This window comes from Streptomyces sp. NPDC007896 (assembly GCF_042959425.1).
In the GTDB taxonomy this organism is placed as follows: Bacteria; Actinomycetota; Actinomycetes; order Streptomycetales; family Streptomycetaceae; genus Streptomyces.
On the sequence record NZ_JBIBKX010000015.1, the window covers coordinates 239,603 to 296,043 of the forward strand.

Sequence of the window (56,441 nt, forward strand, 5' to 3'; positions counted from 1 at the left end):
GTGCGGGGGGGGGGGGGGGGGGGGGGGGGGGGGGGGGGGGGGGGGGGGGGGGGGGGGGGTCGGGGGGGGGGGGGGGGGGGGGGGGGGGGGGGCGCGCCCCCCGGGCCCCCCCCCCCCACGCCGGGAGCGGGGCACCGCGATGTCCTCGATCAGCGGACGGCCGAGGCGCTCCAGCGCGGGCAGCGCGAGACGGCGGGCGGCGAGCAGGACTTGCGCCTCCGCCGGGTCCGCCGTCGTCTCGACCGTCGTGGCCGGCGGGGCGAGCAGCCGGCAGACGGCCTCCGCCTCGATCGCCGCGCCCGCGCCGTCGCACTGCACCAGCAGCAGGGCCGCGCCGCGCTCCCGCAGCACCGGGTCGACGGCGCCCAGACCGGCTGCCCCCGGTCACCCCCATCCCCATGAGCGCGCCGGCCCGCCCAGGCGCCGACCCGGCGACCGTCACCGCCGCCTTCGACGCCGTACGGGATCTGTTGCGCTGAAGACGTCCGTGCCGGGCGTGAGAATGACCGCATGAAATGGATCTCGGGCGTGGCCGGCGGCCTGCTCCTGGTGCTGGTGTTCGCCAGCATCCTGCGCACCCTCGTCGTGCCCCGCGGGCTGTACTCCTCGATGGTGATCCGCTGGTGGCGCTCCCTGCGCTTCCTGCTGCGCCTCGCCGCCCCCGGCGGCGGCTACCGTGCCATCGACCGCGCGCAGACCTGGCTCGCCCCGCTCATGCTGATGGGCATGCTCGTGAGCTGGCTCGGCGGCGTCCTGATCGGCTTCGGACTGCTGCTGCACGCCATCTCCTCGCTGACCTGGACCCAGTCGATCCGGGAGGCGGGTTCCAGCCTGTTCACGCTCGGCTTCGCCAGCGGCGACCGGCTGCACCTGTCCGTGGTGGACTTCATCGCGGCCGCCACCGGACCGGTCGTGATCGCCCTCCAGATCGCGTACCTGCCCACCCTGTACGCCGCCTACAGCCGCCGCGAGCTGGAGGTGACCCTGCTCCAGTCGCGCGCGGGCGAACCCGCCTGGGGACCGGAGATCCTCGCCCGGCAGTGGCTGGTCGACACCGAGACCGCGCTGCCCGAGCTGTACCGCTCCTGGGAACGGCTCGCCTCCGACATCGGCGAGAGCCACTCCACGTACCCCGTCCTGCTCGCGTTCCGCTCACCGCGGCCCTACCGCAGCTGGATCGTCGCCCTCGTCGCCGTCATGGACGCGGCCGCCATGCAGCTCGCCCTCACCCCGAGCAGCGCCCCGCCCGAGGCCCGCCTGATGCTGCGCGCCGGATTCACCGCGCTGCGCGACATCGCCCGCTCCCTGCGTTTCCCGTACGACACCGACCCCGCACCCGACACCCCGATCCAGCTCACCCACCTGGAGTTCGACGCCGCCGTCGCGATGGTGGAGGCGGCCGGATTCCCCGCCGAGCGGACGGCCGAACAGGCGTGGCCGCACTTCCGCGGCTGGCGGGTCAACTACGAGACGATCGCCCATGAGTTGTGCCGCCGCGGCGACGCGGTCCCGGCGCTGTGGACCGGGCCGCGGGACTTCCCCTCGACACCGATCCCGCCCGCGCGCCCCGCGGACCGGCGCCCGGGCGAAGATCGTCCCGAACTGCCCCCGGCTGCCGCGTAGTTCTGGCCGCCGAGTGGGGAAGATCCCCCGGGTACGGTTCGATGCGCAGGGATGGGGGTTCCCTTGAAAGTCGTCCTGCTGGGTACGGCCGCCGGTGGCGGCTTCCCACAGTGGAACTGCGCGTGCGCGCTCTGCGCGTCCGCCCGCGACGGAAAGCTGCCCGCGCGGACCCAGGAGTCCGTCGCCCTGAGCGGCAACTCCCGCGACTGGTGGCTGCTCAACGCCTCGCCCGACATCCGTACGCAGCTGACCACCACCCCCGCGCTCGCACCCGGACCGGGGCCACGGGACACACCCGTACGGGGCGTGCTCCTGACCGACGCGGAGGCCGACCATGTCGCCGGGCTGACCGTGCTGCGCGGCGGCGCCGGACTCAAGGTCTACGCCGCACCGCCCGTCCTCGCCACCCTGGCCCCACTGCGTGACCTGCTCGACCGCTACGCCCCCTGGGAGTGGGCGGACAGCCTGACCGAGGGCGGGTTCGTGCTGTCCGGCGGTCTGGTCGTCACCGCGCACCCTGTCGGTCCCAAGGCCCCGAAGTACGTCGCCGGCCCCGCCGTGGACGACCGCTGGGTGACCGCGTACCGGATCGAGGACCTGGCGGGCGGCGGAGTGCTTCTGTACGCGCCCTGTCTGGGCGCCTGGACCCCGGAGCTGGACGACCTGCTCGCCTCGGCGGACTGCGCACTGCTCGACGGCACGTTCTACGCGGCCGACGAGATGGGCACGGCCGTGCGCTCGCGGGGCGGGCGGCAGGCCGCGATGGGGCACCTTCCGGTGGCGGGCGCGCGCGGCAGCCTCGCGGCCCTCGCCCACCACCCCGGCCCCCGGCGGATCTACACCCACCTCAACAACACGAACCCGCTGCTCGACCCGGACTCGGACGCCCGTGCGCGGGTGAGCGCGGCGGGGGTCGAAGTGCTGCCGGACGGGGCGGAGCTCGTGGTGTAGAGCGTTCGTGGTGTGGAGGACCCGGGGTGTGGAGGGGCGTGGTGTGGAGGGGCGACGCTAGGCGTTCAGCATGCGCGCCAGTACGGCGCGTTGCAGGGGGCGTACCTCGGTGTGCAGGTCGCGTCCCTTGCGGGTGAGCGCGACCCACACGCCGCGCCGGTCCTCCAGACAGACGGTGCGTTCCACCAGGCCGTCCTTCTCCAGCCGCCCGATCAGGCGGGACAGGGCGCTCTGGCTCAGATGGACACGATCGGCGATGTTCTGCACCCGGCAGTGCTCGCCCTCGTGCGCGAGCTCGCTCGAGACGAGGATGTCCAGCACCTCGAAGTCGCTGGCCCCGAGACCGTGCGGGTGCAGCGCACGGTCGATCTCGCACATCGTGCGCGCGTGCACCGACAGGATGTCCCGCCACCGGTCCTCGAGCGGGGCCTCGCTCGCCGTGTTCACTGCCATATGTGCACGGTAACAGAGGTCCGGGGTTTTATTGAGTGTGCAACTAGTGCGGTTGCAACAACCCGGCGGGGCTACTCGCCGGAGCCGTCCTGGAGGAGCCCCACGAGGTTCCCGTCCGTGTCCTTGACCGAGGCGATCAGCCTGCCGCCGCCCACGTCCTGGACGTCCTGGAGCGTCTCGGCCCCGGCTTCCAGCAGGCGGGCCAGCGTCGCCCGGATGTCGTCGACGTGCCAGTACGGGACCGGTCCGGTCATGCCCTTGGCGTGACCGTTGGGGTCGAGGCCGACGTCCTGCCCGGAGTCCTTGAATCCGACGTAGTACGCGGTGTCCGCATAGGGCTCCGTTCCGAGCAGCGCGCCGAACAGGGCCTTCGCCCGCGCGAGGTCCTTGACGGGATAGATGATGGTCTTCAGCCCTGCGGTCATGGTGACTCCTCCGTGGTGTGTTCCGGTGCTTTCACGGTAGGGCGGGGGAGTGCCTGGAGGCTTCTCGAATCCTGACCGGTCCCGGCCCCTAGGGCCTGTCCGGCGGATCATGCCGCAGACGCGGGGTCCGGCACGCCCCTCTGCACGGGTGCGGCTCAGGTCGAGTCGCGTCGTACCAGTTCCGTCGGCAGGATCACCGCCGCCGGGTCGTCGCCCCCTATCTGCGCGAGCAGCACCCGCACCATCTCGTTGCTGATGCGGTCCCAGGGCTGGCGGATGGTGGTGAGGGCGGGGGTGACCGCGGTGGCGGCGGGGGAGTCGTCGAAGCCGCCGACGGCGACGTCCTCGGGGACCCGGCGGCCGGCCTTGTGCAGCGCGGCCAGCACACCCTGGGCCATCAGGTCGGAGGCGACGAACACCGCGTCCATGTCCGGAGCGCGGTCGAGGAGCTGCTCGGCGCCCGCCTCACCGCTGGCCCGGCTGTAGTCGCCGGAGGCGACGAGGCGGTCGTCGGCCTCGATGCCCGCCTCGGCGAGCACCTCCCGGTAGCCCGCGAGCCGCTCGACACCGCCGGGGGTGTCGAGCGGACCCGTGACCATGCCGATGCGGCGACGGCCCAGGGAGACCAGGTGCTTGACCATGTCCCGGGCGCCGTCGCGGTCGTCCGCGGCGACGTAACTCACCTTGGAGCCGAGTCCGATGGGCTTGCCGCAGGCGACCAGCGGCACGCCCGCCTCACGCAGCTGCTCGGCGACCGGGTCGCCCGAGTGGCTGGAGACCAGCAGCACTCCGTCGACGTGGCCCGCGGTGATGTACCGCGTGATGCGCCGCCGTTCGTCCTCGGTGCCCGCGAGCATCAGCAGGAGGGGAATGTCGTGCCCGGCCAGCGCCTGGGTGCAGCCACGCAGCAGGACGTTGAAGTTCGGGTCCTCGAAGAACCTCTCCTGAGGTTCGGTGAGCAGGAAGCCGATGGAGTCGGAGCGGCCGGTGATCAGCGAGCGGGCGTGCCGGTTCACGACGTAGCCCGTTCTGCGGATGGCGGCGTTGACCGCCTCCTGTGCCGCCGGGCTCACGTAGTGCCCACCGTTGAGCACCCGCGATACCGTGCCCCGGGACACGCCGGCCTCGCGCGCGACGTCATGGATCGTCGGCGGTCTGCGCCTGCCCCCCGCGTTGGTCATGGTCACGACTTTACGGCTCCCGAGAGCAGATCGAGGCTCCAGAATCGCTGGATGACCAGGAAGAGAGCGATGAGCGGAATGATCGCGAGCAGTGCGCCGGTGATCACCAGCGTGTACAGCGCCGGGGTGTTGGAGCCCTGTTCGAGCAGCGTGAAGAGCCCCAGCGTGATCGGGAACTTCTCGTCGTCGCTGAGCATGATGTACGGCAGCAGGAAGTTGTTCCACACGGCGACGAACTGGAAGAGGAACACCGTCACCAGTCCGGGCACCATCATCGGCAGCGCGATCCGGGTGAAGATCCGCCACTCGCTGGCCCCGTCCATCCGTCCGGCCTCGACCACGTCACCGGGCACGGCCGCGGAGGAGTAGATCCGGGCGAGGTAGACGCCGTACGGGGAGAGGACGAGGGGCAGCAGCACGGACGCGTACGAGTCCGTGAGGTCCGCCTTGGCCAGCAGCAGGTACTGCGGGATCGCCAGGATCACCGGCGGCATGAGCACGCCCGCCAGCAGGACGCTGAAGACGGTCTCGCGGCCCCGGAAGCGGTAGATCGCGAGCGCGTAGCCGCTGAGCGCCGAGACGGCCGTCGACAGGAGGGCGCCGAGGCCCGCGTAGAGGGCGGAGTTGCCCATCCACTTCCAGTAGATCCCGTCGCGGTAGGCGTTGAGGTCCTTGACGTTCTGTGTGAAGCCGGAGCCCGGCAGGAACGTGAAGGTCGAGAACAGCTCACGGCCCGACTTGGTGGCCGCGATCAACACCCACGCGACGGGCAGCAGACAGTAGAGCGCGCCGAGCAGCAGCGTCAGGGTGGGGACGAAGGCGATACGACGGCGCAGCGGCGGGCCCTGGGCGGTGCCGGGGGTGGTACCCGCGGCCGGTGCGGCCTTGCGTACGGCAAGAGAACTCATCGTGCTTCCTCCTGCTTGTTACGGGAGTTCGCGGCCCGCAGGAAGCCGAAGGACAGGACGAGGGTGACGACGGCGATGATGGCCGCCTCCGCGGCGGCCGAGTAGATGTCGCCCTTGCCGAAGGCGTCCTGGTACACCTTCATGAGCGGACTCCAGGTCGTGGAGACGGAGTTGGTGAGGGGTTTGAGGGTGGTCGGCTCGCTGAACACCTGGAGTGTGGCGATGATCGAGAAGAAGAAGGTGAGCACCAGCGAGGGCGCCACCATCGGGATCTTGATCTTCAGCGCGATCTGCAGGGGCGTGGCGCCGTCCAGCTTCGCCGCCTCGTACACCTCGGCCGGGATGGCCTGCAGCGAGGTGTAGATGACGATCATGTTGAAGCCGGTGCCGCCCCAGACCGCGATGTTGGACAGCGCGAGATACAGCGGGCCGCCGTCCAGCAGGTTCGGCTGCGGCATCCCCAGTTTGTCGAGGACGAAGTAGAAGGGGCTGACGTCCGGGAGGTACAGGAAGCCCCACAGCAGCGCGGCGACGACGCCGGGAATGGCGTACGGCAGGAAGATCGCGAGCCGGGTGAAGGGGGCCAGGCGCACCTTGTCCGTGTCGAGCATCAGCGCGAACAGCAGCGCGAGGCCGAGCATCACCGGGATCACGATGGCGCCGTAGCCCACCACGCGCACCGCGCCGCTCAGCAGCTCGGAGTCGGAGAGGGCGTCCTTGTAGTTCTCCAGCCCCGCCCAGACTTCCTTGCGGGCGCCCGAGCCCAGGCCCAGGCCCTTGACCTGCACCTTGTGCAGGCTCAGCCAGAGCGCGTAGCCGATGGGCAGCGCGAAGAAGAGGGCGAAGAGGATCGTCGCGGGGAGGAGGAAAGCGTACGGGGCCCCCTTGACCCCGTACGACTTCCGACGTGCCGTCGTCACTGAGCGACCCCGAAGCCCTGCTTCTTGAGGTCGGCGACCGTGTCGTCCTGCATCTTCTTCAGAGCGGCGGTGAAGTCCGACTTGTCCTTGGCGGCGGCGCCGAACGCGTCCTTGAAGGTCGTGTAGGCGACGTTCACGTTCGGGCCCCAGGCGGAGGGCGCGGTGGTCTTGGCGATCTCCGCGGCCTTCGTGTAGAAGTCCGGCTGGTTGGAGAAGAACGCCGGCGGCTGGGAGAAGGCGTCACTGGTCTGCGCGGTGGTGGCGGCCGGGTAGATGCCACCCTCCTTCGCCAGCGCGGCCACCGCCTGCGGGTCCGTGTTCAGCCAGGTGGCGAACTTCGCGGCGGCCGCCTTGTGCTGCGAGTCCGTGGTGACGGCTGTCGAGGAGCCGCCCCAGCTGCCGGTGACGTCCGTGCTGTTGTCCCACTGCGGCAGCGGGGCCATCGCCCACTTGCCCTTGGTGTCGGGGGCCGCGGTGGTGAGGGTGCCCGGCGCCCAGACCGCGCTGACCCAGGCGATCTGCTTGCCGGTGTCCAGCGCCTTGTTCCAGGACGGCGTGTACATCGGCTGGTTGTCGATCGCGCCCTCCTTGACGAGACCGCCCCAGAAGTTGGCGACCTTCTCCGACGCCGAGTCGTCGATGCCGACCTTCCACTTGTCGCCCGAGGCGGTCCACCACTTGGCGCCCGCCTGCTGGGCGAGACCGGCGAAGAGGCCGGAGTCGTTGGCGGAGAAGGTGGTCAGGTCCTTGTCCGGGGCCTTCTTCTTCAGCGCGCGGGCGGTCTCGGCGAACTGCGCCCAGGTCGTGGGAACCGTCAGGCCGTACTTCTTGAAGAGGTCCTGGCGGTAGTAGAACATCATCGGGCCGATGTCCTGCGGGATCGCGTACACCGAGTCCGAGCCCAGCGTCGTCTGCTGCCAGACCCCGTCGGCGAACTTGCTCTTCGCGTCCTTCGACTCGCCCGCTATGTCGGCGAGCGCGTCATTGCTGACCAGGGTCGGCAGCGCCTGGTACTCGGCCTGGACCAGGTCCGGGGCCTTCTTCGCCTTGTGCGCGGTGAGGATCTTGGTGACCAGCGTGTCGCCCGACGCCTGCTTCTTCACCGTGACCGTGATCTTCTGCTGCTTGCCCGGCCCCTTGTTCCAGAGGTCGGCCACCTTGTCCATGCCCGGAGTCCAGGACCAGTACGTCAGGGACGCCGGACCCGATTCGGACGAGCTCTTGTCGTCCGACGAGCCGCAGGCGGCGAGTGCGGTGCCGCCGAGCGTGACGGCGATGGAGGTGGCCACGAGGCGACGCAGCTTCGTGTTTGGCATGGATCTTTCTCCCCTGACCTGGGCCCCCGCCTGCTGCGGCGACCGTGCCATGCTTCTGTGAGCGTTCACAGTAGAGAAACATCCTGGACACTTGTCAATGGTTGTTGCTGTGCGGTTATGTTGGGCTCGCGCCGCTGATCGAGTGTGTGCACGTTCCCAAATGATCGATTAAACGGGAGAAGATCCATGCCGGAGACCACACCCAAGGGCCTCACCAGGCTCGCCTTCGGTGGGGACTACAACCCCGAGCAGTGGCCGGAAAGCGTCTGGCGCGAGGACGTCCGGCTGATGCGCGAGGCGGGTGTCACGATGGTGAGCGTCGGGATCTTCTCCTGGGCGCTGCTCGAACCCACCCGGGGGACTCACGACTTCGGCTGGCTGGACCGACTGCTCGACCTGCTGCACGAGAACGGCATCCGCGCCGACCTCGGCACCCCGACCGTCGCGCCGCCCGCCTGGTTCTACCGCGAGCACCCCGAGGCGCTGCCGGTGGCCGCCGACGGAACCCGCTACGAGTTCGGCTCGCGCGGCGCCATCTGCCACAGCAACAGCGACTACCGCGCCGTCGCGGCGAGCATCACCACCGCGCTCGCCACCCGGTACGCCGGCCACCCCGCACTCGCCCTGTGGCACGTCCACAACGAGTACGGCGTCCCCGTCTCCGCCTGCTACTGCGCGTCCTGCGCCGCCCACTTCCGGCGCTGGCTGGCCCGCACGTACGGGAGCGTGAACGCGGTCAACGAGGCCTGGGGCACCGCCTTCTGGGGCCAGCGCTACGCGGACTTCGAGCAGATCAACCCGCCGCGCGTGACCCCCACGGTCGGCAACCCGGCCCAGGCCCTGGACTACAAGCGTTTCGCCGACGAGACCATGCGCGAGAACTTCGTCGCCGAGCGGGACATCCTGCACCGCCTCGCCCCCGGCATCCCGGTCACCACGAACTTCATGACCGCCCTCAGCCAGTGCGACTCCGTCGACTACTGGGCCTGGGGCCGCGAGGTCGACCTCGTCACCAACGACCACTACCTGATCACCGACGGCCGCCGCACCCACGTCAACCTCGCGATGGCCGCCGACCTCACCCGCTCCGTCGCGGGCGGCGCGCCCTGGCTGCTGCTCGAACACTCCACGTCCGGCGTCAACTGGCAGCCCCGCAACCCCGCGAAGTCCCCGGGCCAGATGGCCCGCAACTCCCTCGCGCACGTGGCGCGCGGCTCCGAGGGCGCCATGTTCTTCCAGTGGCGGCAGTCCCGGCGCGGCGCCGAGAAGTTCCACTCGGCGATGCTGCCGCACGCCGGCACCGACTCCCGGGTCTGGCGCGAGGTCGTCGAACTCGGCGCGTCCATCGAGTCGCTGACCTCGGTCAAGGGCAGCCGCACCGTCGCCGACGCCGCCGTGCTGTGGGACTGGCACTCCTGGTGGGCGCAGACCCTCGACTGGCGCCCCAGCGAGGACCACGACCCGCGCGAGCGCGCCGACGCGTTCTACGAGGCGCTCTACGACCGTCACCTCACGGTCGACTTCGCCCACCCGGAAGCCGATTTGTCGGCCTATCCCCTTGTCGTCGTCCCCGCCCTCTACCTGATGACCGAGGCCGCCGGGAACAACCTCAGGGAGTACGTCGGACACGGCGGCACCCTCGTCGTCTCGTACTTCTCCGGCATCGTCGACGAGCACGACGCCGTGCACGAGGGCGCCTACCCCGGTGCGCTGCGGGACGTGCTCGGCCTGACCGTCGAGGAGTTCTCGCCGCTCCTGAAGGACGACCGGGTCCGGATCACTGGCCCCGACGGCTCCGAGCTCACCGGCGACGTCTGGACCGAGTTCGTGGTGCCGCGCGGCGCCGAGACCGTGTGGACGTACGCCGACGGACTCACCGCGGGTCACCCGGCCGTCACCCGCCACCGCCTCGGCGCGGGCTCCGCCTGGTACGTCTCCACCCGCCTCGGCGCGCAGGGCCTGGACGCCCTCATCGGCTGGGCGTCCGACGACGCGCGGATCGCGCCGCGCGCCGACCTGCCCCGCGACGTCGAAGTGGTGCGCCGCAGCGGTGAGTCGGGCACCTTCCTGTTCGCGATCAACCACACCTCGTCGGATGCCAAGGTGCCCCTGGACGCGGCCGGCACCGAGCTGCTGACGGGCGAACGCGCCGCGGGCCGCCTCGCGCTGCCCGCGGGGGCCGTCCGGGTCGTACGACTCGACGGCTGAGCCGACGGCCGTCCGGGCCTCAGGACCCGGCGGCCGAGCCGAACTCCCCTCCGCCCGTGAGTGCCACGAGAGCCGCGGGCGGAGGGGTCGCCCCCCAGAGCCACTCCGGGGGCACCCCCATTCCCATCACGTCGAAGGGACGACGGACGAAGATGTTCCATCCCAGACGCACACTCAGGACCCTGCTGCTGCCGCTCGCGGCCGGGCTGGCCCTCACCGCCCTGCCCGCGCAGACGGCACGGGCGGCGAGCACCCTCACCAACGCCGGATTCGAGGCCGACGGCGCCGGCACGGCCACGCCCGCCGGCTGGTCGGAGTACGGCGACACCGGCGCCTCCTACGTGGAGGCCGGGGGCCACAGCGGTGGTTACCGCCTCACGCAGTACTCCTCCGCCGCCTACAAGGTGGAGACGTACCAGTACCTCTCCGGACTGACCAACGGGAACTACCGGCTCACCGCCTGGGTGCGCTCGGGCGGCGGCCAGAACTCCGCCTACCTCGCGCTGAAGAACTGCGGCGGCACCGAGCAGCGCACCGACCTGCCGGTCTCCAGCAGCGGATGGATACACCTCGTCGTCCCCGTCGCGGTGACCGGCAACCAGTGCACGATCAGCATCAACTCCGATGCCAACGCGGGCAACTGGATCAACGTCGACGACCTGACGTTCACCTCCGGCAGCGCCACCGGGCTGTCCGTCAAGGGCTCCGACATCTCCTCCCTCGCCAAGAGCGAGGCCCTCGGCGGCGTCTACAGGACCAGCTCCGGCACCACCGGTGACGCGCTCGCCATCCTGAAGTCCGCCGGTATGAACTACGCGCGCCTGAAGGTCTGGGTGAACCCCGCCGACGGCTACAACAACAAGACGCGCGTCCTGGCGATGGCCAAGCGCATCAAGGCGCAGGGCATGAAGCTCCTGGTCGACTTCCACTACTCGGACACCTGGGCCGACCCCGGCGCCCAGACCAAGCCGGCCGCCTGGGCGGGTCACTCCTACAGCCAGTTGAAGACGGACGTCTACAACCACACGTACGACGTCCTCAACGCGCTGAAGGCACAGGGCACCACCGCCGACATGGTCCAGGTCGGCAACGAGATCAACGGCGGCATGCTGTGGTCCGAGGGTTCCACCGACAACTGGTCGCAGCTCGCCGGGCTCCTCAACTCCGGCTACGACGCCGTCAAGGCCGTCAGCTCGTCGACGACCGTCGCGCTGCACCTCGCCAAGGGCGGCGACCTGTCCGGCACCCGCTGGTGGTTCGACAACGCGGTCTCCAACGGCGTGAAGTTCGACGCCATCGGCCTGTCCTACTACGGCTACTGGCACGGCCCGCTCTCCGACTTCCAGACGACCCTGGACGACGCGGCCGCGCGCTACGGCAAGCCGGTGTTCCTGGCCGAGACGGCCTACCCCTTCCGTCTCGACAGCGACGACTCGCTCGTCAACCAGATCGACACGACCGGTGAGCTGGTCTCCGGCTACCCGGCCACCACCGCCGGACAGTCCGCGTGGCTACGGGACGTGATGAACGTCGTGGAGGCCGTCCCGAACGGCCGCGGCCTCGGTGTCTTCTACTGGGAGGCCACCTGGACCGCCGTCACGGGCAACGGCTGGGACCCGACCGACGCCACGTCCGGCAACGGGTGGGAGAACCAGGCGCTGTTCGGCTTCGACGACAAGGCGCTGCCCGCCATGTCGCAGTTCGGCCACCGCTGATCAGCCACCGCCGATGACATGAGGGCCCGGCCGCCGAGGCAGCCGGGCCCTTGTGGTGTGCCTGGGACTTCCGGGCCGCGCGAAGGCCCCGAAGTCCCGTGCGAGCCACCCGGGCCGCGGGACAGTGGTGACACAGCGCCACCATCACGAAGGCAGGGGGGACGAGATGCTGAGGGTTCCCGCCGGCGGTCGGGGGAGGGGAAGCGCGGGAGGGGTGGCGGGGGGCCGCGCGACCCGGTCGGGTGTGCGAGGGCGGTGGGGTCGGCGTTACCCTGTTCAGCGGCCGCGATCATGTGTCGCGGCGCGGCGGTGGGGCCCGCCGTACCCGAACCGCGGCGCTGATGCCGCCAACGGTCCCTACTTGCGATGAGGTGTGCCCGGGGGCCCGGGCCCGGCGAGTAGGAGAAGTGCCTCATGACAGTCCCGCATCCCGAGCGCGTCGACGCGCCGACAGCCGCCGCACGGCCGGCCCCGCGCCCCGCGTCCCCCTGGCACGGCCAGGCCCCGGTCGTGGCGATGGTCTCGCTCGGCGGAGCCATCGGCGCCACCGCCCGGTACGGGGCCGCGCGGCTGTGGCCCGTGGAGACGGGCGGGTTCCCCTGGACCACGTTCTGGGTCAACGTCATCGGCTGCGCGGTGATCGGCGTCTTCATGGTCGTCATCACGGACGTGTGGGCGGCCCACCGACTCGTGCGGCCCTTCTTCGGCACCGGTGTGCTGGGCGGGTTCACCACCTTTTCGACGTACGCCGTGGACATCCAGAAACTGGTCGACTCGGGCCACCCCGGAACCGGCCTCGCCTATCTCGTCGCGACTGTGTGCGCGGCGCTCACGGCGGTGTGGCTCGCGGTGACCGCGACCCGCCGCGCCCTGGTACGGAGGCAGCGATGACACGGCTGACGGGCAGCGCCCTACGGGTGACGATCTTCATCGGCGAGAACGACGTCTGGCACCACAAGCCGCTGTACACGGAGATCGTGCACCGCGCCCACGCGGCGGGCCTGGCCGGCGCGAGCGTCTTCCGCGGTGTCGAGGGCTTCGGCGCCTCCTCACTGATCCACACCTCACGGCTGTTGTCACTGAGCGAGGACCTGCCGGTGGCGATCGTCATCGTGGACACTGAGGACCGCCTCCGTGCCTTCCTGCCCCAGCTCGACGAACTCGTCGGGGAGGGGCTGGTGATCCTCGACGACTGCGAGGTCATCAGGTACGCGGGCCGAGACGCCGAATCCGGCAAAACGGGCAAGAAAGGTAAGAGGTAGTTGTGAACTGGCTGCTGGTGATCGTCGGCGGAATGGTCGGTGCGCCCCTGCGCCATCTGACCGACCGTGCGGTGCAGACCAGGCATGACACCGTCTTCCCCTGGGGCACCTTCGCGGTCAATGTCGTCGGCTGTCTGATCCTCGGCCTGCTGACCGGCGCGGTCGCCGCGGGGGCCGCGGGTTCCCGCCTTCAGCTGTTCCTCGGGACCGGCCTGTGCGGGGCGCTGACCACGTACTCGACGTTCTCGTACGAGACACTACGGCTGACCGAGACCGGCGCGGGGTTCTACGCTGCGGCCAACGTGCTCGTGAGCGTCACGGCCGGGCTCGGCGCGGCGTTCGCGGGTGTCTCGTTCGCCCAGGCGTTGTGGGCGTAGGCACCGGACGTCACTCGCGCATAGTAAGACTGTCTACAGCACTGTCGACCAACCCTCCTCACCACCAGCCCCTCTGACCCAGAACTGGATCCCATGAGCGTCATCAACGTCGGTCAGGCCGTCGTCCTCGGAGTCGTCGAGGGAGTGACCGAGTTCCTCCCCGTCTCCTCCACCGGCCACCTCAAGATCACCGAGGGGCTGATGAACATCCCGGTCGACGACAAGGCCGTCGTCGGGTTCTCAGCGGTCATCCAGGTCGGCGCGATCGCCGCCGTACTGGTGTACTTCTTCAAGGACATCGTGCGGATCGTCTCGGCGTGGGGCCGGGGGCTGCGCAATCCCGAGGAGCGGCAGCACCACGACTACAAGTTCGCGTGGTGGGTCATCTACGCCACCATCCCGATCGTGATCGTGGGCCTCGCCGCCAAGCCGCTCATCGACGGGGCGCTCGGCTCCCTGTGGGTGGTCGCGGGCTCGCTGATCGTCGGCAGCGGTGTGATGTGGGCGGCGGACCAGATGGGCCGGCACAAGCGCGGTGAGGACGACACGTCCTTCAAGGACGCGATGCTGGTCGGCTGTTCGCAGATCCTCGCACTGCTCTTCCCGGGCTTCTCGCGCTCCGGCGCCACGATGTCCACCGCGCTCATCCTCGACCTGGACCGGGTCGCCGCCACCCGGCTCTCCTTCTTCCTCGGCATCCCCGCCCTCACCGGCGCCGGTCTGTACGAGCTGAAGGACGCCCTGGGTACGGGGGTGGGCGCCGCGCCGCTCGCGGTCGGCACGATCGTCTCCTTCGTCGTCGCCTACGGGTCGATCGCCTGGCTGCTGAAGTTCGTCGCCAAGCACTCCTTCAACGCCTTCGTGATCTACCGGATCGTGATCGGCCTGGCGCTGTTCGGGCTGCTGGCGAGCGGGACCCTCGCCGGCTGATCGCGGAAACAGCAGCTCACAGGGGGTGCGAAGCCGGTTTACAGGCTTCGCACCCCCTGAATTTTTCTTTTCACTCCCCTTGACAGCTCCCTCTTGTCACCCGCAGGATCACCCCCGTGAACCTGTCAGACAGCCAGACAGGTGGATCGGTGCCGCGGCGCGTCAGCGCCATGGAAGCGGTGCTCACCCACCTTCGCAGCGCCATCGAGCGCGGCGAATACGCCATCGGTGACAAACTCCCCTCCGAGGCCGAGCTGTGCCGCCGCCTGGAGGTCAGCCGGCCGGTGCTCCGCGAGGCGCTGCGGGCCCTGCAGGTGATGGGCCTGACCGTGTCCCGTACGGGCAAGGGCACCTTCGTGGTCGCCAACACGGTCGAGGACCCCACCTTCGGCGACTACGCGGCGAGCGACCTGCTCGAGGTGCGCCGCCACGTCGAGATCCCGGTCGCCGGTTACGCGGCGGTGCGCCGCACCCCGGAGAACCTCGACCACCTGGCCCATCTGCTGGACCGGATGGAGCGGGAGACCGACACCACGGCATGGGTCGCGATGGACACGATCTTCCACATCGCGGTCGCCGAGGCCTCCCAGAACCCGGTCTTCCGCAGGGTGATCGAAGAGATCCGGGACGCGCTGGCCCGCCAGTCCGCCTTCCTCAACGAGCTCGGCGGGCGGCGCGAACAGTCCAACCGCGAGCACCGGGCGATCGTCGAAGCGCTGATCGACGGCAGTGAACACGACGCGGTGGAGGCGATGTCCCATCACCTCGACCGCGTGGAGACCACCCTCACCGACATCGTGCGCCCCGCGCGCATGGACATCCCCACGGAAGGCGGACCCGAGGCGTGAGCGAGCAGTCCCTCAAAGGCGAGGCCACATCGGCCGGCAAACCGGCCGCGCACGTCGACGCCGGAGACGCGGGTTACAGCAAGTCGCTGAAGTCCCGGCATGTCAACATGATCGCCATCGGCGGTGCCATCGGCACCGGTCTCTTCCTCGGCGCGGGCGGCCGGCTCGCCGACGCCGGCCCCTCCCTCTTCGTCGCGTACGCGGTGTGCGGCGTCTTCGCCTTCCTCGTCGTGCGCGCGCTCGGCGAACTCGTGCTGTACCGGCCGTCCTCCGGCGCCTTCGTGTCGTACGCCCGGGAGTTCCTGGGGGAGAAGGGCGCGTACGTCGCCGGCTGGATGTACTTCCTGAACTGGGCCACCACCGGGATCGCCGACATCACCGCCGTGGCCGTCTACACCCACTACTGGGGCATGTTCTCCGACATCCCCCAGTGGGTGATCGCGCTCATCGCGCTCGCCGTCGTCCTCACGGTGAACTTGATATCCGTACGCATGTTCGGCGAACTGGAGTTCTGGTTCGCGATCATCAAGGTGAGCGCGCTCGTCGTCTTCATGCTCATCGGCATCTTCCTGCTGGTCACCCAGCACCCGGTCGACGGCACCACCCCCGGCCCGTCCCTGATCACCGACAACGGCGGAATCTTCCCCAACGGCCTGCTGCCGATGCTGCTGATCATCCAGGGCGTCGTGTTCGCCTACGCCTCCGTCGAGCTGGTCGGTGTCGCGGCGGGCGAGACGGAGAACCCCGAGAAGATCATGCCGAAGGCGATCAACTCGATCATGTGGCGTGTCGGCCTGTTCTACGTCGGCTCGGTCGTCCTGCTCTCGATGCTGCTGCCCTGGAACAAGTACAGCGCGGGCCAGAGCCCCTTCGTGACCGTCCTGTCGAACATCGGCATCCCGGCGGCGGGCGGCGTGATGAACCTGGTCGTGCTCACCGCGGCCATGTCGTCCCTGAACTCCGGCCTCTACTCCACCGGCCGCATCCTGCGCTCCATGGCGATGTCGGGCTCCGCGCCCAGGTTCACCGGCGTGATGAGCCGCAGCCAGGTCCCGTACGGCGGTATCCTGCTCACCAGCGGGATTTGCGTCCTCGGTGTCGGCCTCAACTTCGTGGTCCCCGCCGACGCCTTCGAGATCGTCCTGAACTTCGCCGCCATCGGCATCCTCGCCACCTGGGGCATGATCATGCTCTGTCATGTGCTGTTCTGGCGGAAGACCCAGCGCGGCGAACTGACCAGGCCGAGCTACCGCCTGCCCGGCTCCCCGTGGACCGAGATCGTGACGATCGGCTTCCTCGTCTCCGTCCTCGTCCTGATGTACGCCGACGGGGGAGCGGGGCGCACCACCGTGCTGTGTCTGCCGCTGATCGCCGTGGCGCTCGTCGCCGGGTGGTACGGGGTGCGCCGCCGGGTCTCCGGCATCCGTGACGGAGTGGACGCGTGAGCACGACCATGACGTACGCCGCTTCGATCGCCGCCGCCCCGGTGATCCGCGAACCCCTGCACGCTCCCGTCGCCCAGCTCGTCCGCGGCGGAGTCGTCGAAGGCGTCCACTACGGCTCGGTGGTCGTGCTGGCCGCCGATGGCAGTGTGGACCTCCAGATCGGGGACATCGAGGCCGCGTTCTACCCGCGCTCGGCGCTCAAGCCCGTCCAGGCGGTGGCGATGCTGCGGGCGGGACTGCCGCTGGACGGCGAGCTGCTCTCGCTGGCCGCGGCCAGTCACTCCGGCGAGGAACGGCACCTCGCCGGGACTCGGCGGATCCTGGAACTGGCCGGCGTCACCGAGGACGACCTGCGCAACGTGCCCGATGTGCCGTACGACCCGGTCGTGCGGGACGCCTGGATCCGCGAGGGGCGGCTGCCGTCCCGGCTCGCGCAGAACTGCTCCGGCAAGCACGCCGCCATGCTGATGACCGCCCGGCTCAACGGCTGGTCCCTCGACGACTACCTCGACCCGGGCCACCCCCTCCAGCAGGCCATCGCGGAGATCGTCGAGGACCTCACCGGGCAGGCGATCGCCCAGGTCACCGTCGACGGTTGCGGCGCGCCCCTCTTCTCCGTCTCGCTGCACGGGCTCGCCCGCGCCGCCGCCCGGATCACCACCGCACCGGCCGGCACCCCCGAGGCGCGGGTCGCCGACGCGATGCGTGAGCACGCCGAGATGGCGTCCGGCTCCGGCCGCGATGTCGCGGCGCTGATGCGGGCCGTGCCGGGGCTGCTCACGAAGGACGGCTTCGAAGGCGTCCAGATGGCCGCGCTGCCGGACGGCCGGGCCGTCGCCGTGAAGATCGCCGACGGTGCGAACCGGGCGCGGGGGCCGGTGGCCGCGGCGGCGCTGGCGCGCGCGGGGGTCGCCCCGGCGTTGCTTGCGGAGTTCGGCTCCGTGCCGGTGCTCGGGGGCGGTGCCGTTGTGGGCGGGCTTCGCCCCGCCCGGGTGCTTGATCCGCTCTCGGGCTGAGCGGCGTGTGACCTGGTCGTGGGGGTGCATCGCCGGGTGCGGGTTCGTCGTGGCTGGTCGCGCAGTTCCTCGCGCCCCTTGGGTTCGTGCGCCTCAGGCCCGGATCAGGGGCTGGCCTCCGCTGTCCGGCCGGGCGTGTCCCCGAAGTCTCTGTCTCCTGCCCCGCCCCTACGCCTCACCCAACCCACCCTCACCCCTCCGAAAGAGGACCGCTCAGTCATGACCGTCGCCGCAGCGCACCGCAGTGAACACGATCTGCTCGGGGACCGTGACGTCCCGGCCGAGGCGTACTGGGGCATCCACTCCCTGCGCGCCACCGAGAACTTCCCCATCACGGGAACGTCGATCTCCGCCTACCCGCATCTGATCGAGGCCCTGGCCGCCGTCAAGGAGGCCGCCGCCCGTGCCAACGAGGAACTCGGCCTGCTCGAACCGGAGAAGGCCATGGCCATCGTCGCGGCCTGCCGGGAGATCCGCGCCGGCAAGCTGCACGACCAGTTCGTGGTCGACGTCATCCAGGGCGGCGCCGGCACCTCGACGAACATGAACGCCAACGAGGTCGTCGCCAACCGGGCGTTGGAGCTCCTCGGCCGCGCCAAGGGCGAGTATCAGTACCTGCACCCCAACGAGGACGTCAACCTCGGCCAGTCGACCAACGACGTCTACCCCACCGCCGTCAAGGTCGCCACCGTCTTCGCGGTGCGCGAGCTGCTCAAGGCGATGGCCGTGCTCCAGGACGCGTTCGCCGCCAAGGCATTCGAGTTCCGTGACGTACTGAAGATGGGGCGCACCCAGCTCCAGGACGCGGTGCCGATGACCCTCGGGCAGGAGTTCTCGGCGTACGCGGTGATGCTCGACGAGGACCGCAGCCGTCTCGCCGAGGCCGTCGAGCTGATCCACGAGATCAATCTCGGCGCCACGGCCATCGGCACCGGCCTCAACGCGCCCGCCGGATACGCCGAGTCCGCCCGCCGCCACCTCTCCGAGATCACCGGGCTGCCCCTGGTCACCGCCGCCAACCTGGTCGAGGCCACCCAGGACTGCGGCGCCTTCGTCCAGATGTCCGGCGTGCTCAAGCGGATCGCCGTGAAGCTCTCGAAGAGCTGCAACGACCTGCGGCTGCTGTCCTCCGGGCCGCGCGCGGGCCTCAACGAGATCAACCTGCCGCCGGTGCAGGCCGGTTCGAGCATCATGCCCGGCAAGGTCAACCCGGTGATCCCCGAGGTCGTCAACCAGGTCGCCTTCGAGGTGATCGGCAACGACGTCACCATCACGATGGCCGCGGAAGCGGGGCAGCTCCAGCTCAACGCCTTCGAGCCGATCATCCTGCACTCCCTGTCCGAGAGCATCACCCATCTGCGCACCGCCTGCCTGACCCTCGCCGAGCGCTGCGTCATGGGGATCACCGCCAACACGGAGGTGCTGCGCGCCGCGGTCGAGAACTCCATCGGCCTGGTGACCGCCCTGAACCCGCACATCGGGTACACGGCCGCCACCGACATCGCCAAGGAGGCCCTCGCCACCGGGCGCGGCGTCGCCGAACTCGTCCTGGAGAAGGGCCTGTTGCCCGCCGAGCGGCTGGCGGCGCTGCTGCGGCCCGAGGTGATCGCGGGCAGCGGCACCCCGCAGGCGGTGTGACCCGATGCGCACCCGGACCGGCCCGGCGGCACAATGGTGATCATGGCTGCTTCGTCGTATCCGTCGTCCCCGACCTTCCAGCCGGTCCTGGAGCGCATCGCGACCGAGATCGGGCAGACGCCCGGCCGCGGGCGGCCCGCCGACTACATCCCGGCGCTGGCCGCCTGCGACCCCCGGCGCTTCGGCATGGCCGTGGCCGAGCTCGACGGCACGGTGTACGGCGTGGGGGACTGGCGGCAGCCGTTCTCCACGCAGTCCATCACCAAGGTCTTCACGCTCGCCCTCGACCTCGCCCGTGAGGGCGACGAACTGTGGGAACACGTCGGCCATGAGCCCTCCGGCAACCCCTTCAACTCGCTGGTGCAGCTGGAGTACGAGAACGGCATCCCGCGCAATCCCTTCATCAACGCGGGTGCCCTGGTCGTCACCGACCGGCTCCAGACCCGTACCGGCGACGCGGCCGGCACCCTGCTGGCCTTCCTGCGTGCGGAGAGCGGCAACGCCGGCCTCACCTTCGACAAGGAGGTGGCCGCCTCCGAGGCCACCCGCGGCGACCGCAACGCGGCCCTCGCCCACTTCATGGCCTCGTACGGCAATATCGACAACCCGGTGCCGGTCCTCCTCGACCAGTACTTCCGCCAGTGCTCGATCGAGGCGTCCTGCGCCGACCTCGCCCTCGCCACGAGCTTCCTGGCCCGGCACGGCATCCGCGCCGACGGCTCCCGACTGCTCACCCAGAGCCAGGCCAAGCAGGTCAATGCGGTCATGCTGACGTGCGGCACGTACGACGCGGCGGGCGACTTCGCCTACCGCGTCGGCCTCCCCGGCAAGAGCGGCGTCGGCGGCGGCATCATCGCGGTGGTCCCCGGCCGCTGCACCCTGTGCGTGTGGAGCCCAGGTCTGGACGAGCGGGGCAACTCGGTGGCGGGCGTGGCGGCTCTGGACCGCTTCACGACACTGACGGGCGTGTCGGTGTTCTGAGTCCGTACGGGCGGGGTTCACCCCATCCCGGCTCGGTAGAGCGCCCCGTCAGGGGCGCGGGGCTGTGACAATATGCGGCTCCGCCGCGTGGGCGCGACAAGCCACAATGCACCCGCACCCGACGCAGCACCACGCGGAGGTAACTCTACGGACCCCGCCGGGAAGGCACGGCGTCGCCTTCCGGCCACCCGCCCTTGACACGCTTGCCAAGTGTTGGCCAAGGCTCCCCTCGATCTCCACCGCTGTCAGGCCCTGGGCCTGACCGGTACCGCCTTCCTCGCGCTCGGCGGTGAGACGGCCGGCGCCCTGCCCACGCGGGACTTCCTCGACCCCGGCTCCGCGCGTGCCGTACTCGGCGTGGTCGGGGTCTACTTCGGCGTCGTCCTGCTGATCGCCGCGTGGGTGCTGCTCGGCAAGGTCGTCCGCGGTCCCGAGCCGCCGACGCCGCGCGCACTGCTGCTGGTGCTCGCCGCGTGGGCGGCGCCGCTGCTGCTCGCGCCGCCGCTGTTCAGCAGGGACGTGTACAGCTACCTCGCGCAGGGCGCCATGGTCGACGCGCACATCGACGTGTACGCCAACGGGCCCGCGCAGCTCGGCGGGCCGCTCGCCGACGAGGTGGCACCGGTGTGGCAGCAGACCGCGACACCGTACGGCCCGGTCTTCCTCGCCGTCGCCTCCGCGCTGTCCGGCCTCACCCGCGGCGAGATACCGGCGGGGCTCCTCGGCATGCGGCTGGTCGCGCTGCTCGGCGTCGGCCTGATGGCGGCGGCGCTGCCCCGCCTCGCCCGGCACAGCGGTGCCGATCCGGCCGCCGCGCTGTGGCTCGGCGCGCTCAACCCGCTCGTGCTGCTGCACCTGGTGGCCGGTGCGCACAACGACGCCATCATGCTGGGACTGCTCGGCGTCGGCCTGGTCGCCGCGCGCGGCCGATGGCACCTGCTGGGCGTCGTCCTCATCACCCTCGCCGCACTGGTCAAGGCGCCGGCCGTGCTCGGCCTGCTGGCGGTGGTGGCGCTGCGCGGTCGTCGCGGAGTACTGCGCACGGTCCTGACCACGTCCGGGGTCGCGCTCGCCACCACGGCCGTGGTGACCGCCGTGGCGGGCACGGGGTACGGCTGGATCGCGGCCCTGAAGACCCCCGTCTCCCCGCACAACTGGTCGCCCACCAGCGTGCTCGGCGGCGCCACCGGCGCCCTGCTGAAGGATCTCGGCAGCGGCCTCGCCCCGCTGGCGATGCCCGTCTGGCACGCGACCGGGCTGGTGGTGACCGTCCTGGTCGTCCTGTTCATATGGCTGCGCCTGCGGCCGGGCCCCATCTACGCGCTGGGCCTGAGCCTGGGCGCGGTCGCCGTGTTCGGCCCCGCGATCCGGCCCTGGTACGCGCTGTGGGGCCTGTTCCTCATCGCCGCCGCGGCGCCCAACGGCTCGGTGCGGCACCGGGTCGCGGCGGCCAGTGCGGTACTCGCGCTCGCCGTACTGCCGAGCGGCGGCCCGCCGGACGTCGATCAGGTGGTGCTGGCCGTCTCCGGCGGTGCGCTCGCTCTCGTCGTGCTCTGGCAGGCCCATCAGGCCGCCCGGGCCGAGGAGTCGGCGCGGCCGCCGGTGCTGGGGCGCACGGCATGAGACATCTGGACACCGACGGCCGACGGCTGCTCGGCCTGCTCTCACTCGTTCTCGCGGTGGGCGTGTTCACCGCGACCGTGCCCCTGCTGCGCGACTGGTTCGATCTGCGCGTCTACTACGGCACCGTCGACGCCTGGGTCCACCACGACGGCCGGATCTACGACTACTGGGTGCCGGGAACCACGTACGGATTCACCTATCCGCCGTTCGCTGCCCTGACCATGCTGCCGATGGCGCTGATCGGGCTGCGCACGGCGATCGCCGTCTCCGTGGTGCTCAATCTCGCGGCGCTGGCGGTCGTGGTGTGGATCCTGGTCGGGCCCGCGCTGCGCCGCTACGGCTGGTACGGCTGCGCCCTCGCGGCCTGTCTGCTGGCCCTGCTCGAACCGGTCCGCGACACCTTCAGCTTCGGGCAGGTCAACCTCCTGCTGCTGGCCCTCGTCCTGAGCGACGCCTGGCTGCTGTCCAGCGGCCGGGGACGCCGGGCGGGCGTCGGCATCGGGCTGGCCGCCGCGATCAAGCTCACCCCCGCGCTCTTCATCGGCCTGCTGCTGCTCGGCCGCCGCTGGCGCGCCGCCGGGGTCGCGACAGCCGTCGCCGCGGCGGCCACCGGTCTTGCGGCCTGGGCGGCGCCGGACGCCTCGCGTTTCTACTGGTCCGAGGCGCTGTGGGACACCAACCGCATCGGACGTCTCGCCTATGTCTCCAACCAGTCGTTGCAGGGCGTCCTGGCCCGGCTCGCCGCACCGGGCGAACCGAGTCGGGCCGTGTGGGCGGCGGCCGCCCTGCTGATCCTGTGCGTGTGGGCGTGGCGGACCTCGTGGGCGCTGGCCGACGAGGACTGGACGGCCGCGTTCGCCCTCACCGGTCTCGCCGCCTGCCTCCTCAGCCCGATCACCTGGGTGCACCACCTCGTCTGGCTGCTGCCGTCCTTCGCCGTACTGCTGCACCGCCACCGTGCTCGGGCCGCGGCGGCCCTGTACGCGGTGCTGTGCAGCAGTGTGGTGTGGCTCTGGTTCGACGACTCCTCAGGCCTCGACGGATTCCTCGGCAGCAACACGTACACGTGGATCACGCTGGGGCTGCTGCTGTGGCTGCCGGCCGGTCAGTCGCGGGTGGCCCGCACGCCCTTGAGTCGCAGGGCGAGGGCCACGCCGCCCGCGCCCAGACCCGCGGCGCCCAGGATTCCGGCCGTCTCCGGCCAGCCGCCGTCGGGGCCGTCCGCGGACCCGGTCCTCGCCTGTACGGGCGAGGCGCCCGCCGCCGGGACGGACCGGGTGTCGGGGAGCGATCCGACGGGTTCGACGTGTCCGGCGGCCGCGAAGCCCCAGTCGAGCAGCGAGCGGGCCTCCTCGTACACCGTGGTGCCGCCGCCCGTCTGAGGGTTCATCACCGTGACGACGAGGGTGCGTCCGCCCCGGTGCGCGGCGGCGACGAGCGTGTTGCCCGCTTTGGTGGTGTAGCCGTTCTTGACGCCGATCAGGCCCGGATAGGGCGCCACCCCGTCGGCGCCGGTCAGCAGCCGGTTGGTGTTCTGGATCTGGTACGGGTAGCCGTCGCCGGGGAAGGTGGCCTCGGCGGTGGAGCAGTAGCGCGCGAACTCCGGGTTGCGCAGGCCGGCCCGTCCGAAGACCGCGAGGTCGTACGCCGACGAGACCTGGCCGGGGGTGTCGTAGCCGTCGGGCGACTCGACGTGGGTGTCGAGGGCGCCCAGCGAGCGGGCCTTGGCCTGCATCCGGACCGCCGTCCGGTGCCAGCCGCCGTTCATCGCGGCCAGTACGTGCACGGCGTCGTTGCCGGAGTTGAGGAAGACGCCGCGCCACAGGTCGGACACGCGGTAGGTGTGCCCCGCGGCCACGCCCACCAGGCTGCTGCCGTCGCCGATGCCCTCCAGTTCCTCCTCCTTGACGGTGTGCTGGATGCCGGCGGGCAGCGACGGGAGCACGGTGAGCGCGAAGAGGGTCTTGAGGGTGCTGGCGGGCGGCAGCTTGAGGTGCGCGTCGTGCGCGGCGAGCACCTCGCCGGTGCCCGAGTCGGCCACCACCCACGACAGCGCCGAGACGTCCGGCAGCGCGGGGGCGTCGGACCGTGTGCGTACCTGTGTCCCGGCCCGCTGGAGGTAGGGCGTCTGGGCGGCCATGGGTCTCGGCAGGCCCGTACCGAGGCGGGCGAGGGCCGGACCCGGCGCGAGGGCCAGTGCTCCGGCCACACAGAGGGCGGAGCAGGAGAAGGCGGTCAACGAGACGACCATCCGGGATGGGAATCCGATTGTCATACCGTCAACGTAGGAACGGAGTCGCCGTGCGCCGGGGTGCCAGGCCCGAGCGAGGGGATGCAGTACCCGGATGCCACACGCGGGAGAGGTTCGGGAGGTCCGGCGCGGCGGATTCGCGGTGGGGTCAGGCGGTGGGCAGGGTCGGCTGGACCTGACGCAGGAAGGTCGCGTTGTCCGGCGTGGCGCGCAGCCGCTCCAGCAGGGTTTCCAGCGCGGCCTGGGCGTCCCGGGTCTGCAGGGCGCGCCGCAGGCCGCGTACGGCTGTCAACTCGGCCCCGGGCAGGAGCAGTTCCTCGCGGCGGGTGCCGGAAGGGATGACGTCCACGGCCGGGAACACACGCCGTGAGGCGAGGGTCCGGTCGAGGCGGAGCTCCATGTTGCCGGTGCTCTTGAGCTCCTCGAAGAAGTAGTCGTCGGCGCGGGAGCCGGTCTCCACCAGGGCGGTGGCGAGGATGGTGAGCGAGCCGCCCTCCTCGGCGAGGCGCGCGGCGCCGAAGAACCGCTTGGGACCGTGCACCGCGGCGGCGTCGACGCCGCCGCTGAGGGTGCGGCCACCGGAGGCGGCCGCGTTGTTGTGCGCGCGGCACAGCCGGGTGAGCGAGTCCATCAGGATGACGACGTCCTCGCCCTGTTCGACGAGCCGCTTGGCGCGCTCGACGACGAGCTCGGCCAGGGCGATGTGCTGCTTCGGCGTCTTGTCGAAGGTCGAGGCGTAGACCTCGCCGCGGACGGAGCGCCGCATGTCGGTGACCTCTTCGGGCCGCTCGTCGAGGAGCAGCACGATCAGATGGCATTCGGGGTGGTTGCCCGCGACGGCGGCGGCGAGCTGCTGGAGCAGTACCGTCTTGCCGGTCTTGGGCGGGGCGACGATCAGACCGCGCTGGCCCTTTCCGACGGGGGAGACCAGATCGACGACGCGTCCGGCCATGCCGCTCGCAGGGTGCTCCAGGCGGAGCCGGTCGCGTGGGTGCAGCGGGGTGAGGTCGCCGAAGTGCGGGCGGCGCCGCAGCTCTTCGGGGGTGCGGCCGTTGATCCGCTCGACCTCGGCGAGGGCGCGGGGTCCGCTGCGTACGCCTTCGACGGTGTCGCCCTTGCGCAGGCCGTGACGGCGGATCAGCGCGGCGGAGACCTGGACGTCGGTCGGCGTGGGCAGGCAGCTCTCGGCGGCGCGCAGGTACCCCTGCCCGTTGTGCGCGATGTCGAGGACACCGGTGGCGTGGGCCGGGAGCTGCTTCTGTACGGGAGGGTGTTCGAGTGTGGTGGTCATGAGAGGGGGTCCTTTCGAGGACGGATTCATGAGGTCATGAAGAAGGGAGGGGATGTGCCGGAGGAGGCGGCGTGCTCACGCCTCGGTGCGGCGGGGAAGATCACCTGAAGGAGCTACGGGTGACCGTGCTCGGAAGGTGATGCGAAGAAGCTGGTCGCCCGGTCCGAAAAGCTACGGGCGTGTCAGCGAAAGAAGGAGACTCGGCACCGGCGCCCGAGACGGGGCGTACACAAGTGCTCACCGCAGACTACCACGGCTTGTGTCGAAGTGGCTGTGATCCGTCTCTCAGCGGCTCGCCAGGAGGCCGTACAGCAGCGGAATGCGCGGCTCGTCCTCCGGCAGGCGCCACCAGCCGGACGGTGTACGCACCATCTGCGGCCAGCGCGGCCAGGGAAGCTCCTCGCTCTCCCGGAGCCGGCGGATACCCAGTCCCGCTCCTGTCAACGCGTTGACGACCTCGTCCATTCCGTGCATCCACTCGTAACTGTCGGTCGCGCCCTCGACGGCCGGTCCGTCGGTGTACGTGTAGGTCGCGTTCCTGTGCACGGCGTCCCGGCCGCCCAGGTAGTCGTGGCGCAGCAGCAGTTCGGTGCCCTCGCCCTCGGCGGGCTTGGGGCCCAGCGCGTTGAGCAGCGGATGGAACTCGGCGATGTACAACCGCCCTCCCGGGCGCAGCAGTTGCGCGATGACGGTGGCCCAGCGGTCCAGGTCGGGCAGATAGCACAGGGCGCCCTTGCCGGTGTAGATCACGTCGAACCGCCGCCCGTCCAGGGCTTCGACGGCGTCGTACACATTGGCTCGTACGTACGTCACGTCGGCGCCCGCCCGTGCCGCGATGTCGGTCGCGGCCGTCACGGACGCCTCGGAGATGTCCAGGCCGACGGTCCGCGCGCCGCGCTCGGCGAAGGCGATCGTCTCGGTGCCGAGGTGGCACTGGAGATGCAGCACGTCGAGGCCGGCCAGGTCCCCGAGGTCCTCCCACTCGAAGGCGGCGAACCAGCGCGCCGGGTCGAGTTTCTCGCCCAGCCCGTAGAACCGGCTGGCGAGATGGACGGGGGTCCGCGCGTCCCAGTTGGCCTGGTTGGCCCGCATCATCCGCTCGTGCTCGTCGGTCATGGAACCATCCAACCGCGGACGGAGGTGGATCCGGGGCAGGAACCGCGGATCGGCGCGTACGCCATCGCTGTCGGTCACGCGGTCGAGCAGGCAGAATCCTTTGTCGTAACGGCTCACGGCGCCTGCGCCGAACTCCCCACCCCCACAAGGAGACCTCCGGTGGACACCTCTCCCGGCACGCCGCACCGCATGGACCCGGCCGGCGGCTGCCCGCACGCCGACAACGCGCGGCTGCTGGAGCGCGGCGCCGTCGCGGCGGTGGTGCTGCCCGGCGAGGTGGAGGGGACGGCGGTGCTCGGGCACGAGGCGTTGAAGGAGTTCCTCGCGCATCCCGAAGTCGCCAAGGGCGCCCAGCACTTCACCGAGCTGCGGGAGGGGCGGATAGCGCCGGGGTGGCCGCTCGCGACCTTCGCGACCGTACGCGGGATGACGACGGCGGACGGTGAGGACCACCGTCGGCTGCGGTCGCTGGTGAGCAAGGCGTTCACCGCACGCCGGGTCGAGGAACTGCGGCCCCGGATCGAGGAGTTGACGGCGGGACTGCTCGACGACCTCCGGGCCGCGGCCGAGCGGGACGGCGGAGTCGCCGATCTGCGGCGGCACTTCGCGATGCCGCTGCCCATGGGGGTCATCGGGGAACTGCTCGGAGTGGACGCGGAGCACCGCGACCGGCTGCACCACCTGTCGAACCAGGTGGTCGCCACCGACATCGGCCCCGAGAAGGCCCTGGCGGCCAACCGTGAACTCGTCGCCGTGCTCGCCGCCGTGGCCGTCGCGCGGGGCGAGCGGCCGGGCGACGACCTCACCAGCGCGCTGATCGCCGCACGGGACGAGGAGGGCGACCGGCTCAGCCAGGAGGAGCTCATCGGCACCCTGGTACTGATGATCATCGCGGGGCACGAGACCACGCTCAACCTCCTCACCAACGCCGTACGGGCGCTCTGCGGCCATCGGGACCAGCTGGAGCTGGTCATGAAGGGCGAGGGCGGGGTGGGCTGGGCGGACGTGGTCGAGGAGACCCTGCGCTGGGACGCGCCCGTCAGCTACTTCCCCTTCCGCTATCCGGTGCGGGACCTGACCGTCGACGGCACGGTGATCCCCAAGGGGACACCCGTGCTGGCCGGTTACTCGGCGGCGGGGCGCGACCCGGCCGTGCACGGTCCGGACGCCGACCGCTTCGACGTCACCCGGCCCGGCAGGCCCGGCGCCGCCCGCCACCTCTCCCTCGGCCACGGCGCCCACTACTGCCTCGGTGCCCCGCTGGCGCGCATGGAGGCGACCATCGCCCTGGAGCGGCTGTTCACCCGCTTCCCCGACCTCGACCTCGCCGTGACGGAGGCGGAACTCTCCCGGCACTCCAGTTTTGTCGGCAACAGCGTGCGGGCACTTCCGGTACGGCTCGGCACCTCCCACGGCTGACCGCGCGCATACCGCCGTACGACACCGCGCCGCATACCAGCCATACGACACCGCGATGCCCCTGCGCCGACCCTTTTCTTGTTCTGGGCAATGGCCGTCCCTACGCTGCCAGCACCGCACACCGGCGGTACTGGACAAGGGACATGGCAATCATGGGTCGACTGGCCGGAAAAATCGCTTTCATCAGCGGAACGGGGGCCGGAATAGGGCGGGCCGCGGCCCAGGTATTCGCCGCGGAAGGCGCCATCGTATTCGGCTGCGACCTCGATGCCGACGCCGCCGCGGAAACGGTGGAACTCGTCGAGAAGGCCGGCGGCGTCATGCGGTCCCTCGCCCCGGTGGACCTCTCCACCGAGGCGGGCGCCCGCGAGTGGATCGACGCGGGGATCGAGGCCCTCGGCGGGATCGACATCCTCTACAACAACGCCTCCGCACTGCGGAACGGGCCGTTCGCGACCATGCCGGCCGAGGACTGGTACTTCACCATCAAGAACGAGCTCGACGTCCCCTACTTCTGCACGCAGGCGGCCTGGCCGCACCTGATCGCCCGCGGTGGCGGAGCCGTCCTCAACGTCGCCTCGGTGGCCGCCGTCCGGGGCGCCCCCTTCATGCCGATGGTCCCGCACGGCGCCGCCAAGGGCGGGGTGCTGGCGATGAGCAAGCACCTGTGCGCGGCCGGCGCCCCGCACCACATCCGGGTCAACACCATCGCCCCCGGCATGACCCGCACGTCCGCGACCGCGCCCTTCCTCGACGACCCCGACGGACCGAAGGCGCAGCTGGAGGCGCGGATCCCGGTGGGCCGGGTGGGCGAGCCCGAGGACATCGCGCGCGCCGCCGCCTTCCTCTGCTCCGACGAGGCGGCGTTCGTCAACGGCGCCAACCTGATGGTCGACGGTGGCGACAGCGCGATGGCGGGCTGAGCGCCGGTGACCGTCCGACTCGACCACGTGGGCGTCAACGTACGCGATCTGCCCGCCCAAACCATCTGGTACCAGGGGGCGTTCGGGCTCAGGACCGTCTTCGAGTTCACCCTCGAAGGACCCCATCTGAGCGCCGTCGTCCTGGAGCATCCGCACGGCTGGCGCGTCGAACTCCTCGCCAGGCCCGGATCCGCGCCGGGGCTGCGGGCCCCGGACCCGCTGACCGCCGCCCTCACCGAGGGATACGGACACTTCGCGGTCACCACCCCCGAACTCGACCCCCTCTACGCGGCTTTGGTGGCGCACGGAGCGGGCGAGGCCATGAAACCGGGTCCTTCCCCCGAACCCGGTATTCGCATGGCCTGGGTCACCGACCCCGAGGGAAATCTCATCGAACTCATAGAGAAAAACGCAGAGTGAGGGCACGCACGATGACGGATTCGATCTCCACGAGCTCTTTGAAGAAACTGGACCTCGGAACACTCATAGCCTGCTGTCTCGCAGTAGCCGCCGCGCAACTGTGCATTACCGTTCCGTCCCCCATCAATGGCGAAATCCAGGCCGCCTTCGGGGCGTCCGGTTCCCAGGTCGCCTGGGTCACGTCCGCCTTCATTCTCCCCACCGCCATTCTTGAACTGAATTTCGGTGTGGTCGGAGACCTCTTCGGCCGCAAGCGCCTGCTGGTGCTCGGCGGGCTCGTCCTGGCGCTCGGCGAACTCCTCAACGCCACCTCCCAGAACATCACCATGATGTGGACCGGGCAGGCGCTGGCCGGTATCGGCGCCGCGGCGCTCTTCCCCAGTTCCCTCGCGGTCATCGCGGCCGCGACTCCGGACGGGAAGGACCGTGCCAAGGCGGTCTCCACCTGGGCGCTCAGCATCTCCCTCGCCTCCGCTGTGGGACCGCTGTCCTCCGGTGTGCTCGCCACCGTCGCCGACTTCCGCTGGGCGTTCGTGCCGCCCGTCGTCCTCGGCCTGGCGGTAGCCGTCGCCTGCTGGAAACTGGTCACCGACTCCAAGGCCCCCGAAGGCCGCGCCCTGGACTGGCCGGGCCAGATCACCATCGCCGTCGGCCTCACCGCCCTGCTGTGGGGCATCATCGAGGGCGGCGACCGCGGCTGGGGCAGCGCGGCGATCGTCGGCGCGCTGGCCCTCGCGGCGGTGGCCCTCGTCGGCTTCGTCGTCGCCGAGACCCGCGCCGCCTCACCCATGTTCAACCTGGACCTGCTGAGGATCCCGTCCTTCGCCGCGGCGGCCGTCGTCGCCCTGGCCGGCATGTTCGGCTTCATCGGCACCGCGTACTGCGTCTCCATCCGCCTCGGCGCCGTGATGCATCTGAGCGCGCTGCGCGCCGGCATGCCGTTCGTGATCCTCCAGCTGATCCCGCTGCTCCTGGCACCGGTGCTCAGCAGGATGCTCACCCGCGTCGACGCCCGCTGGCTCCTGATGGGCGGCCTGCTGCCGATGGCCGCGGGACAGTTCTGGATCGCCGCGCTGCCCATCACCACGACCTCCCTCGCCGCCTTCATCGGGCCGGTGCTGCTGCTCGGCATCGGTTTCATCTGCGTCGTCTCCTCACTGACCTCGGCCGCCGTGAACGCCGTACCGATCCACATGACCGGCATGGCCAGCGGCGCCACCAGCCTGGTCCGCGAGTTCGGCCAGGGCCTCGGCCCTGCCGTCATCAGCACCATCGCGATGAGCGCCGCGTCCTCCGCCCTGGTGGGCAAGCTCAACGGCGCGGACGCCGGCATGGAGGCCGCCGCGGGCCCGCTCGCCGTCGTCAACGCGGGCAGCGACAGCGCCAGGGCCGCCGCGCAGACCGCGCTCGGCCACGGCATGGCCCTCGGCGTGGTGATCTGCGGCTGCGCCTCCCTGCTCGGCGCGCTGGTCACCCTGCTGCTGGTGCGCAAGAACACCGCACGGGCGGCGGTCGGCGCCACCGGTGAGCCGTCGGCGCGGACGGCTACCGCGTAGCGCGGATCTTCACGAAGAGGCCGGGACCCGGGTCCCGGCCTCTTCGCGTGCCCGGGGTGTCGATTCGGCGCGGTCCCGTTCGTCGGTGGGGTGTAGGAAGTTCATGAGCACCGGGAGGAACCATGAAGTACATGCTGCTGGTCTGCGGCGACGACACGGCCGACGCCTCCGGCATGGCACCCGTCGAACCCTGGGTGGAGGAGCTCGGCGCCGAACGGGGTGTGCGGCTGCACGGTCACCGCCTCAGCGATCCCGCCGACGCGGTCACCGTACGGGTGCGCGGCGGCGAGGTGCTGCGCACCGACGGGCCGTTCGCGGAGACGAAGGAGTACGTCGCCGGATACGACATCCTCGAGTGCGACAGCATGCAAGAGGCCGTCGAGGCGGCCGCCAAGCACCCCGTGGCATCCGTGGGGGCCATGGAGGTGCGCGCGTTCTGGGAGGACGAGGACGCCGAGGGGGAGATCCGCCGACTCGACGACGAGCTGACGGCGGCCTTCCGTGAGCGGGACGTCGACCGGTGGCTGGCCTGCCACACGCCGGACACGGAGGTGTTCCACCCGATGAGCGGCCTGGAGGGAAGCGGAACCGATGCCCTCCGCAAGGCCCAGGAGTGGTTCTACTCCACCGTGACCGGGCCCGTGCGCCGCGAGGTGCTCGCCTTCCGGCTCCGTGTCGACGAGAGCGTCGCCTTCAGCCACGGGCTCGTCCGGATCCGGGGCACGTTCACCACGGGCGAGCCGCTGGACAGCACCGTGCGCGTGACGACCGGCTACCGTGCCGTGGGAGACCGTTGGCTGATCGCCCATGAGCACGCGTCGGTCCCGTTCGACGCGGGCATCGAGGAGGTCCGGTCATGAAGTACGTCCTGTTCATCTGCACCCCCGTCGGCGGCGAGGAGCTGAGCCCCGCCGAGATCGCCGACGACCCCCGCTTCACCTCGTACATCGAGGAGGTCCGAAGCCGCGACATCGTCAAGGGCGGCGCACGGCTGCGGCCCTCCACCGACGCCACCACCGTCCGTGTCCAGGGCGACGAAGTCCTGCTCAGCGACGGGCCGTTCGTGGAGTCCAAGGAGTACGTGGCCGGCTTCGACCTCATCGAGGTCGCCGACCTCGACGAGGCCATCGCGCTCGCGTCCCGGCACCCGGCGGCGCTGGGCGGCGGCTCGGTCGAGGTGCGGCCGGTCTGGGAGTGAGCGACATCGGTGACGTGGAGGCGGCGGTCGCCGCCGCCTTCCGCGAGGAATGGGGCCAGGTCGTCGCCACCCTGATCCGGGTGACCGGCGACTGGGACCTCGCCGAGGAGTGCGCGCAGGACGCCTTCGCGCAGGCCCTGGACCGGTGGCGGCGCGACGGAGTGCCGAGCCGCCCCGGCGCCTGGCTGACCACGACCGCGCGCCACCGGGCTCTGGACGTGCTGCGCCGCGAGGCGGTGGGGGCCCAGAAACTGAGGGAGGTGGCCGTGCTGGCGCGGGACGACGGGCCCTGCGACCCGGAGTGCGACGGCGACGACAGCGGCGTCCGCGACGACCGTCTGCGTCTGATCTTCACCTGCTGCCACCCGGCGCTCCCCATCGAGGCCCGGGTGGCACTGACCCTGCGCACCCTCGCCGGGCTCACCACCCCCGAGATCGCCCGCGCCTTCCTGGTGCCCGAGGCGACCATGGCGCAGCGCCTGGTGCGCGCCAAACGGAAGATCCGCAACGCCGGCATCCCCTACCGCGTACCGCCCGCGCATCTGCTGCCCGAACGCACCACCGGCGTCCTCGGCGTGGTCTACCTGCTCTTCAACGAGGGGTACGCCGCCACGTCCGGCACCGATCTGGTGCGTACGAACCTCTGCGCGGAGGCCATCCGGCTCGCCCGTGTCCTGGCCCGCCTGATGCCCGACGAACCCGAGGTCCTCGGTCTGCTCGCCCTCCTGCTGCTGCACGACGCCCGGCGCGCCACCCGGGTGGACACGGCCGGCGAGCTGGTGACGCTGGAGGACCAGGACCGTACGGCCTGGGACAGGGCCGCCGTCGACGAGGGCGCCGCCCTCCTGGAGACCGCCCTGCGCCGCGGACGCCCGGGGCCCTACCAGATCCAGGCCGCCATCGCCGCCTGCCACACCACCGCCGCGACGGCCGAGGACACGGACTGGGCCGACATCGCCGCGCTGTACGGGGAACTGGCGCGCTTCGTGCCCTCCGCCGTGGTGCGGCTCAACCGTGCGGTGGCGGTGGGCATGTCCGAGGGCCCGGAAGCGGGGCTGGCGCTCGTCGCGGAGCTGGAGCGGGAGGGCGAGCTGGACGGCTACCACCTGCTGCCCGCCACCCGCGCGGACCTGCTGCGACGGATGGGACGCCCGGTGGAGGCGGCCGAGGCGTACGCCCGGGCGCTGGAGCTCGTGGAGAACGCGGCCGAGCGGCGCTTTCTGGAGAAGCGGCTCGCGGAGTGCCGATCGGCGTAGGACCCGTCCCCGGTCCGGGCGGTCACGGCGACCGTCCCCGGACCGGGCGGTCACACCGAGTCGAGCGCGTTCGTGATCGCCTTCACGCCGCCGTGCGCCGAGTAGCCGCCGTCCACGGTGATCTCGGCGCCGTTCACGTAGGACGACTCGTCGGAGAGCAGATACACGACCAGCGGCGCGACCTCCTCGCAGCTGCCCGGGCGGCCCTGCGGAGTCATCGAGAGGTGCGCCCGCGTGAAGACCGGGTCGGCCGTCGCCATCAGGGGGGTCTCGATGTAGCCGGGGTGGATGACGTTCGTACGGATGCCGCGCGGCGCCAGTTCCAGCGCGGCCACCTTCGACAGGCCCCGCAGCGCCCATTTGCTCGCCGTGTACGCGACCGCGTGATGGGCGGTGAGAGCGGCCACCGAGCCGACGTTCACGATCGAGGACCCGGGTGGCATCAGCGGGGCGAGGGCCTGGACGCCGAGCATCGGGCCGGTGGTGTTCACCGCGAACGCCCGGTTCCAGTCGGCGAGTTCGACCGTGCCGAGGCGGGCTCGCATGGGGATCCCGGCGTTGTTGACGAGCCCGTGCACGGCCTCCAGGGTGCTAGTCAGGGCCGCCCAGTCGTCCGGGGACGACACGTCCAGGTGGTGGTAGCGCACGTCGCGGCCGTCGGCGCGCAGGGCGGCGGCGAGCTTCTCGCCGGGCTCGTCGAGGACGTCCGTGGCGACCACCGAGGCCCCCTCGTGGGCCGCCGCCGCCACCTCCACGGCTCCCTGGCCCTGTGCGGCTCCGGTGATGACGACGGTACGACCGGCCAGGCGCGTGCGGCTCACGGCTTCCTCCAAGGGGGGCGTGGGTTCGCTCCCCACGCTAGGAAACGGGGGCCAGCTCCGGAAACGCGTGTTCGCCATGGCTGGCATCCACGCCGACGATCTCCGCGGGCGCGGGATCGTCCAGCGACGCGCCCACCTTGCGGACCGTCTCCCGCAGCCACCGGTGCGCGGGATCCGCGTGCCGGTTGTGGTGCCAGTACATGGCCTCCACGAGCGGCACGTCCGGGAACGGCGTCGGTACGACGGCACAGCGGGCGAAGCCCTCGTAGCGGCGGGCGAGCCGCTCGGGCACCAGGGCGACCAGGTCGGTGCCGCTCACCAGGAACGGCAGCACGTTGAAGCCGGGCGTGCTGACCTGCACCCTGGGCGTGATGCCGAGCGTCTCCAGCTGACGGTCGGCGGGTGTGAGCTTGCCGATGCCGCACGCCGCGTGCGGCATCTCCGCCAGGTCGCGCAGGGCGAGCCGCCCGTCCACCAGGCGCGGGTTGTCGGGGTCGACGAGACACACGAACCGGTCGTGCATCACGGCCTCGCTGACGCCCGGCAGCTGGTACCCGAGCGGCACGATCATCAGGTCGTGACAGCGCAGATGGGTCTCCGTCTCCAGCTGCCCGTCCACGATGGGGTGGAAGTCGATACGGACGCCCGGCGCCTCCTGCGCGATGGCCCGCAGCAGCGGCTCCACGAACACCGTCATCACATAGTCCGACATCACCACCGAGAAGCGCTGCCGGCTGCGTGCGGGCTCGAAGTGCCGGGTCAGCGAGAGCGCCTCCTCGGCCTTGTGCAGGGAGGCCTGGACGACCGGCAGCAGGCGCTCCGCGAGCGGCGTCAGCTCGTACTCACGCCCCACCCGCACCAGCAGCTCGTCGTTGAAGTGCCGCCGCAGCCGGGCAAGCGAGCCGCTCATCGCGGACTGGCTGGTGGACAGCCGCACCCCGGCGTGGGTGACGTTCTTCTCCTCCAGGAGGGCTTCCAGCGCCACCAGGAGATTCAGGTCGATCGCTCCGAGACCCATGTGTGTCTCCTTCCGGCCGCGTCGTTGAAGCTCGGTGAAACGGGAGCGTAACGACCGGGTTCCCGCCGAGGAAAGGTCCGGGAGACAACTCACAGGGATCCGATGGCAGCCATCGGATCCCCGGATGTGTGCAGGTCGAAAGGGGTACGGAGGGTTATGGCCGGGGCGTACGGCCGCGCTTGCGGGCCCGTGGCAGGTACACGTCCGTGCGCCCGGGGACGATCCGGTTGGAGACACTGCCGAGGCGCTCCACGGTGAGCGTCACCTCGTCCCCGGGCTTCAGGGGCGGCGGCGTACGTTCCCCGACGCGCCCCCAGAACTCCGCGAGCGCCCCCCAGCCGCAGGTGCCCGAGCCGAGGATGTCGCCGGGGCGCACCCAGGTGTCGCGGGCGGCGTAGGCGACCATCTCCTCGAAGGTCCAGGAGACGTTGGCGAGGGTGTCGCGGCCGATCAGCTCGCCGTTGAGTGCGACCGTCATCTCCAGGTCGAGGAAGCCGTCCGGGTCACGCCGGTCCGCCACCTCGTCGGCCGTGACCAGGTACGGGCCGAGGGTGTTCGCGAAGTCCTTGCCCTTGGAGAAGCCGAGCCCGAGGTTCTTCTCCGGTTTCTGCAGATCGCGCGCCGACCAGTCGTTGAAGACGAGATAGCCGACGATGTGCTCGCGGGCCCGCTCGGGCGTGAGGTCCCGGCCCGCGCGGCCGACGACCGCGCCCACCTCCAGCTCGAAGTCGAGCACCGAGCAGCCCGCCGGTAGCGGAACGTCGTCGTGCGCGCCGTAGGCCGCGTGCGGGTTGGTGAAGTAGAAGTTCGGCGCCCGGTACCACTCCTCGGGCACCTGCTCCAGACCGTCCAGCGACTTGGCGACACCCTCGATGTGCGCCTCGAAACCGACGAAGTCCCGGATGGACGGCGGCTTCAGCGGGGGCAGCAGCCGCACCTGATCCACCGTCAAGTCGCTCTCGACGCAGAGCGCTTCGCTGCCGGCGGCATGCAGCGCCTCCTGCTCGACGAGCGACAGGACGGTGGTGCCGGACGGCAGCGGATGGATGATCCCCTCCCGGACGACCCCGGCGCGCTCCACGCCCTCGTACGCGTATGTCGTGAACCGCATGCCCTATCGCTCCCAGTCGTTGGTGTTGGTGACGGTCCCGGCGCTCAGATGGCCCACGAAGAGGCCCTTCGGGTCGCGAGCCGCCCGGATCTCCCGAAGCCGCTCCCACTGCGCGTCACCCATGAACCTCAGCTGCCGCACGGTGAAGTCGCAGTCCCCGAGGTACTGGCCCGCGGTCACCGGCCGCATCGCCGCCATCGCCTCGTCGAGCCAGCCGCGCAGCTCGGCATCGCGCCCGGCATCGTCGTGGATGACGTAGGTGGCGCAGTAGATCTCGGACTGCAAGGAGAAGGCCATGTCCGGGAGTTCACGCAGCGGTGCCATCGAGAACCAGATGGTGAAGGTCTGCCGGGTCGGCTGCTCGGTGAACGCCTTCCGGATCGCCGGCACGACCTCGCCGGCGGAGCCGGTCAGCCAGGCGTTGTCGACGAGATAGCGGTGCCCCTCGGGGTTGGCCAGGCGCTGGCCCTGAAGCTGCTCGGCGAGGGTCGTCGGCTGCGCCTCGATCCGCAACAGCGCCCGGTCCGCGTACGGGTTGGTGTGCAGCGGGGCCAGTGCCTCGGCGGCCTGCTCGGCGGTGTCGGTCATCGACACGCCCGTGACCAGCAGCACCGGCCCGTCCCCGTCGGGCGGGGTCTGTGTCAGGGCGACGATCTCGACCAGGTCGGAGACGGTGTGGTGCATGCCGTGCAGCCAGGTCATGACCTCGTCGAAGAGGGCGAGCGGGTACGCGTGCACGGTGTGCGCCAGATGCTTCGGCAGCGGGCGGGTGCGCAGATGGAAGCGGGTGACGACCCCGAAGAACCCCGGGCCCGCGCCGCGCGCCGCCCAGAACAGGTCGCTGTGGTGCGTCTCGTCCGCACGCACCAGCTCGCCCTCGGCGGTGACGACGTCGATCGCGACGACGTTCTCGGCGGCCCAGCCCCATCCGCGCGCGTTCCAGCCCTGCCCGCCCTGGAGCAGAAAGCCGCCGATGCCGACGGAGGGACAGTGCCCGCCGTTGAAGAAACGCCCGAACTCCCCCAGATACGGGTTGAGTTCGTCGCCGCCCTTGACGCCGGGGGCCGCCGTCACGATCCCGGTCCGCGGGTCGTACGCCATCTCGCGCAGGCCCCCGAGGTCGATCAGCAGCGCGTCCTCGCGCACCGACCAGGCGGCCCAGCTGTGCCCGCCGGAGCGGACCGCGACCTGCCAGCCCCGTTCCAGGGCGAGTCGTACGCCGTCGACGACGTCCTGTTCGGACGCGGCCGTCAGCACGGCGGCGGGGGTGCGGTCCGACGGGCGGCGGGCGTTGAAGACCCGGCCGAAACACGCCTCCTCGAAGTCCTCGTCGCCGGGGAAGTGGAGGGCGTCTGAGAAACGGTTGATGTGCACGCTCGTACTCACTTGACCGCGATCGGGTTGACGGGAGCGCCCACCGCGCCGGTCACCGGCAGTGGCGCCGCGATCAGCAGGAACTCGTGGACACCGTCGGCGGCGCAGTCCTCGGCCAGCTCCTCCAGGTCCCACATCTCGCCCAGCGGGAGGCCCATGTTGGGGATCGCGATCTGGTGCAGCGGGGACATCGCCGGCTGGGCGAACTCGTACGGGCGTACTTCGAGTCCCCAGGTGTCGGAGGCGATCGCGGCGATCTCCGTACGGTGCAGCCAGCCGAGCGTGGTGAAGGAGAGGCCCGGGGCGTCCCCGGCGGCGTACCCACCCCACGCGCCGAGTCGCCGTACCCGCCCCAACTGCCCGGTCCTGACGAGGACCAGATCGCCGCGCCGCACGGACGAGGTGGCGCCCTGCGCCTCGATCGTGGCGCGCAGATGCTCCTCCAGGATCGGGAAACCGTCCGGGAGTTCGCCGTGTTCGTCGCCGACCGCGCGGCCCACGTCGAGCAGGACACCGCGGCCGGTGAAGGCGTCCTTCATGTGCTCGATGCCGGTGACCGAGTCCCCGTCGCCGTTGACGATGGTGCACGGACGGCCGTTCCAGGCCTGCTTGTTGTCGTAGATGTGTCCGAGGCCGTCCCACTGGGTGGAGGCCTGGAGCGGCATCACGACATGGTCGTCGGCGCCCCCGAAGCCGTGCGGGAAGCCCTGCGTCCCGGCGGCCGCGTCCGAACCGGTGTCCTTCATGTAGTGGACGGGGTTGATCCGGCCACGGAAGCCGCGTTGCGGGCCCCTCTCGTTGAACTCCTGGGAGAGTGAGAACGACCGGCCCCGCCGGACCAGGCCCGCCGCGTGCGCCCGTATCGCGTCGTCGATGAAATTGAGCGTGCCCAGCACGTCGTCCTCACCCCAACGGCCCCAGTTCCGGTAGGCGGAACGGGCCTTGGCGAGCTCTTCCTCAATCGGACCCAGGCTCATCGGGTACGTCCATTCTGTAGCAGGTCGAGAGCGTTGCCCCCGGCGACGGCGACACGGTCGGCCGGGGACAGCCCGGCGGCGTCCAGCCGGGCCACCGGGTCCTCGACGCCCATGTCGAAGGGGTGATCGGTGCCGAGGACGACCCGGTCCGCGCCGACCTCCTCGACCAGATGGCGCAGGCCGCCCGGGGTGTAGACGAGCGCGTCGAACCACATGCGGCGCAGATACGCGCTCGGCGGCTCCACGCAGCCGCGCGCGTCCTCGCGCATGTGCCAGGCGTGGTCGGAACGGCCGATGTACGTCGGCAGATAGCCCCCGCCGTGCGCCGCGACGAGCTTGAGTCGCGGGAAGCGGTCCAGGACACCGGTGAAGATGAGGTGCGAGAGCGCGACCGTCGTCTCGACGGGCTGCCCGACCGTGTTGCCGAGGTAGTGCGTGGCCAGCCGTTCCCCGAGCGAGCAGCCCCAGGGGTGCACGAAGACGACCGCGCCGAGCTCCTCGGCCCGCTGCCACACCGGGTCGTGCGCCGGGTCCGCGAGCTCCGCTCCGTCCACGGTCGTCGACACGCTGATCCCGTACAGGCCGTACTCCGTGACCGCCTTGTCGAGGAGCGCGACCGCGAGGTCCGGATGCTGGAGCGGGACCGTGCCCAGGCCGTACAGCCGCTCCGGCGCGACCGCGCAGTGCGCGGCCACGGCCTCGTTGACCGTGTGCGCCAGGCGTACGGCGAGATCCGCGTCCGCCCAGTAGTGGTGCATCGGCATCGGGCCGACCACCTGGAGGTCGACGCCCATCGCGTCCAGGTCCGCGAGCCTGGTCGTGACGTCCGTCAGCTTCGGTGCCAGGCGCTGGAGCTGGGCGCGGTTGACCGCCAGTGACGTGGGGGAGTGCGCCCGCTGTTCGGCTGCCAGCTCGGCGGCCAGGCCGGGCGTGCCCGCGCACAGCGCGTCGGCGGCGGGAACGGCGAGGTGACCGTGGAAGTCCACGACGGGATGGTTCATGCGGCGGCCGTCAGATAGTCCAGGGTCTCCGACATGATCCGGCCGGGGTCCGCGCCGGGCGTCTCCGGATGGATCTCCCAGTCGGCGAGGCGCAGCGAGTTCTCCAGCACCACCCGCACCCGGGGCAGCCGGCGCGCCATGAACGTGTCGAGCGCCTTGTCCAGCGGCGCCCCGCCGGTGACGAGTTCCGCGAGCACGACCGCGTCCTCGGCGCACATCGCGGCGCCCTGCGCGATCAGCGGCGGGCAGGCGTGCGCGGCGTCCCCGATGATCACCGTACGGCCCCGGTACCAGGGCTCGTCGACGAGGATCGCCTCGATCCACCGGTAGTCGACCGGGGTGTCGTCCGGCAGCGAGGCGAGGATCCTGCCCCAGGTGCCGCCGTACCCGGCGCCGCGCTCGCGCAGCAGCGACAGCGGGGCGCGCGGCCCGATCAGCGAGGCGTCGAGGTTCTCGTCGAGCAGATAGGCGTAGCACTGGTCGGGCGAGATGGGGCTGTAGCCGGCCTTGTAGCGCGGACCGCCGTAGTACACCTCCGCGCAGTCCATCTCGGGCGGGCGCCGCGCGACCACCCGGAAGATCGACATACCCACCGGGCGGGGCCTGGTGGTGATCCCGATCAGCTGCCGCATCCGCGAGTTGATGCCGTCGGCGCCGACCACGAGGTCGTAGCGGCCGCTGGTGCCGTCGGTGAACGTGACGTCCACATGGCCCAGGGACTGGTCGAGCTTCGCCACGCTCAGCGCGAGCCGGACGCGTACCCCCTGCGCGTAGACCGCGTCGCACAGCGCGTCCTGCAGGTCCGAGCGCAGCGCGCCCGCCGTCGACGGCAGCTCCACGCCGCCGGTGTGCGGGGTGCGCAGCTCGGCGAGCAGTCCGCCGTCGGCCCGGCGCAGCCGCATCACGTCGAACGGGACGGCCCGGGCGAGCACCCGGTCGAGCACGCCCACCGAGCGCAGCGCCTTGAGCGCGTTGCCCTGGACGGTGATGCCGTGGCCCACACCGAACCACTGGGGCGATACCTCGGCGAGTTCGACCTCGGCGCCCCGCTGGGCGAGCGCGAGCGCGAGCACGCTACCGGTGATGCCGCCGCCGACGACGAGCACCTTGTGTACGGGCATGGGCGATCCTTGCGAACGTAGAAGAAGAACAGGGGTGCGGTCAGGCGGTGAAGCGGTCGCCGAGCGTGCGGTAGTGCTCGACGGCGGGTGGCGCGGCGAAGAACGGGCCGACCAGGGCGCGCCACCGCTGGAAGCGCTCGGAGCCGCGGAAGCCGACCGTGTGCGCCTCCACGGACGTCCAGCCGACCAGCAGCAGATAGCGGTCCGGGCGCTCCTCGCAGCGCAGCAGCTCGGTCCAGCGGAACCCGTCCGCCTCGGCGAGCACCTCGCGAGCCTTGTCGAAGACGGCCTCGAAAACTCGCTCACGACCGGCTTCCACGGTCAGCTCGGCATGCTCGACGATCACACTCGCTCCTCAGGTCCGATGGTGCTCCGAGCCTGCTCGGAGGGTCGTTGCAGGGTCAACGGATCGAGGCATCGGCAAGGGGGACGTCATCCATCCCGTACGACGATGGGCCGCTGATCACACGGCCTGAGGCCCCCTGATGGCAGGCATCGCGGATCGTCATTTCCGCCCCGCCCCCGCGCTGCCTAGCGTCGACGGCAAGCCACCCGCCGTACGAGGAGACCGCCCGTGCCCGACCGACTTCCCTCCCCCAAGTTCTCGGCTGCGCTCGAACAGGGAGGGACCCCCCTCACCGGACCGTTCGCCCTCGGCACCTTCGGGGACGGCTCCCGGGTCTTCCCGGGCCTGGTCGTCGGGCCCCGGGTACGTGACCTGTCCGACCTGGCCCCGTCCCTGCGCGCGGTCGTCGAGGACTGGGAGGCCCTCTTCCCGCGCCTGGTCGACCTCGCCCAGGAGACCGCCGACGCCTGGCACGACCTCGCCGACCTGCGCGTCCTCGCCCCCATCGAGCCCGGCCAGATCCTGCAGAGCGGCGCCAACTACCGCAAGCATGTGGTGGACCTGGTCGCCGCCGAGAAAGAGAGCGTGCACGGCGCCACGCCCGAGGAGGCCCGCGCGGACGCCGAGCGGATGATGGACGAGCGGATCCGCAGCGGCGTCCCGTACGTCTTCCTCGGCTCGCCCCGCGCGATCTGCGGCCCGTACGACGACATCGTGCTGCCCGCGCTCGGTGAACAGCACGACTGGGAGCTCGAACTCGCCCTCGTCATCGGCAGAACGGGCAAGAACATCCTGGTCGAGGACGCGATGTCGTACGTCGCCGCCTACACCATCTGCAACGACCTCACCACGCGCGACCGGCTGTACCGGCCCGACCTCAAGGCCATCGGCACCGACTGGTTCACCGCCAAGAACGCCGACACCTTCCTGCCCACCGGCCCCTTCCTCGTACCGGCCGCCTTCGTCGGAAACCCCACCGAAGACGCGGACGTCCGGATCACCCTGCGCCACAACGGAGTCGTGCGCCAGGACGAGTCCACCAAGGACATGATCTTCGACATTCCCCGGCTCATCGCCTACGTCTCCACGACCACCACCCTGCGCCCCGGCGACCTGCTGCTCACCGGCTCCCCGGCGGGCAACGGCGCGCACTGGGGCGTCTTCCTCAAGCCCGGAGACGTCATGGAGGCGGAGATCACGGGCCTTGGCCACCAGCGCAACACCGTCAGGAGCGGACAGTGACCAGCACCTTCCAGCCCATCACCCATCTCCGCCATGTCGACCTGGCCGTACCGGACTTCGCCAGGCAGCGCGCCTTCTACGGCACCACCTGGGGCCTGACCGAGGTCGCCGGCGACAGCGGGATCGCCTTCTTCGCCGCCGAGGGCAGCCCCGAGCAGTACATCGTCCGCATCCGCGAGGACGAGCGGAAGCGGATGGACCTGGTCGCCTTCGGCGCCGTCTCGCCGGCCGCCGTGGACGAGCTGCATCTGCGCCTCGGGCGGTCCGGAGTCCAACTCATCGGCGAGCCGGGGGCTTTGGACACGCCCGGCGGCGGATACGGCTTCCGCTTCTTCGACCCGGACGGCCGGGTCGTGGAGGTGTCCGCCGACGTCGAGACGCGCGCACACCGCAGGATCGAGGAGCGCGAGGCGATCCCGGTGCGCCTCTCGCACTGCGTGGTCAACTCCCGGGACCCGGAGGGGCTGCGGGACTTCTACGTCCGGCACCTCGGCTTCCGGCTCACCGACACCCTGTACTCGGCGCACATGGGCGACCTCATGTACTTCCTGCGGTGCAGCCCGCTCCACCACTCCTTCGCCATCGCCCGCGGCCCCCATGTCTCCCTGCACCACGCCTCGTTCGAGATGCGCGGAGTGGAGGAGTACATGCGCGGTACGGGGCGGGCGCTGCGCGCCGGTACCCGGCTCACCTGGGGTCCCGGCCGCCATCTCGCCGGCGACAACACCTTCTCCTACTTCCACGACCCGCACGGGAACACGGTCGAGTACACGACCGAACTCGCGGTCCTGGAGGAGGATCTGTGGCACCCGGGCCGCCACGACGTGGACGATCCGATCACCCAGGACCAGTGGGGCACCGCCGACCCGATGAGCGAGTCGGTCGCCAAGGAGCAGTTCAACGACCCCGACGTGCTGTTCGTCGCACCCCCCGTGTAGCCGTCGACCGCCGTCAACCACCCTCAGAAAGGCCCCAGTTGTGGCAACGATCCTGAAGCACGCCGTACCGGGGGCGGAGGTCACCGCCTCGCTCGACCAGGTGCGCGAGACCGTGGCCGGCGTCATCGCGGACATCCGCGAGCGCGGTGACGCGGCCGTGCGCGCGTACTCCGAGAAGTTCGACCGGTGGAGTCCCGACGCCTTCCGGCTCTCCGCCGAGGAGATCGAGAAGATCGTCGCCTCGGTCCCGCGACAGGCCATCGACGACATCCGCTTCGTCCAGGACCAGGTGCGCTCCTTCGCCCGCCACCAGCTCGACTCGATGGGCGAGTTCGAGGTGGAGACCCTGCCGGGCGTCAGGCTCGGGCAGAAGCACATCCCGGTGCGGGCGGCCGGCGCGTACATCCCCGGCGGGCGTTACCCGCTCACCGCGTCGGCGCACATGACCATCGTCACGGCGAAGGTCGCGGGCGTGCCACGGGTCGTCGCCTGTACGCCCCCGATCCACGGCGAGATCCCCGCGGCCACCGTCGCCGCCGCGCACCTCGCGGGCGCGGACGAGATCTGGCTGCTGGGCGGGGTGCAGGCCGTGGCCGCGATGGCCGTCGGCACGGACACGATGGAGCCGGTGAACCTGATCGCCGGGCCGGGCAACGCCTATGTCGCCGAGGCCAAGCGCCAGCTGTTCGGCGAGATCGGCATCGACCTCTTCGCGGGCCCGACGGAGATCCTGGTCCTCGCCGACAGCGCCGCCGACCCCTTCGTGTGCGCCGTCGACCTGCTCTCCCAGGCCGAGCACGGACCCGACTCCCCGGCCGTCCTGATCACCACCTCCCGCGAGATCGCAGAGAAGACCATCGCCGAGGTCGAGCGGCTCCTGCCGGGCATGCCCACACGCGATTTCGCGGAGCCCGCCTGGCGCGATCACGGGCAGGTGCATGTCGTGGACTCCCTCGACGAGCTGTACGCGCTCGCCGACGCGTTCGCCTTCGAGCACGTCGAGGTCCTGACCGCCGAGCCGCGCGAGGCCCTGCGCAGGATGACGCAGTACGGCGCGCTCTTCCTGGGCGAGGGCACCTGCGTGTCCTTCGGCGACAAGGTCATCGGCACGAACCATGTGCTGCCGACCCGGGGCGCCGCCCGCTACACGGGCGGCCTGTGGGTGGGGAAGTACCTCAAGACGGTCACCTACCAGGAGGTCACGGACACCGGCTCGGGGGCCTTGCTCGGCCGGCTGTGCGGGCGCGCCTCACGCGTCGAGCTGTTCGAGGGGCACGCCCGCTCCGGTGACGTACGGGCGGCGAAGGCCGCGGGCGACGAACTGCCGTGGAACCAGGCATGACCCTGCACGGGCGTACGGCGCTGATCACGGGCGGCGGCGGACCGCTGGGGCGGGCCTTCGCGCTCGCCCTGGCGCGAGCCGGGGTCCGGGTGGTCCTCGTCGGCCGGAGCGAGCGGGCCCTCGCCGACGCGGCGGCGCTGGTGGCCAAGGAGGGCGCAGGGGCCCGTACGGCGGTGTGTGACGTCTGCGACCCGGAGTCGGTGCGCGCCCTGGCCCTCGAACTCGCCGACGAGGAGGTGTCGTTGCTCGTCAACAACGCCGGAGTCGCGGGACCGGTGCGGCCGCTCACCGACATCGAGCCGCAGGAGTGGGACGAGGTGTTCGCCGCCAACGTCCGCGGGGTGTACCTGATATGCCGGGCCTTTCTGCCGCCCATGATCGCGGCCGGACGCGGTGACATCGTCAACATCGCCTCCGTGAGCGGGAAGCGGCCGCTGCTGAACCGCACCCCGTACACCGCCTCCAAGATGGCGCTCCTCGGTCTGACCCGGACGCTGGCGGGCGAGGTCGGACCGTACGGCGTCGCGGTCAACTCCCTTTCCCCCGGACCGGTTCGAGGTCCGCGCATGGACCGCAACTTCCGGCTGACGGCCGAGCTGACCGGGACGAGCGTCGAGGCCGCCGAGCGGGACTTCGCCTCGCGCTCCGCGCTGGGCCGGCTCGTGGAGGAGGACGAGGTCGCCCGGGCGCTGGTGGCGATGCTCGCGATGCCGGGGCTGTGCGGGGCGGACATCGACCTGTCGGCGGGGATGATCGCCCCGGCGTAGTCCCAGGCGCGCGGGGAGCACGGTGTGGGGAGCACGGTGTGGCAATCACGGTGTGGCGAGCGCGGTGTGGCGGACGGTCCAGGCTGTCCGCCACACCGTCGTGCGTTCCCCGCAGGCCCGTCTGTGACCACACTGTGTGACGGCCATGAACCGGGCCGCACGATCTGAGACATCGCCCTCCCGTATGTGTCCGCAAGGCGACTACTCCCTTGTGCGCAGGGCTGATTCACTTTCCCACGCGCACCTCTGGTGCCTCCGCCCGAGCCGTCGCCCCCATGAATCCGACGGCCGGCCGGTCACGTTGCGCGACGGCGCACTCGATCTCTGGGAAGGCATGCAATGACGCTGATCACCCGACGTTCGTTCCTGATCGCCGGTACGGCCACGGCCGGAGCCCTGCTCGTCCCGGCGGCCCCCGCCGTGGCGGCGGGGCCCGCGGCGAAGACGACCAAGGCGGACAAGATCTCCGTGGGGGCCGGCGAGACGTACCAGCTCTCGGCGACCACGCGCGTGAGCGAGCTGTCCATAGCCGAAGGCGGAAAGGTCACCGCGCCCGACGGGTACAGCGTCACCCTCACCGTCGACGGGGTCGAGACCGGGCAGCTCCTCACCGAGACGGGCGGGACCGAGACGCTGATCTCCGCCGGCACCTACCAGGGCGACATCGTGCTCACCGTGGCGGAGGCCAACGCGGTCACCTATCAGACCGTCACCTTCCCCTTCCGGCAGGCCCTTTACGTGGGCGCCGACGGAGTGGACCGCGCCAAGTCCGTCCTGTCCGGCGTCGTCGGCGGCACGCTCACCGACACCCTCGCCCGCAACGTCGCGATCACCTCCACCGGCGAGTGCTTCGACGGGGTCTTCGTGAAGAACGGCGCCTACACGCTCAAGAGCCCCGCCATCTCCCTCACGGGCAACGGGCGTTGCGACTTCGCTGGATACGGCGCCGCGGTCGTCGGCACCGGCTCTTCCACGACGCTCGTCGTGGACGGCGCCAGGATCACCAACAAGGGCGTGGTGCGCACGACGGTCATCGCTGACGACGGCGCCAACGTCATCGTGAAGAACTCCCGCCTGCGGGCCCGCAACGGCACGCTCCCCGCCGACTACCAGGCGACCGTGGAGACCCCGTACATGGAGTCCGTGCCGTGGATGCTCGGCCTGGACGGCAACGTCCGCGCCACCAACCTCATCGGCGCCGGCACCAAGGCGACGTACATCAACTCGACCGTGCAGTCGGAGACCTGGGGAGCCCTGTCGGTGGAGGGCGGCAGCGGGCTCCAGCTGACGGCGATCAACAGCAGCGTCGGCAACACGGGAACGTACGGCTACGGCACCTACGCCATCGGGGACGCCACCGTCCGCGTGCTCGGCTCGCAGTTCGATGTCGGCTCCTACGCCACCATCTGCGCGGGCCCGGCCGCCTCGATCCACTACGGGGACAGCACTCGCGAAGCCGTCGCGGCACTCAACTCCTCGCTCGGCCTCGGACTGACCAAGGCCGAACTGGCGGCCATCCCGGGCCGGATCACGGTCGTCAACTCGGGCCACTTCGGCTTCATGTTCTTCGGTACCGGCACACTGAAGGTGGACGGCGGCACGGTCATCACCTCCGCGCAGACCACCTTCCTCAACAAGGGCCAGCAGACCTCGATCACGGTGGACGGATCGGACGGTGCGCAGCTCAACCCCGGCAACGGGATCATCCTGCAGATGATCGAGAGCGATGACCCGGGCCCGGTGAACGTCGACGGCAAGATGATGAACGTCGGCGTCTACACCGAGCCCACGGGCGACCCCGCCAAGGACGCCTCCTTCGACCCGGCCTCGGTCCACACGGCCGACGGCGCCGCCACCTTCACCTCCATCGCGCTGGCGGGCGACTTCTACAACGGCATGCGCGCGGGCAAGAACATGGTCCTCACCTTCGAGGACTCGACCGTGCAGGGCGTCATCTCGGCCACGAAGGCCGAGCACCGCGTCAGCACGATCGACTCCTCGAACTTCTACGAGCTGGGCCAGGTCACCAACACCGTCCAACCCGCCGTCAACAACGGCGTGATCGTCCAGCTGAACAGCGGCTCGGCCTGGACCGTGACGGGCACCTCGTACCTGACCAGGCTGACCGTCACCGCCGACGCGGCGGTACGGGCGGCGAGCGGCAAGTCCGTGACCATGACGGTCGACGGCACACAGACGGCCATCGAGGCAGGCGGCGACTACTCCGGCGCGATCGTCCTCACGGTCGGCTGAGCGGCCGGGGGCGTCCGAGGCCGAGGCCCGGCGGGCGATGACCGACGCATATCCTCTCCCGCATGGTTGATCGTCTTATGGTTGATGTGGGAGGGGTCCGGCTCGTCTGCCAGGTGCGGGGTCAGGAGTCCGCTCCGCCGCTCGTCCTGTTGCACGCGCTCGGCGAGGACAGCGCCGACTGGGCCGAGGTGATGCCCGCCCTCGCCCGCGGGCGACGGGTGTACGCCCTCGATCTGCGCGGGCACGGACGGAGCGACTGGCCGGGGGAGTACTCGCTCGAACTCATGCGTGCCGATGTGCTCCGGTTCCTCGACGTGCTGGGACTCGGCACGGTGGACCTGATCGGACACTCCATGGGCGGGGTCGTGGCCTACCTGCTCGCGCAGGAGCGACCGGAGCGGGTGAGCCGGCTCGTCCTGGAGGACGTGCCGGTTCCGCGGCCTCGCGAGAAGACCACTCCGACCAGGCCGGACGGCGAGCTCACCTTCGACTGGGACATGGTGACGGCCATCAGAAGGCAGATCGACACGCCCGACCCGGCGTGGCTGGAGGGACTGAGCAGGATCACCGCCGACACACTGGTGCTGGCCGGCGGACCGGGCAGCCATGTGCCCCAGGACGGCATCGCCGAGCTCGCCCGCCGCGTCCCCGGCGGGCGAGTCGTCACGATCCCCGTCGGACACCTCATCCACAGCGCGGCGCCTCAGGCGTTCACGGAGGCGGTGTGCGCGTTCCTGGACGAGGGCAGGGACGCTGGCTAGCGGCCGGGGCCCAGGTCGAAGATCCCGTACGCGAAACCCTCGGCGGTGATCGTGGAGCCGTTCACCGTGACCCCGTCGGCCTCTACCGGCGTCCCGGCGCGAGCACCGTCGTAGGCGTAACTCGCCCTCTGTTCCTGTGGGTTGATGACCACGAGGTACCTTCCACCGCGCAGGTAGACGAACGGATGGCCGGCGTGCAGCACCTCCACCGAGCCCCGGGAGCCGAGCTGCGGGGTGTGGGTGCGCAGGGTGACGAGGCGGCGTACGAGGTGAAGGAGCGAGGTCTCGTCGGCGCGCTGGGCGGCGACGGTCGGGCGGGTGGGCGACGGGTCGACGGGGAGGTGGAGGCGGTCCGGCGCGGCCGTGGAGAAACCGGCGTTCGGGCCCTCGTCCCACTGCATCGGTGTGCGCGAGCCCGCGCGGTTGTAGCGGGGGCCGAGGACGCTGCCCTCCTGGTCGGGCAGGCCCGGAAGGTAGCGCATGCCGATCTCGTCGCCGTAGTAGATCGCCGGAAGCGTCGGCCAGGTGAGCTGGAACGCGAAGGCGGCGGGCAGTTGCTCGGGTGTGCGCGGGCCGCAGTTGAGGCGGGAGAAGTCGTGGTTGGCGGTGGGCAGGGAGATGAAGCCGCTCGCGCCGAGCGCCGTGGACGCCTTCTCCCAGGCCTCGAGGAAGGGGCGCGGCGAACCCCGGCCGCTGCGGTCGAAGAAGCAGTCGAGCGGGTCCCAGCTCTCGTTGACCGTCCCCTCGCCGTTGCTCCACAGCGAGCGCAGGGCGAGGCCGTCGGTGGGGCCGCCGAACTGGAGGAAGAAGTCCGCGTGGAAGCCCGCCGGGACGGACACCTCCGGCTCGCCCCACTCCGAGAGCAGCACCGCGTCCGGATGCGCGTCGTCCAGCCAGTGGCGCAACTCGGCCCAGACCTTGGCGGTTTCCGTCTTGTCCGGGTCGTCCTTGACGAGCGAGGCGGCCATGTCGACACGGAAGCCGGACAGGCCGAGCCCCAGCCAGTGGTCCATGATCGTGCGCAGCGCCGCCCGGTTGGCGCGCGGCCCCTCGGCGTCGACCGGCAGGCGCCAGGGCTCGGCGGAATTCGCCCGCGCGTAGCCGAAGTTGAGGGCGGGCTGGAAGGCGAAGAAGTTCGGCAGGTACGCGCCCGGGCGGGTGCCGGGAGAGGGGACGAAGCCGTCGGGACGGCCTTCGGACGCCCAGATGTACCGGTCGTCGGCGGGATCGTTCGCGGCGGCCTCGAACCACGGGTGCTCGTCGGAGGTGTGCCCTGCCACGAGATCCAGCAGGACCCGGATGCCGCGCCGGCCCGCCTCGTCGACCATCTTGGCCAGGTCGTCAAGGGAGCCGTAGCGGGGTGCGACGGCCAGGTAGTCGCTGACGTCGTACCCGGCGTCGCGGAACGGTGAGACGAAGCACGGGTTCAGCCACACGGTGTTCACGCCCAGCCACGCGAGGTGGTCGAGGCGCTCGGCGATCCCGTTGAAGTCGCCGATGCCGTCGCCGTCGGAGTCGGCGAAGGACTGCGGATAGATCTGGTAGAAGACGGCGTCGGCCAGCCAGGCGGGGGCAGGACGGAACGAAGTCATGAACGGGACCCTAGACCGGCGCCCGGGGCGCGCGCTGCCCCTAAGCTGAGGGTGATGTTCACCCCGCAAGGTCCCACCCTCCGCGAACTGGCCGCGCAGGCCCTGTCCTCCGTCGAGCACGGCTATGACCTGCTCGCACCCAAGTTCGACCACACGCCGTTCCGGACTCCGGACGCGATCCTCGACGCCGTGGCCCGTGCACTGGGCCCCATCGGCCCGTTCGACCACGGTCTCGACCTGTGCTGCGGCACGGGCGCGGGCATGGAGGTGCTGAGCGAACTGTGCCGGGAGAGGGTCACCGGGGTCGACATCAGCGCGGGGATGCTGGCCGTGGGGCGGGAGCGGGCGGGTGCGGGGAAACCGAAGCGTACGGATGCGGACGCGCCGGGGGTCGCGCGCCCCGGATCGTACGAGGGCGTGGACCGCGGGACGTCGCCGCGCCCCGCGTGGGTACGGGGTGACGCGCGCGCTCTGCCCTTCGGCCCCGTCTTCGATCTCGTCGTCAGCTTCGGCGCGTTCGGGCACTTCCTGCCGCGCGAGCTGCCGGGACTGTTCACCCAGGTCCACTCGGTACTGCGACCGGGCGGGCACTTCGCGTTCCCGGTCACGGCCCCGCCGCGTCCGAGTTCGCCCTGGTACTGGGCCCTGTTGGGCTTCGACGCGGCGATGCGGGTGCGCAACGCCGTCTGGCGGCCGCCGTTCGTCATGTACTACCGGGCGTTCCGGCTCGGCGACGTACAGCGGGAGCTGAGGCTGGCGGGGTTCGAGGTGGAGCTCCTGGCGCTGCCCGAGTTCGGGTGGCGGCGTGACGGCAGTCCGCGATGCCGGATGGTGGTGGCCACCCGAAGCGGCGGCGCCTCCTCCGCCGCTTCGGATGCCGCTTGCGGTTCCGGCTGACCCGCGCGCTGTCCCGGGAGGTCAGGCGAAGCGGCGGACGAACTCCAGCGCGGTATCGGCGACCTCCTGCCAGCCGTGGTCGATGGTCAGCGCGTGGCCACGGTTGGGGATCTCCGTGATCTCGGTGACGCCCGGGTTGTGCTGCTGCTTCTTGTACGAGGCGTTCGCGATCGCCCACGGCACGGTGTGGTCCTTCTCGCCCGAGATGATCAGCAGCGGGCCGCGGTCGGGGTTCTCGGTGTCGACCTTGGCCTCGGTCCACGGGTTGAAGTTCGCCGTGGCGGCCTGGAAGAGCGGGGCGCCCGGCGCGGGTACGGCGAAGGTGTCGTACAGCTCCTTGGCCTCCTCCTCGCTCACCGCGTTGGCGAAGCCGTAGCGGAACTGATCGAAGGTGAGCGGGACGGCCCGGTGCCGGTTGGCCGGGTTGCCCAGGACCGGCGCGGCGGAGCGCAGCGCCGAGATCGGCAGCGGCAGCACGCCCCGGAACGGTGCCGGGTCGATCGCCACCGAGACGGCGGACCGGCCCCGGCCGGCGAGGATCTGGGTGAGCAGTCCGCCGAAGGAATGGCCGATGACCGCCGGCTTCTTCTCCAGGCCGCCGATCAGTGTCTCCAGGTGGTCGGCGACCTGCCCGACCGTCTTGCCGGCGAAGACCTCCGGGTGGGCGTTGGCCTCCTCGACCGTGTCGGGGTCGTCGGGCCAGGACAGGGAGACCGGCGCGCAGCCCGCCTGCTCGAAGTGCGCGGCCCACCGGTCCCAGCTGCTCGGCAGCAGCCACAGGCCATGGACGAAGACGACCGGGACGCGGCCCGTGGCATTGGCCCGCTCGATCTGCTGTGCGTCGTTGGTGGTCATGTCTTGAAGCTAGTCGCGTACGGCGCCGGCGGGATCTGTCACGCGACTGCGTCCTCGGACCGGTTTCACCCCGCCGCCGGCAGTGTGAACTCGTAGACGAGGGCGTCCTGTTGCGCCTCCACCACCAGTTCGGTGATCTCCAGGGGCCGGTCGTACTGGTCGTGCACGCGCCGGGTGACCCGCACGGACTGCGGGAGCCGGGTGATCGCGTCCCGGTGGTGCAGGGTCAGTCCGGCCTTGCGCATCCAGTCGTACGCCCGCCGCAGCTGCGCCGACGCGGCGCCGTCCGCGCGGTCGCGGTAGCGGGCGAGTTCCTCGACCTCGGTCACGGCGACGGCGGAGAACGAGGTGACGGCCGTACGCAGTCCGCTGCCGTCCGCCGCGGCCGACTCGTAGCGATGGACGAGGGTCGGCCGGGCCGGCGCGAGCCCCAGTGCCTCGGCGTGCTCGGGCGGGGGAGCCTCCCAGGTGACGCTGGCGCGGTGGACGGCGCACGGCTCGGTGGTGTGCGCGCCGACGGGGAAGTCGAGCGAGGGGATGTGCTCGGCGGTGGTGCCGGTCAGGGTTGCGTGGCTGCCGCGCCGGTCGGTGGAGACGAGGCCGTCTCGCCGCAGCCGCTGCAGCGCCTGCCGTACCGTCTCGCGGCTGACGCCGAAGCGCGTGGCCAACTCCCTTTCCCCCGGCAGTCGTTCACCGGGCGGAACGGTCCCGTCGCGCAGCTCGCCGAGCAGTTGTGCGGCGATCCGCGCGTAACGGGGCTCCTGGTCGGACGGGTGGGTGCTGGATGGACTGGTGGTGCGGGCCATGTCCGCGCCTCCTGGGAGGTGACCGTGGTGAGCTGGGTGATCGTGCTGATCGTGGTGACAAGACGTAGCCGTGCGGGCTCTGTGCGCCACCAGATCTAGCATTGGTCTAAACCACGAGGGAAGAGCGGTCGGACGGTTCGGCCGGTTTCAGCCCGCACCCACCGGGCGTCGCGGGCGCGCTCAGAGCGCGCTGTACAGGGCGTCCACAAGCGCCATCTTCCTTGGGTCGTCGGCGATATGGGGGCCCATCCGGTTCATGACGTACCCCAGGGAGAGGCCCGACTCCGGGTCGGCGAGACCGCAGGAGCCGCCGAAGCCGTCGTGTCCGAAAGCCCTCGGGTTGGGGCCGTACGAGCCATTGGCTCCACTCAGCCACAGCCCGAGGCCGGCTTCCGTCTCGTGCTCGAACCCGGCGCCGAGCACCAGGTCCCGGCAGCTGCCCTGCCCCTCGCGCACCCGTTCCGCGGCCTCCGGGGAGAGCACCTGCCGGGAGCCGTACGCCCCGCGCCCGGCGAAGATCCCGTACAGCGCCGCGACCGCGCGGGCCGTGCCGTGGCCGTTGGCCGCCGGTATCTCGGCAGCCCGCCACCCGGCCGTGTTGGCCTCGGTGGCGCCGACCAGCGGGTTGGTGAGGGCGGCCACCGCCGCGGGCGCCAACTGGGCGAAGATCGCCGCCTGTTCACTGCTCGACGCGACCGGCGGATGCACCAGCTCGGCCGCCCGGTCGGCCTCCTTCTCCGGCAGTCCGATGGTGAAGTCGACTCCGAGCGGCCCGGTCACCTCCCGCTCGAGGAACGCGCCAGGCCGCAGCCCGGAGACGCGCCGCACCACCTCTCCCACCAGATGGCCGAAGGTGAGCGCGTGGTACCCGGACCGGGTCCCCGGCTCCCACCAGGGCTCCTGTGCCGCCAGCCGCTCGACGGTCAGCTCCCAGTCGCAGAGCTGGGCCAGATCGTGCGGCTCGCGCAGCCCGGCCAGCCCCGCGCGGTGCGACAGCAGATGCCGTACGAGCACGGACTCCTTGCCCGCGGCCGCGAACTCCGGCCAGTACGCGGCCACCGGGGCGTCGAAGTCGAGCAGCCCGCGATCGGCCAGGATGTGCGCGCACAGCGAGGTCGGCCCCTTGGACGTCGACCAGACGTTGACCAGCGTGTCGCGCTCCCAGGGCCGGGTGCGCGCCGCGTCGGCCCAACCGCCCCACAGGTCGACCACCGTCTCGCCGTCGAGCGTGACGGTCACGGCCGCACCGAGCTCGTCGTGGCCCTGGAAGTTCTCCTCGAACGCGGTGCGCACCGCCGCGAAGCGGGCGGCGCAGTGGCCGTGAACATGCGGCACGGGCTGGGTCATGGGACCTCCGTCATCCATCGGGACTCCGGCCCCGAACGTACCGACTGGTCGGACTGGAGGGAAGCGGTGTGACGGCATCCGTCTTCCGTACGTGTCGCGTCGCCCGTCGTCCCTTCACCGCGACATCTTCCGAATGTCACCCAACACCCCTACGCTGCACGTCGGTTGACCACCAAGACACAGGAGGCAGGGGGAACATGCGCAGACATGTGAGGGTGTTGACGCGTACCGGGATCGCGGTGGCGACGGCGGGAGCCCTCGCCCTGACCACGGCCCCCGGCGCCACCGCCGTGGACCTCTCGTACTCCGCCAGCACCTCGGTCGGCGTCCACAACTCCTACGACAAGGCCAAGTACACGTACTTCGCCGACGCGCTGGACTCCGGCGCCGGAATGCTCGAACTCGACGTGTGGACCAATGTGTTCGGCGCCTCCTGGCGCGTCTCGCACAGCAATCCGATCGGCAACGACAACAACTGCGAGAACGCGGCGAACGCCTCCGAACTGCGCACCAAGTCCCGCAACCGCGACCTCGCCGGCTGCCTCTCCGACATCAAGGCCTGGCACGACGCACACCCGGGCCACCGGCCGATCCAGCTGAAGATCGAGATGAAGGACGGCTTCCAGGCCAACAACGGCCGCGGCCCCGCCCAGCTGGACGCCCTGCTCACGGCGAAGCTCGGCGACGCCCTGCTGCGCCCCGCCGACGTCGTCGGCTCCCACGGCGACCTCGACTCGGCCGTACGCGCCGACGGCTGGCCCGCCCGTTCGGCCCTCGCGGGCAAGTTCATGGTCGAGCTGATCCCCGGCACCGTCGAGGAGGGCAACCCCCTCGACTCGCTCTGGACCGACCGCGAGTACGCCACCTACCTTCGCGACCTCGCCGCGGCCGGGCGCCTGCGCGAGGCGGCCGCCTTCCCCGCCGTGCACAACGCGGCCACGGGCGACCCGCGCACCCGCTACACGGACCCGACCATCCGCCCCTGGTTCGTGATCTTCGACGGCGACGCCGCCACCTACGCGAACGGCACCATCGACACCGCCTGGTACGACGACCGCCACTACCTCGTCGTCATGACCGACGGCCAGAACGTGCCCCCGGCCATCGACGCCACCAACCCCACCCAGGCCCAGGCCCTCGACCGCGTCGCCCTCCTCGCCCGACAGCACGCCAGCGTGGTCTCGGCGGACTGGTACCCCCTGCCCGCGGTCCTGTCGACGGTCGTACCGCGCGGGACGGCGGGCTGAGCACCGGCCGTCACCTCTCCACGGGGCGTCAGAGGTACGCGGGCAGCCAGGCCAGCTTGGCCGCCTCTTGGTAGGGGCCGCCGCCCTCGTGGTCGTTGAAGTCGTAGACCTCGATCTTCTTGTCCTCGTGGTCCCAGGCGTTGAAGGCCGCGAAGATCGTGGAGGGCGGGCAGGTCTGGTCCTCCAGCGCGACCGAGAAGAGGGCCGGCGCCCGCCCGCGCGCCGCGAAGTGCACCCCGTCGAAGTAGGACAGCGTGCGCAGGACGTCCTCGGTGCGGCCGCGGTGGGTCTTGAGGTAGCTGCCGATCTCCCGGTACGGGTGCCGGTCCGTCAGCGTCGTCGCACGCGGGAAGTCGCACAGGAACGGCACGTCGGGAGCGATCGCGGCCAGGTCGGGGACCAGACCGCCCACCGCGATGGTGATCCCGCCGCCCTGACTGCCGCCGACGGCCGCCACGCGCTCCGCGTCGACCAGCGGATGCGAGCGGGCCGCCTCCACCGCGCGCACACCGTCCGTGAACACCCGGCGGTAGTAGTAGTTCTCGGGGGCGTCGATGCCACGGGTCATGTAGCCGGGGTACGCGGGCGCGCTGCCCACCGGGTCCGGGGTCTCGCCGCCGCCCCAGGCGCTGCCCTGGCCACGGGTGTCCATCACGAAGTGCGCGAAGCCCGCCGAGGCCCACAGCAGATGCGTGTGCGAGAGGCCGCGACCGCCGCCGTATCCGACGAACTCGACGACCGTGGGCAGGGGGGAGTTCGCCCAGGCGGGCAGCGTGAGCCAGCCCTTGACCGGGTGCCCGCCGAACCCGGCGAACGTCACGTCGTACACCTTGACCGTCTTGAGCGGCGTCTCGACGGGTTCGAAGCGGGTGTCGAGGTCGTGCTCACGCGCCTCTTGGAGGGTCTTGGCCCAGAAGGTGTCGAAGTCCTCGGGCTCGACGGACGCGCTGCGGTATGCGCGAAGTTCGTCGAGGGGGAGGTCGAACTGGGCCATGAAGGACCACCTTTGGACGTCACGGGTGCGGATGATCACACCGTACGTGTGACGCCGGAGGGCCGCCAGACCTCCCTTCGGTCAGGCGCCGGGTCCGTGGACGCGGGCCACGGACCAACCGCAGTCACGGCGGCCGGTCCGGTCGTCCTCACTCTTGCGCGACCAGCGGTTGGCGTTCACGGCGACCTCCTTCGCGCCGGCCCCGACGCGACGTCGGGCGGGCGAGCGCCACGTTAGGAAGCGCTGTCCCGCCGTGCCACGTCACGTGTGCACAGTCGCGCCGTCGGACGCGCCGCCGGGGCGGACAGGAGCCGTTGCGGTGCACAAGAGAACGGGCGCACCCCCTCACCGGTGCACAGTCCGCCGCCGGTGAGAGGCGGG

At 71.1% G+C, this 56,441-nt stretch carries 52 protein-coding genes and 1 pseudogene (1 of these 53 cut by a window edge); 30 read left to right on the top strand and 23 right to left on the bottom strand.

Going from position 1 to position 56,441, the window contains the following annotated elements; all coding sequences use genetic code 11:
- Positions 1-351, bottom strand: partial view of an FAD-linked oxidase C-terminal domain-containing protein gene (locus tag ACFZDJ_RS39285; protein WP_391066269.1) — the 5' portion only. Its footprint begins 144 nt before the window's first position; only the first 351 of its 495 coding nucleotides appear in the window; the start codon lies at positions 349-351; its stop codon lies off the left edge, out of view.
- A 159-nt stretch (positions 352-510) separates the two neighbouring features.
- Between ACFZDJ_RS39285 and ACFZDJ_RS39290 the strand changes: the two genes are divergently transcribed.
- Entirely contained in the window at positions 511-1,623 is a 1,113-nt protein-coding gene (locus ACFZDJ_RS39290; protein ID WP_391066272.1) for a hypothetical protein, read from the top strand.
- Between the two features lie 51 nt (positions 1,624-1,674).
- Positions 1,675-2,574, top strand: a complete 900-nt coding sequence (gene pqqB, locus ACFZDJ_RS39295) for a pyrroloquinoline quinone biosynthesis protein PqqB (protein ID WP_390931615.1) — start codon at positions 1,675-1,677, stop codon at positions 2,572-2,574.
- Positions 2,575-2,631: 57 nt separating this feature from the next.
- Here pqqB and ACFZDJ_RS39300 read toward each other — a convergent pair whose 3' ends face one another.
- The 6 genes from ACFZDJ_RS39300 to ACFZDJ_RS39325 form a co-directional block, all read right to left on the bottom strand.
- Positions 2,632-3,027: a MarR family winged helix-turn-helix transcriptional regulator gene (locus ACFZDJ_RS39300; RefSeq protein ID WP_384913385.1), complete on the bottom strand. Its 396-nt coding sequence runs from the start codon at positions 3,025-3,027 to the stop codon at positions 2,632-2,634.
- Between the two features lie 71 nt (positions 3,028-3,098).
- Positions 3,099-3,452, bottom strand: coding sequence for a VOC family protein (locus ACFZDJ_RS39305; protein ID WP_168506238.1), 354 nt, complete (start codon positions 3,450-3,452; stop codon positions 3,099-3,101).
- Between the two features lie 155 nt (positions 3,453-3,607).
- Positions 3,608-4,639, bottom strand: coding sequence for a LacI family DNA-binding transcriptional regulator (locus ACFZDJ_RS39310; protein ID WP_099924312.1), 1,032 nt, complete (start codon positions 4,637-4,639; stop codon positions 3,608-3,610).
- Positions 4,636-5,541: an ABC transporter permease subunit gene (locus tag ACFZDJ_RS39315; RefSeq protein ID WP_390931617.1), complete on the bottom strand. Its 906-nt coding sequence runs from the start codon at positions 5,539-5,541 to the stop codon at positions 4,636-4,638. Before ACFZDJ_RS39315 ends, ACFZDJ_RS39310 begins: the two co-directional genes overlap by 4 nt.
- Positions 5,538-6,461: a carbohydrate ABC transporter permease gene (locus ACFZDJ_RS39320; protein WP_168506231.1), complete on the bottom strand. Its 924-nt coding sequence runs from the start codon at positions 6,459-6,461 to the stop codon at positions 5,538-5,540. Before ACFZDJ_RS39320 ends, ACFZDJ_RS39315 begins: the two co-directional genes overlap by 4 nt.
- Positions 6,458-7,777, bottom strand: coding sequence for an extracellular solute-binding protein (locus tag ACFZDJ_RS39325; RefSeq protein WP_391066275.1), 1,320 nt, complete (start codon positions 7,775-7,777; stop codon positions 6,458-6,460). The genes ACFZDJ_RS39320 and ACFZDJ_RS39325 overlap by 4 nt, the downstream gene beginning before the upstream one ends.
- Positions 7,778-7,963: 186 nt before the next feature.
- Between ACFZDJ_RS39325 and ACFZDJ_RS39330 the strand changes: the two genes are divergently transcribed.
- From ACFZDJ_RS39330 to ACFZDJ_RS39390, 13 genes are all read left to right on the top strand, one after another.
- Positions 7,964-9,985: a beta-galactosidase gene (locus ACFZDJ_RS39330; protein WP_391066278.1), complete on the top strand. Its 2,022-nt coding sequence runs from the start codon at positions 7,964-7,966 to the stop codon at positions 9,983-9,985.
- Between the two features lie 152 nt (positions 9,986-10,137).
- Positions 10,138-11,700 (top strand): glycosyl hydrolase 53 family protein, encoded by a 1,563-nt coding sequence (locus ACFZDJ_RS39335; RefSeq protein WP_391066281.1) that lies wholly within the window; start codon positions 10,138-10,140, stop codon positions 11,698-11,700.
- Between the two features lie 414 nt (positions 11,701-12,114).
- Positions 12,115-12,591, top strand: coding sequence for a fluoride efflux transporter CrcB (gene crcB / locus ACFZDJ_RS39340; protein WP_390931624.1), 477 nt, complete (start codon positions 12,115-12,117; stop codon positions 12,589-12,591).
- Positions 12,588-12,962 carry a DUF190 domain-containing protein gene (locus ACFZDJ_RS39345; RefSeq protein ID WP_384913359.1) on the top strand — a complete coding sequence of 125 codons (375 nt, stop codon included), beginning with the start codon at positions 12,588-12,590 and terminating at the stop codon, positions 12,960-12,962. The genes crcB (ACFZDJ_RS39340) and ACFZDJ_RS39345 overlap by 4 nt, the downstream gene beginning before the upstream one ends.
- A gap of 2 nt (positions 12,963-12,964) precedes the next feature.
- Entirely contained in the window at positions 12,965-13,339 is a 375-nt protein-coding gene (crcB, locus tag ACFZDJ_RS39350) for a fluoride efflux transporter CrcB (RefSeq protein WP_390931626.1), read from the top strand.
- Between the two features lie 93 nt (positions 13,340-13,432).
- Positions 13,433-14,269, top strand: a complete 837-nt coding sequence (locus tag ACFZDJ_RS39355) for an undecaprenyl-diphosphate phosphatase (protein WP_097283436.1) — start codon at positions 13,433-13,435, stop codon at positions 14,267-14,269.
- A gap of 116 nt (positions 14,270-14,385) precedes the next feature.
- Positions 14,386-15,117, top strand: a complete 732-nt coding sequence (locus ACFZDJ_RS39360; protein ID WP_384913355.1) for a FadR/GntR family transcriptional regulator — start codon at positions 14,386-14,388, stop codon at positions 15,115-15,117.
- The gene (locus tag ACFZDJ_RS39365) at positions 15,114-16,562 is read left to right on the top strand and encodes an amino acid permease (RefSeq protein ID WP_168506216.1); all 1,449 of its coding nucleotides are present in this window, start codon (positions 15,114-15,116) and stop codon (positions 16,560-16,562) included. Before ACFZDJ_RS39360 ends, ACFZDJ_RS39365 begins: the two co-directional genes overlap by 4 nt.
- A gap of 8 nt (positions 16,563-16,570) precedes the next feature.
- Positions 16,571-17,578: an asparaginase gene (locus ACFZDJ_RS39370; protein ID WP_391066486.1), complete on the top strand. Its 1,008-nt coding sequence runs from the start codon at positions 16,571-16,573 to the stop codon at positions 17,576-17,578.
- Between the two features lie 219 nt (positions 17,579-17,797).
- On the top strand, positions 17,798-19,216 hold the full coding sequence (gene aspA, locus ACFZDJ_RS39375) for an aspartate ammonia-lyase (RefSeq protein ID WP_390931628.1): 1,419 nt from the start codon (positions 17,798-17,800) through the stop codon (positions 19,214-19,216).
- Between the two features lie 33 nt (positions 19,217-19,249).
- Positions 19,250-20,197, top strand: coding sequence for a glutaminase (locus ACFZDJ_RS39380; protein ID WP_391066284.1), 948 nt, complete (start codon positions 19,250-19,252; stop codon positions 20,195-20,197).
- A gap of 210 nt (positions 20,198-20,407) precedes the next feature.
- Positions 20,408-21,820 carry a polyprenol phosphomannose-dependent alpha 1,6 mannosyltransferase MptB gene (mptB, locus tag ACFZDJ_RS39385; RefSeq protein WP_391066287.1) on the top strand — a complete coding sequence of 471 codons (1,413 nt, stop codon included), beginning with the start codon at positions 20,408-20,410 and terminating at the stop codon, positions 21,818-21,820.
- Positions 21,817-23,202, top strand: coding sequence for a glycosyltransferase 87 family protein (locus ACFZDJ_RS39390; protein WP_391066290.1), 1,386 nt, complete (start codon positions 21,817-21,819; stop codon positions 23,200-23,202). Before mptB ends, ACFZDJ_RS39390 begins: the two co-directional genes overlap by 4 nt.
- Positions 23,203-23,258: 56 nt before the next feature.
- On the opposite strand, the pseudogene ACFZDJ_RS39395 reads toward ACFZDJ_RS39390, so the two are convergent.
- The 3 genes and pseudogenes from ACFZDJ_RS39395 to ACFZDJ_RS39405 form a co-directional block, all read right to left on the bottom strand.
- A pseudogene (locus tag ACFZDJ_RS39395) lies at positions 23,259-24,095 on the bottom strand (D-alanyl-D-alanine carboxypeptidase family protein); the annotation flags it as partial.
- 124 nt (positions 24,096-24,219) lie between these two features.
- Entirely contained in the window at positions 24,220-25,362 is a 1,143-nt protein-coding gene (gene rho, locus ACFZDJ_RS39400; RefSeq protein WP_390931636.1) for a transcription termination factor Rho, read from the bottom strand.
- 285 nt (positions 25,363-25,647) lie between these two features.
- Positions 25,648-26,478 carry a methyltransferase gene (locus tag ACFZDJ_RS39405; RefSeq protein WP_391066293.1) on the bottom strand — a complete coding sequence of 277 codons (831 nt, stop codon included), beginning with the start codon at positions 26,476-26,478 and terminating at the stop codon, positions 25,648-25,650.
- Positions 26,479-26,637: 159 nt separating this feature from the next.
- Between ACFZDJ_RS39405 and ACFZDJ_RS39410 the strand changes: the two genes are divergently transcribed.
- The 7 genes from ACFZDJ_RS39410 (at position 26,638) to ACFZDJ_RS39440 (ending at position 33,250) form a co-directional block, all read left to right on the top strand.
- Positions 26,638-27,897, top strand: coding sequence for a cytochrome P450 (locus ACFZDJ_RS39410; RefSeq protein ID WP_391066295.1), 1,260 nt, complete (start codon positions 26,638-26,640; stop codon positions 27,895-27,897).
- A 143-nt stretch (positions 27,898-28,040) separates the two neighbouring features.
- Positions 28,041-28,820, top strand: coding sequence for an SDR family oxidoreductase (locus ACFZDJ_RS39415; protein WP_390931642.1), 780 nt, complete (start codon positions 28,041-28,043; stop codon positions 28,818-28,820).
- A 6-nt stretch (positions 28,821-28,826) separates the two neighbouring features.
- Positions 28,827-29,240 (top strand): VOC family protein, encoded by a 414-nt coding sequence (locus ACFZDJ_RS39420; RefSeq protein ID WP_390931644.1) that lies wholly within the window; start codon positions 28,827-28,829, stop codon positions 29,238-29,240.
- An 11-nt stretch (positions 29,241-29,251) separates the two neighbouring features.
- Complete coding sequence (locus tag ACFZDJ_RS39425) at positions 29,252-30,796, top strand: MFS transporter (RefSeq protein ID WP_390931646.1); 1,545 nt, start codon at positions 29,252-29,254, stop codon at positions 30,794-30,796.
- A 122-nt stretch (positions 30,797-30,918) separates the two neighbouring features.
- The gene (locus ACFZDJ_RS39430; RefSeq protein WP_391066298.1) at positions 30,919-31,656 is read left to right on the top strand and encodes a nuclear transport factor 2 family protein; all 738 of its coding nucleotides are present in this window, start codon (positions 30,919-30,921) and stop codon (positions 31,654-31,656) included.
- On the top strand, positions 31,653-31,994 hold the full coding sequence (locus ACFZDJ_RS39435) for a YciI family protein (protein WP_351433051.1): 342 nt from the start codon (positions 31,653-31,655) through the stop codon (positions 31,992-31,994). Before ACFZDJ_RS39430 ends, ACFZDJ_RS39435 begins: the two co-directional genes overlap by 4 nt.
- Positions 31,991-33,250, top strand: a complete 1,260-nt coding sequence (locus ACFZDJ_RS39440) for a sigma-70 family RNA polymerase sigma factor (RefSeq protein WP_391066301.1) — start codon at positions 31,991-31,993, stop codon at positions 33,248-33,250. Before ACFZDJ_RS39435 ends, ACFZDJ_RS39440 begins: the two co-directional genes overlap by 4 nt.
- A gap of 50 nt (positions 33,251-33,300) precedes the next feature.
- Here the strand turns inward: ACFZDJ_RS39440 and ACFZDJ_RS39445 are convergent, their stop codons facing one another.
- From ACFZDJ_RS39445 to ACFZDJ_RS39480, 8 genes are all read right to left on the bottom strand, one after another.
- Positions 33,301-34,071, bottom strand: a complete 771-nt coding sequence (locus ACFZDJ_RS39445) for an SDR family oxidoreductase (RefSeq protein WP_391066303.1) — start codon at positions 34,069-34,071, stop codon at positions 33,301-33,303.
- A gap of 37 nt (positions 34,072-34,108) precedes the next feature.
- Positions 34,109-35,089 (bottom strand): LysR family transcriptional regulator, encoded by a 981-nt coding sequence (locus tag ACFZDJ_RS39450; protein ID WP_168506193.1) that lies wholly within the window; start codon positions 35,087-35,089, stop codon positions 34,109-34,111.
- A gap of 154 nt (positions 35,090-35,243) precedes the next feature.
- Positions 35,244-36,200: a fumarylacetoacetate hydrolase family protein gene (locus tag ACFZDJ_RS39455; protein ID WP_390931653.1), complete on the bottom strand. Its 957-nt coding sequence runs from the start codon at positions 36,198-36,200 to the stop codon at positions 35,244-35,246.
- Positions 36,201-36,203: 3 nt separating this feature from the next.
- Positions 36,204-37,574 carry an FAD-binding protein gene (locus ACFZDJ_RS39460; protein WP_391066489.1) on the bottom strand — a complete coding sequence of 457 codons (1,371 nt, stop codon included), beginning with the start codon at positions 37,572-37,574 and terminating at the stop codon, positions 36,204-36,206.
- A gap of 8 nt (positions 37,575-37,582) precedes the next feature.
- The gene (locus tag ACFZDJ_RS39465; protein WP_391066306.1) at positions 37,583-38,551 is read right to left on the bottom strand and encodes a cyclase family protein; all 969 of its coding nucleotides are present in this window, start codon (positions 38,549-38,551) and stop codon (positions 37,583-37,585) included.
- Complete coding sequence (locus ACFZDJ_RS39470) at positions 38,548-39,552, bottom strand: amidohydrolase family protein (RefSeq protein WP_390931655.1); 1,005 nt, start codon at positions 39,550-39,552, stop codon at positions 38,548-38,550. Before ACFZDJ_RS39470 ends, ACFZDJ_RS39465 begins: the two co-directional genes overlap by 4 nt.
- On the bottom strand, positions 39,549-40,673 hold the full coding sequence (locus tag ACFZDJ_RS39475; protein WP_390931657.1) for an FAD-dependent monooxygenase: 1,125 nt from the start codon (positions 40,671-40,673) through the stop codon (positions 39,549-39,551). The genes ACFZDJ_RS39470 and ACFZDJ_RS39475 overlap by 4 nt, the downstream gene beginning before the upstream one ends.
- A 40-nt stretch (positions 40,674-40,713) precedes the next feature.
- Positions 40,714-41,019: an antibiotic biosynthesis monooxygenase gene (locus tag ACFZDJ_RS39480; RefSeq protein ID WP_390931659.1), complete on the bottom strand. Its 306-nt coding sequence runs from the start codon at positions 41,017-41,019 to the stop codon at positions 40,714-40,716.
- A gap of 228 nt (positions 41,020-41,247) precedes the next feature.
- Between ACFZDJ_RS39480 and ACFZDJ_RS39485 the strand changes: the two genes are divergently transcribed.
- The 6 genes from ACFZDJ_RS39485 (at position 41,248) to ACFZDJ_RS39510 (ending at position 48,322) form a co-directional block, all read left to right on the top strand.
- Positions 41,248-42,261: a fumarylacetoacetate hydrolase family protein gene (locus ACFZDJ_RS39485; protein WP_391066309.1), complete on the top strand. Its 1,014-nt coding sequence runs from the start codon at positions 41,248-41,250 to the stop codon at positions 42,259-42,261.
- The gene (locus ACFZDJ_RS39490) at positions 42,258-43,199 is read left to right on the top strand and encodes a VOC family protein (protein ID WP_391066312.1); all 942 of its coding nucleotides are present in this window, start codon (positions 42,258-42,260) and stop codon (positions 43,197-43,199) included. Before ACFZDJ_RS39485 ends, ACFZDJ_RS39490 begins: the two co-directional genes overlap by 4 nt.
- 40 nt (positions 43,200-43,239) lie before the next feature.
- Positions 43,240-44,541 (top strand): histidinol dehydrogenase, encoded by a 1,302-nt coding sequence (gene hisD / locus ACFZDJ_RS39495; protein WP_391066315.1) that lies wholly within the window; start codon positions 43,240-43,242, stop codon positions 44,539-44,541.
- Positions 44,538-45,308: an SDR family NAD(P)-dependent oxidoreductase gene (locus tag ACFZDJ_RS39500; RefSeq protein WP_391066318.1), complete on the top strand. Its 771-nt coding sequence runs from the start codon at positions 44,538-44,540 to the stop codon at positions 45,306-45,308. The genes hisD and ACFZDJ_RS39500 overlap by 4 nt, the downstream gene beginning before the upstream one ends.
- A 339-nt stretch (positions 45,309-45,647) precedes the next feature.
- Positions 45,648-47,561 carry a hypothetical protein gene (locus tag ACFZDJ_RS39505; protein WP_391066321.1) on the top strand — a complete coding sequence of 638 codons (1,914 nt, stop codon included), beginning with the start codon at positions 45,648-45,650 and terminating at the stop codon, positions 47,559-47,561.
- Between the two features lie 62 nt (positions 47,562-47,623).
- A complete protein-coding gene (locus ACFZDJ_RS39510; RefSeq protein WP_391066324.1) occupies positions 47,624-48,322 on the top strand; it encodes an alpha/beta fold hydrolase in 699 nt (232 codons plus the stop codon).
- Here the strand turns inward: ACFZDJ_RS39510 and ACFZDJ_RS39515 are convergent.
- Complete coding sequence (locus tag ACFZDJ_RS39515) at positions 48,319-49,914, bottom strand: alpha-amylase family glycosyl hydrolase (protein ID WP_391066327.1); 1,596 nt, start codon at positions 49,912-49,914, stop codon at positions 48,319-48,321. The two genes, ACFZDJ_RS39510 and ACFZDJ_RS39515, sit on opposite strands and share 4 nt — an antisense overlap.
- A gap of 54 nt (positions 49,915-49,968) precedes the next feature.
- On the opposite strand from ACFZDJ_RS39515, the gene ACFZDJ_RS39520 reads away from it, so the two are divergent.
- On the top strand, positions 49,969-50,811 hold the full coding sequence (locus ACFZDJ_RS39520) for a methyltransferase domain-containing protein (protein ID WP_391066330.1): 843 nt from the start codon (positions 49,969-49,971) through the stop codon (positions 50,809-50,811).
- A 21-nt stretch (positions 50,812-50,832) separates the two neighbouring features.
- Here the strand turns inward: ACFZDJ_RS39520 and ACFZDJ_RS39525 are convergent, their stop codons facing one another.
- The 3 genes from ACFZDJ_RS39525 to ACFZDJ_RS39535 form a co-directional block, all read right to left on the bottom strand.
- Complete coding sequence (locus tag ACFZDJ_RS39525) at positions 50,833-51,666, bottom strand: alpha/beta fold hydrolase (protein ID WP_391066333.1); 834 nt, start codon at positions 51,664-51,666, stop codon at positions 50,833-50,835.
- Between the two features lie 65 nt (positions 51,667-51,731).
- Complete coding sequence (locus ACFZDJ_RS39530) at positions 51,732-52,472, bottom strand: GntR family transcriptional regulator (protein ID WP_390931678.1); 741 nt, start codon at positions 52,470-52,472, stop codon at positions 51,732-51,734.
- Between the two features lie 180 nt (positions 52,473-52,652).
- Positions 52,653-53,819: a serine hydrolase gene (locus tag ACFZDJ_RS39535; protein ID WP_391066336.1), complete on the bottom strand. Its 1,167-nt coding sequence runs from the start codon at positions 53,817-53,819 to the stop codon at positions 52,653-52,655.
- Between the two features lie 197 nt (positions 53,820-54,016).
- On the opposite strand from ACFZDJ_RS39535, the gene ACFZDJ_RS39540 reads away from it, so the two are divergent.
- The gene (locus ACFZDJ_RS39540; protein ID WP_391066339.1) at positions 54,017-55,066 is read left to right on the top strand and encodes a Ca2+-dependent phosphoinositide-specific phospholipase C; all 1,050 of its coding nucleotides are present in this window, start codon (positions 54,017-54,019) and stop codon (positions 55,064-55,066) included.
- A 28-nt stretch (positions 55,067-55,094) separates the two neighbouring features.
- Here ACFZDJ_RS39540 and ACFZDJ_RS39545 read toward each other — a convergent pair whose 3' ends face one another.
- Positions 55,095-56,060 carry an acetylxylan esterase gene (locus ACFZDJ_RS39545; protein WP_391066342.1) on the bottom strand — a complete coding sequence of 322 codons (966 nt, stop codon included), beginning with the start codon at positions 56,058-56,060 and terminating at the stop codon, positions 55,095-55,097.
- Between the last annotated feature and the right edge of the window lie 381 nt (positions 56,061-56,441).

Bases quoted from the DNA above. Each gene is read 5' to 3' on its own strand.
- ACFZDJ_RS39290 (WP_391066272.1), top strand. From the start codon at position 511: ATGAAATGGATCTCGGGCGTGGCCGGCGGCCTGCTCCTGGTGCTGGTG.
- pqqB (WP_390931615.1), top strand. From the start codon at position 1,675: ATGGGGGTTCCCTTGAAAGTCGTCCTGCTGGGTACGGCCGCCGGTGGC.
- ACFZDJ_RS39300 (WP_384913385.1), bottom strand. From the start codon at position 3,027: ATGGCAGTGAACACGGCGAGCGAGGCCCCGCTCGAGGACCGGTGGCGG.
- ACFZDJ_RS39305 (WP_168506238.1), bottom strand. From the start codon at position 3,452: ATGACCGCAGGGCTGAAGACCATCATCTATCCCGTCAAGGACCTCGCG.
- ACFZDJ_RS39315 (WP_390931617.1), bottom strand. From the start codon at position 5,541: ATGAGTTCTCTTGCCGTACGCAAGGCCGCACCGGCCGCGGGTACCACC.
- ACFZDJ_RS39325 (WP_391066275.1), bottom strand. From the start codon at position 7,777: ATGCCAAACACGAAGCTGCGTCGCCTCGTGGCCACCTCCATCGCCGTC.
- ACFZDJ_RS39330 (WP_391066278.1), top strand. From the start codon at position 7,964: ATGCCGGAGACCACACCCAAGGGCCTCACCAGGCTCGCCTTCGGTGGG.
- ACFZDJ_RS39335 (WP_391066281.1), top strand. From the start codon at position 10,138: ATGTTCCATCCCAGACGCACACTCAGGACCCTGCTGCTGCCGCTCGCG.
- crcB (WP_390931624.1), top strand. From the start codon at position 12,115: ATGACAGTCCCGCATCCCGAGCGCGTCGACGCGCCGACAGCCGCCGCA.
- ACFZDJ_RS39345 (WP_384913359.1), top strand. From the start codon at position 12,588: ATGACACGGCTGACGGGCAGCGCCCTACGGGTGACGATCTTCATCGGC.
- ACFZDJ_RS39355 (WP_097283436.1), top strand. From the start codon at position 13,433: ATGAGCGTCATCAACGTCGGTCAGGCCGTCGTCCTCGGAGTCGTCGAG.
- ACFZDJ_RS39370 (WP_391066486.1), top strand. From the start codon at position 16,571: ATGACGTACGCCGCTTCGATCGCCGCCGCCCCGGTGATCCGCGAACCC.
- aspA (WP_390931628.1), top strand. From the start codon at position 17,798: ATGACCGTCGCCGCAGCGCACCGCAGTGAACACGATCTGCTCGGGGAC.
- ACFZDJ_RS39380 (WP_391066284.1), top strand. From the start codon at position 19,250: ATGGTGATCATGGCTGCTTCGTCGTATCCGTCGTCCCCGACCTTCCAG.
- ACFZDJ_RS39390 (WP_391066290.1), top strand. From the start codon at position 21,817: ATGAGACATCTGGACACCGACGGCCGACGGCTGCTCGGCCTGCTCTCA.
- rho (WP_390931636.1), bottom strand. From the start codon at position 25,362: ATGACCACCACACTCGAACACCCTCCCGTACAGAAGCAGCTCCCGGCC.
- ACFZDJ_RS39405 (WP_391066293.1), bottom strand. From the start codon at position 26,478: ATGACCGACGAGCACGAGCGGATGATGCGGGCCAACCAGGCCAACTGG.
- ACFZDJ_RS39415 (WP_390931642.1), top strand. From the start codon at position 28,041: ATGGCAATCATGGGTCGACTGGCCGGAAAAATCGCTTTCATCAGCGGA.
- ACFZDJ_RS39425 (WP_390931646.1), top strand. From the start codon at position 29,252: ATGACGGATTCGATCTCCACGAGCTCTTTGAAGAAACTGGACCTCGGA.
- ACFZDJ_RS39430 (WP_391066298.1), top strand. From the start codon at position 30,919: ATGAAGTACATGCTGCTGGTCTGCGGCGACGACACGGCCGACGCCTCC.
- ACFZDJ_RS39435 (WP_351433051.1), top strand. From the start codon at position 31,653: ATGAAGTACGTCCTGTTCATCTGCACCCCCGTCGGCGGCGAGGAGCTG.
- ACFZDJ_RS39450 (WP_168506193.1), bottom strand. From the start codon at position 35,089: ATGGGTCTCGGAGCGATCGACCTGAATCTCCTGGTGGCGCTGGAAGCC.
- ACFZDJ_RS39455 (WP_390931653.1), bottom strand. From the start codon at position 36,200: ATGCGGTTCACGACATACGCGTACGAGGGCGTGGAGCGCGCCGGGGTC.
- ACFZDJ_RS39465 (WP_391066306.1), bottom strand. From the start codon at position 38,551: ATGAGCCTGGGTCCGATTGAGGAAGAGCTCGCCAAGGCCCGTTCCGCC.
- ACFZDJ_RS39470 (WP_390931655.1), bottom strand. From the start codon at position 39,552: ATGAACCATCCCGTCGTGGACTTCCACGGTCACCTCGCCGTTCCCGCC.
- ACFZDJ_RS39475 (WP_390931657.1), bottom strand. From the start codon at position 40,673: ATGCCCGTACACAAGGTGCTCGTCGTCGGCGGCGGCATCACCGGTAGC.
- ACFZDJ_RS39500 (WP_391066318.1), top strand. From the start codon at position 44,538: ATGACCCTGCACGGGCGTACGGCGCTGATCACGGGCGGCGGCGGACCG.
- ACFZDJ_RS39505 (WP_391066321.1), top strand. From the start codon at position 45,648: ATGACGCTGATCACCCGACGTTCGTTCCTGATCGCCGGTACGGCCACG.
- ACFZDJ_RS39510 (WP_391066324.1), top strand. From the start codon at position 47,624: ATGGTTGATCGTCTTATGGTTGATGTGGGAGGGGTCCGGCTCGTCTGC.
- ACFZDJ_RS39515 (WP_391066327.1), bottom strand. From the start codon at position 49,914: ATGACTTCGTTCCGTCCTGCCCCCGCCTGGCTGGCCGACGCCGTCTTC.
- ACFZDJ_RS39520 (WP_391066330.1), top strand. From the start codon at position 49,969: ATGTTCACCCCGCAAGGTCCCACCCTCCGCGAACTGGCCGCGCAGGCC.
- ACFZDJ_RS39525 (WP_391066333.1), bottom strand. From the start codon at position 51,666: ATGACCACCAACGACGCACAGCAGATCGAGCGGGCCAATGCCACGGGC.
- ACFZDJ_RS39530 (WP_390931678.1), bottom strand. From the start codon at position 52,472: ATGGCCCGCACCACCAGTCCATCCAGCACCCACCCGTCCGACCAGGAG.
- ACFZDJ_RS39535 (WP_391066336.1), bottom strand. From the start codon at position 53,819: ATGACCCAGCCCGTGCCGCATGTTCACGGCCACTGCGCCGCCCGCTTC.
- ACFZDJ_RS39540 (WP_391066339.1), top strand. From the start codon at position 54,017: ATGCGCAGACATGTGAGGGTGTTGACGCGTACCGGGATCGCGGTGGCG.
- ACFZDJ_RS39545 (WP_391066342.1), bottom strand. From the start codon at position 56,060: ATGGCCCAGTTCGACCTCCCCCTCGACGAACTTCGCGCATACCGCAGC.